The sequence below is a fragment of the Fictibacillus iocasae genome (assembly GCF_042665465.1).
GTDB classification, from domain to species: domain Bacteria; phylum Bacillota; class Bacilli; order Bacillales; family Fictibacillaceae; genus Fictibacillus; species Fictibacillus iocasae.
The window spans coordinates 1-57,671 of record NZ_JBHTCP010000050.1 but is presented as its reverse complement, the minus strand read 5'-3'; the positions used below and the strand labels follow the sequence as shown (position 1 = coordinate 57,671).

Here is a 57,671-nt window from a genome sequence, read left to right as displayed (position 1 = left end):
ATGTCCGGGGGGAATTTTTTAGAGACGATGCCAGACCCCGAGTTCGTCAAAACCTGCCTCGAGGCGATGGATGTGAGGGTGCATCAGGATATCATTCTGAACACATCAACCTTGTTAGATGCACGTGAAGCGGTTATTGTGCTTCCGGCGATGACACGCTACGAGCAGCCAGGCGGAGGAACGTCCACTTCTACTGAGCGCATGGTTTATTATTCTCCTGAAATTGAAGGGCCGAGAATGGAAGAAGCGAGAGCAGAGTGGGAGATTTATGCTGATTTGGCAGCAAGGTTTCGTCCAGATCATAAGGAGCGCATTATATGGAAAGATGCGGCCTCCATAAGGGCGGAAATTGCAGCGGCAGCCCCTGATTATGAAGGCATTCAGCATTTGAAAAAACGCGGTGATGTCTTTCAGTGGGGAGGCGCCTGGCTGTGTGAAGGCGGGGTATGTCCGACGGATGATGGGAAAGGGAGGCTCATAGCAATCGAGATTCCTGAACGGAGAAAAGCGGAAGGGCACTTTTATGTGACGAGCCGCCGCGGTAAGCAGTTCAATTCAATGGTATACAGTGAAACAGATCCGTTCAACGGAGGAAGAAGGGACGATGTGTTCATCCGTCAAACTAATGCAGAAGCACTTGGCCTTCGCGAGGGCGATGCCGTTGTGGTCTATAACCGTAATGGGCTGTTCCATGGAAAAGTAAAATACGAAAACATGAAGGACCATAATATTGCGCTGTTCTGGCCGGAAGGGAACATGCTATTTTCAAAAGGTGTGTATGAATCGTTCGCCGGCATACCTGAATATAACGCCGGTGTTATCGTGGAACGTGCCGAAACCTTTCACTCACAAAAAGATATTCGATATGCAGAAAAGCGACTGGAGGAAATGGAGATCGATGCAGGATGAGCGGAGTGGAGAAACGCACTATATGGAAATTCACACCCGGTAATAAGACGGCAGAAGCAGTGGAGGATGCTGTCGCCGTTGAACAAGCCTTTACGGTTATCGTAAACGGCGAAGAAACGGGCACCATCGTATGCACGCCGAGCCATATAGAAGAACTGGCAGCAGGGTTTATGGCAGGTGAAGGCATAATACGGAAATACTCGGATATCACTCAGCTAGAGGTCGATCACAGTACAGGGTTTGTGTATGTGAAGCTTCAAGAGGGAATGAAAGTGGACAAAGATCAGATGTCCAAACGGTTTATCGGATCGTGCTGTGGAAAAGGAAGACAATTTTATTTTAAAAGCGACATGATGACCTCAAAGACAGCTATAAAGGGTGCCTCGTTTTCCATCGAGAACTGCCTGAAACGAATGGAAGAGCTTCAGAATGCCTCCTCAGTTTTTCACGCTACAGGAGGTGTTCATAATGCTGGGATCGCGGATTCAGACAGACTAATCGTGATACGCAGTGATATAGGCCGTCATAATGCGCTTGATAAGCTTTACGGCAACTGGCTGATGAACCCTTACAGTCTCCGTGACAAGATGATCGTTTTCAGCGGGAGGCTTTCTTCAGAGGTCATTTTTAAGGCATCTAAAATGGGTGTCGGATTAATTGTTTCCAAATCAGCGCCTACCAACCTGGCTCTTGAAGCGGCAGATGAGTTAGGCATCACAGCTGTAGGATTTGTAAGGAATAACATGTGCAACGTTTACACACATCCAGATCGTATTCGAGAATTTATAGGATAAGGTAAAGGTCAAGGTGACAAAATGATCGTTTATACAAGAGAAGAAGAGGACGCAGCTAATGCGTCCTCTTATTTTTTTAATATAGGTAAAGTATCTCTTTTGCAAGAAGCGTACTTGACGTGGCAAAAAGTTGCCGCGAATAGAATAAGGTCAACTTTGGCTGAGGTAAAGTCATGGCGTCAGCTGCGCTTACCTTAGCACGTAAGAAAGCATAACGTTATATCTGCGGTCCGTATCAGCTTAGTCAACAGTTTTCATTCTTTCATTTCGCACACACTAAAAAAGTGAATGTTCCGTCTATTTCCTATTCTAGTGACAGACTACGAGCACTGTGTTAAGTTTGTGGAAACAAATGTCCTTTCCGTGAGGACATCTTATGACAGGGAGTGGACATCAAGTGAACGCAGAAGGAGAAAAACAGTTAAAAAAAGAGATCGGATTAACGGTTGCCATGTCAATCGTAATTGGAACGGTTATTGGGTCCGGTATTTTCATGAAGCCTGGAAGAGTGCTCGAGTTTGCGGGTGATTCTTCTATGGCTCTGCTTGCATGGGTGCTGGGGGGCGTTATTACCATTGCCGGCGGCCTGACGATAGCCGAGGTAGCTACACAGATCCCTAAAACAGGAGGACTGTATGTCTACATGGAGGAGGTATACGGAAAAGTCTGGGGATTCTTGAGCGGATGGGTTCAAACCGTTATTTACGGTCCGGCAGTGATAGGAGCTCTCGGCCTTTATTTTGGGTCATTAACGGCCAACCTTTTTTCTTGGGATAAAAAGCTGGGACCAATGATTGGCATCCTGACAGTTATCTTTCTTGCCATCATTAATAGTCTTGGCACGAAGTATGGAGGGTTCGTACAGAATGTGGCCACTGTAGGCAAGATGATTCCGATCACACTTATTGCCGTGTTCGGAATTTGGAAAGGCAACGAGCAGATTTTATCTGTATCGAGCGGCGCTGCCGTTGAGATCAGTATGGGTGCTGCCATTCTTGCTACACTTTGGGCGTATGATGGGTGGCTGATGGTCGGGTTTGTTGCCGGAGAAATGAAGAATCCGGCGAAGATTTTGCCTAAAGCGATTATTGGAGGCATACTCATCGTCACGGCTGCTTATGTTCTAGTCAACATCGCTCTGCTTCACGTCCTTCCAGCTGGCGAAATTGTGGCACTTGGAGAAAACTCTGCAGCAGCGGCTGCAACCGTGCTGTTCGGGCCTATTGGCGGGAAGCTGATTGCTGTTGGAATCGCCGTGTCTATATTTGGTTGCTTAAACGGCAAGATCCTGACATTCCCAAGAGTGCCATTCGCGATGGCGGAGCGCAATCAGCTGCCTTTCGCCAAGACGTTTTCAAATGTGAGTGAAAAGTATGGAACACCTATACCTGCATTAGTTATGCAAGTAGTGCTTGCTGTCATCATGATGCTTTTAGCAGATCCTGATTATTTATCTGAAATGGCGATATTTGCGGTCTATATTTTCTATATTTTTGCGTTCTATGCTGTTTTCTTGCTGCGCAGACGCAATAAAGGTGCAAAAAGGCCATACAGTGTGCCGCTATATCCTATCGTTCCTATCTTTGCGATCATCGGTTCTGGGTATATTGTTGCTGCAACTATTCTTGATAATCCTTTTGATAGTCTGACAGCCATCCTCGTTACGGCAGCCGGCATGCCATTGTATCTGTATATAAACAAGAAAGCATAGAGAAAACTGGCTGGCGCCAAGCCTCCTTGGACTTTGCAAAAAAAATAATGCCTTTTAAATATGAAAGAAAGCCAGCTATAGAATGTTCATTCATAGCTGGCTTTTCTTTATGCCGTAACGGCAGACAAAACGCTTTTCATTTCACGGTAGCGTGAGGAAAGGCTACCTGGTGATACACTGTATTTCTTAGCGACAGCCGCTTGGGTGGCTGATATACCGAGAATGTCTTTCGTAATGTAGTAGTCTAACGCTGCTGAAAAGACTTCTTCCTTTCGGATGATGGGATTAGCTTCATGCATGAATTGTGTCCAAAGGCGAGCCGCATGCTTGTATACATCCGGTTCCGCATACTGTTTAACAAGCAGGAGAACAGGAGATAACGAGTCTTCTGCGGTAACCAAGTTGGATTCACTTTTTTCTGCATTATCACCTAAGGCGATTTGGAGAACCGCTGGAAACTTGTAGCGGAATGTATCTGTCACATCACCTTGGCCAGTAAGAGTAAGAATTTTCTCTTTTAGCATCGGCAGTTCATTTTCCGGAATCTCTACATAACCGATATAAAATTCAAAGGTTGATCCGTTATTCACAAGTGTACCTAGCAAGAGCGCACCTTGAGATGGCTTTTGAGGTGAACTGATATGTACGGTGAATCCTTTTTCTGTAAATGCATCTTTAACAAGAAGGTGGGCATCTGTTTCGTATCCTTCAATCGTATACAAGGATGGTGCAGCATGACTCCAGCTTTTTGCAATATCAGCCGTCTCCGGGCTCATGGATGGCAGCTTTTGTTCGAAATAAAGCTCTGTAATCGTCTTGCCGTCCTGAAGAGGTGTACAAAAGACATCCCAGCATACAGAAATATTGGCAAAGGTTTGTTCATGTTCTTTCTCAACGGGGTATTGCGCTACAAATTTCGTCGTCCTTTCAGCGAGTACAGGCTGATAATGGTCCAAGGCATATTTAATAAGCCCTTCGTGATGACCTTTCATCTCCAGGACAATTTCTTCCGCGTGCAGACAGCATTTTTTAAACTTTTTTCCGCTGCCGCAAAAACATACATCGTTTCTTCCTAATTTTTGCATTGTATCCTCCAGTAAAACAGGTAACTAACTAAACTCTCACCTATACTAGCATATCTCGGGTTTTTTTCAAGTTCGTATGAAGTATTCAACCTATTTGAGGGGGGATGGGCGGGCAGAGGAGGGAAAGATTTCTGCGCACAAAACAACACCCATGATTGGCCAGAAGGCAAAATCAGGGGTGCCGGCTATATTCAGCCTAGAAACTTCTTATATTCTGCAGTCAGCTTCATGAACAGATCGCGGTCACGTTTCTCTAAAGCTTCGTCAATTCGTTTCTCGTAATAGGATTTGTAATAACCGTGAAGTGATTCATCAAGGACCATTTGAGCAATTAGGCTGAACGCGAATGGATCAGCTTTCTTTTGCAGCTTATACTTGACCAGTTCATTCTTGTTCTGATGGTTAAAGGACGTATTGTCTTTCATGCTCTTTCCCTCCTTGAATTTTTCTCCTATCCAGCTTCTCTTGTGTCTGTGAAATAGGTTTCTACTAGTATACTGACCAAAGTTGCACCTGACAACCATTTTATTAGAAAATTCAGATAAATTTTCTAAAATGGTATAATGTGCGGATGTTTTCACCACCTTTTGGATATTATTTTCTGTATTATTATTCAGCTAATGGTTGCTTTGTGCTTGTTCGATGTGAATGGTTATGAATGAAGGACTTATGTTGTTACTCCATACTTCCCCCATTTTTGGGCGTGTTAAACACCGTGATGCACATGAGCAGCTATTCATCATAGCCCTTTCTTTTGTTGACAGCCTGATGGATGGATTGTACGATATGACTGACAGAAGAATACAATTCCGCTAGGGGAGCTTTTCGTAAAAAGCTGAGAAAGAAATGTGATTTCTTGACCCTTTGAACCTGATCCAGATCATGCTGGCGTAGGGAAGCGGTGTGGACCGTTATTTTTATGCTTATTTCTGCATTTCTGGGCCACCCGCTGCAATCTTAGCGGGTGGCTTTTTTTGTACTCTAGGGAAGGATAACTTTTTCACAGTGAAGGAAATTGACGCAGTCAAAAAGTTAGTGAACAAAGGCAAGGTCTACTTTGGCTTAGGCAGTGTACGAAAAAGGAGGCAGAAAAATGCGGTTAAAAGTGAACAAAGCATTAACGATTGCTGGGTCTGACAGCGGCGGTGGTGCCGGAATTCAAAGCGATTTAAAAACATTTCAAGAGCTGAGCGTGTATGGCATGAGTGTGATTACGGCAGTTACGGCTCAAAATACGTTAGGTGTTCATGGAGTTTATCCGGTTCCCCTTGAAGGGATAGAGGCACAGCTAGATGCCATTGGGCATGATTTGCAGCCTGGCGCAGTGAAGACAGGCATGCTGTTCAGCAAAGAGATCATTGAAGCTGCAGCAACAGCTGTTCAAGAATTCGGCTGGATCAATGTAGTGGTCGATCCTGTCATGGTAGCCAAAGACGGCACTGTTTTATTGGAGAATAACGCCATTCAAGCGATGAAAGAGCACCTGCTTCCTCTTGCTAAAATAGTGACACCGAACCGGATGGAAGCAGAGGTGCTGATAGGGAACACTGTTACATCTCCTGAGGACCGGAGACAGGCAGCAGTGATGCTTTGGGAGATGGGTGCTGAAATTGTTGTGATGAAAGGCGGGCATGATGAGAATGATGATATGTCCAATGACCTTGTCTATAACGGGAGTGAGTTTTATGAACTTAAAGGAAGAAGAGTGGCAACGAAAAACACGCACGGGACAGGCTGTACATTCTCAGCCTGTGTTACAGCTGAGCTTGCTATCGGAAAAACCCCGAAAGAAGCCCTCTTAACGGCAAAACAGTTTATTCAGGCAGCTATCGAATACGGAATTGAAGCCGGAAGCGGCCATGGACCGACCAATCATTGGGCGTACAGGAGGCTGTCTCATGAATCAAGATAATAGCGTGCTTGATGAAATTAGGACGAAGAAGCCGCTTATCCATCACATAACAAATAACGTGACGATGATGTTGCTTGCTAACGGTGTCCTAGCAGCAGGCGGAAGCCCGATGATGGTGCATGCGGAGGAAGAAGTCGCTGAAGCGGTTGCGGCTGCCCAGTCCCTCGTCATCAACATAGGAACACTAACCCCTTCTGCAGCAAGATCAATGACGGAAGCATTAATGCTCGCTGTCCAAAAAGGTGTGCCAATTGTCATTGATCCGGTCGCTGTTGGAATGACCAAGCTGCGCCAAAATACGCTGAACGATCTTCTCTCCGCAAGTGAAGGTGCGATGAGGACTCTTTGTGGAAACGCTGCTGAAATCCACTTTCTCGCAGAAAAGGAATGGAAGGGCCGTGGTGTGGATGGCGAAATGAATGTTCGCCACTTAACAAATGTTGCGGAAAAGGCCGCTCAGCAAACGGGCTGCTTGATTGTTATGACTGGTGTGAAGGACATCATTTCAAATGGCAAAAAAACCATCATCATAAAATCAGGTCATGAATTGATGGCTAAAATGACAGGAACAGGGTGTTTCGCTTCCTCACTCACCGCCCTTTTTCTTGCCAACTCTCTTACCGCTAAACTATGTCCTGTTCAAAAGGCAGCACGTGCCATGCTGATGCTCGGCATGTGTGCCGAAAAAGCGGCACAAACCAGTGAGGGGTCCGGTACGTTTGCTGTCCGATTGCTGGATGAACTTTGCCTGTTAAACGGAAACGATCTGGAGAAGCGTTATGATGAGTGCGTCATGGAGAGAGTGATATGAAACTGTCAAACTATCTGCAGCTGTATTTCATTGCCGGAGCGGAAAACTGTCATAATAATCAATCCATCGAACAAGTTGTCAGCGGCGCTCTAAGAGGGGGCGCAACATTATTTCAATTCCGTGAAAAGGGGGACACGGCACTGGGAGATCAGGAAAAGCTTCAATGTGCGATGAGACTGAAAGTGCTTTGTCGTGCCTATTCTGTTCCGTTGATCATCAATGATGATGCAGAGCTAATGGTAGCTTGCGGAGCAGATGGTTTGCACATCGGACAAGACGATGGGGATATAGCGGAAATTAGGAGCTTAATCGGAAATGAAAAAATTCTAGGTGTATCCGTTCACTCGCTGAACGAAGCTGTCACCGCCGTGAAAGCTGGTGCGGATTATTTAGGCATCGGACCTATCTATCCAACGTCTTCAAAAAGAGATGCCAAAAGTGTTTTGGGGACAGGTGTAGTAGAGCAAATCAGAAAACGGTTTACTTCTGTTCCGATTGTTGGAGTTGGCGGGATTCGTGCTGAGAACGCCAAGAAAGTGATCGCTGCGGGTGCGGATGGAGTGGGCGTCATATCAGCGATCTCCGGTTCCTGCAGCCCTTATACGGCAGCGAGCAATTTGTGGAAAGAGGTGACCGATGCATGCGCAGCATACAAAAGCTGACAGCAGCAGCGATGCTTAGTGCCATAGCGGTTATAAGCTCACATGTTCTTTTTATACCGTTCGGACCTGCCAAAGCATTTCCTGTCCAGCATCTTGTGAACGTAATCGCTGCTGTCTGGCTTGGACCTCTTCCTGCTGTTGGCTCGGCACTGCTCACGTCTGTGCTGCGCAACTTGCTTGGAATAGGAACAGTGCTTGCCTTTCCAGGCAGCCTGTTTGGGGCATTGCTGGCAGGCCTTTTATATCGCAGATGGAAGAAGCCAGCTGCAGCGGCGGCTGGGGAATGGATAGGCACAAGTGGTATTGGGGCATTGGCAGCAGTTCCTGTCGCAGAATTCTTTTTAGGAGTAAAATCAGGAGCGTTTTATTTTGTGCTTCCGTTTTTTCTCAGTTCGTTATGCGGAGGCTTGATTGGCCTCTTGCTGCTAAAGTTTTTGCCTCATGCAAAAGTGATGCATCAAGATAAGAATAAAGCTGGATAAGCACGAATGCATGAAGTTCTCCGTAAACTGCTAAGACCTGGCAGAGGAGAGATGATTATGAAAAAACGTCCAAAACCATGGGTGTACTTCGAAATGCTGCTTATCATGGCAGGTTTGCTGCTTGCGATTTACAATGGCCAGCATTGGGGAAGCCCTGCTGTATTGTTTTCCATCTTTGTAGGAGTGTTTTCGTTCAGGACGCTGGAAAGGTACGTGTTCAAACAAAAAACAGAATTCTGGTTCAACCTGTTTATGAGCCTTCTTTTCCTCGTCCTGGCCATCTTTGGCTGAAAGCCGGTGACTGATGTCGCCGGTTTTTTTTTGCACTTAGGACCATGACTGACTTCAGCTGAAGTTTCTTTTTTGTTTAGATGGCTGTTATTTTGGAATGAAGAACAATAGCACATGAGATCATTCTAGAAATACATATAATAATTGCGGCTGCAGCAGCGTTCATTAACGTACCGTACCCCAAGCAGAACTGAATCAAAAAAAATAGGGTATTTTTTGACAAGGAAGAGCCTATCATAATAATATATTTGTACGTAAAGAATAATTTTTATGTGAGGTGATGAGGTGAAGCCGAAAATCATTAAAGAGACGTTTCTTGTCACAGAGCCCGAGCAGGCCGCTGCTATGCTGCATCCTGTGCGTTCAGCGCTGATCAGCTTGCTGAAAGAACCCGCGTCTGCAACTGAACTGGCGAAAGAGATGAACGAATCACCGCAGAAGCTGAATTATCATTTGAAGGCGCTTGAGAAAGTTGGACTCGTTTATCGAGCGGGTACGAGAAATGTCCGAAATCTTGTGGAGGTCCTGTATCAGGTTGCCGGTAAATCCTTTGTTCTCTCCGACTCCCTTGGCATGCCTCAGGAAACTATACAGAAATTGAAAGACCAGTCCGCGCTCGCTCATGTGCTGGCCTTTACAGAAAAAATCAAGTCTGATACAGCTGCTCTTATGGAACAAGCGGATGAAGAAGAAGTGCCAACAGCGATAATGGAAGCAGTCATTCAGCTGAGCAGCAAACAGCAGCGCAATCAGTTTATGAAAGAGTACAGCGAACTGCTGAAAAAGCTTATTCAGCATTATCAGGCTAGAGAAAACGAGCAGTCTGTACCGTATCAAGTATCCATAGCCGTCTATCCAAGACCTAAAGGAGGCCGCAATGATGAATCATTCAATAAAAGAGGAAAAGAAGATCGTTTGGGAGAATAACGAGAAAAGGGAAGACAATAATGTGGTGGCTTTTCCGTCAAGGGAAAGCACTGGCAGTCAGGATGAAGCGTTCCGTACACATATTGAAATTTCATCACCGGGCGTAAAGCCTGCCGAAATTATTTATATTACATCCGGTTTTGGCCAGATTACGGAAAATAAACTGCAGGCTAAAGCTGCATAACATCCATTTGAAGGAGGAAAAGAATCATGAATTTAATACCAATGGTTGTAGAATCAACAAACCGAGGTGAGCGGTCGTATGACATTTATTCCAGGCTCTTAAAAGACAGAATTATTATGCTCGGCAGTCCGATCGATGATAATGTAGCCAACTCGATCGTGGCACAGCTTCTATTTCTTGCAGCCGATGACCCGGAGAAGGATATTTCCCTTTACATCAACTCTCCAGGCGGTTCTGTTACAGCAGGGCTAGCGATTTATGACACCATTCAATATATAAAGCCAGACGTATCCACCATTTGCATCGGCATGGCGGCATCGATGGGAGCCGTGCTTCTAGTTGCCGGTGCTAAGGGGAAGAGATATGCGCTTCCTAACGCAGAAGTGATGATTCATCAGCCTCTCGGCGGTACACAAGGGCAGGCTTCTGATATGGCGATACATGCTAAACGCATTTTACAGACAAGAGAGCTGCTGAACAGCATTATTTCCGAACGATCCGGCCAGCCGCTCGATAAAGTAGCGAAAGACGTGGACCGTGATTATTTCATGTCAGCACAGCAGGCGCTTGATTATGGCATCGTGGATAAAGTTATCGAAAAAATATAGAGGGAAATTTAGCATGTAAGGAAGAGGAAATCTCGTGATTTGGAGATTTCCTCTATTTTTGTGGTGGTATGATGGGGTCCGGTACCACTCATGTACCTATTAGACACGACTTGGTATAGAACAAAATGGTACCGTACCCCCAGCACTATGCCGCACAAGCATTATGTTTCCAACTTTCCCCTGTTTTGTTGTATGCTGTGGTCAACACACTACAGAAGTGAAAGAAGGCATTAACATGGGTACAGCTTCTTTTAAAAGTCAGGATTACCGCACACCTGCAACGATTTACCCCATTCTTTTTGCGATCAGCTTCGTCCATTTGCTCAACGATTCGATGCAGGCTGTCATTCCTGCGATCTTTCCTATTTTGCAAGAGTCTATGAAGCTTTCGTTCACGCAGCTAGGATGGATTGCGTTTACGCTGAATATGACATCCTCTGTGATGCAGCCTCTAGTAGGCTGGTATACTGATAAGTCTACAAGTTCGTATATCCTTCCGCTCGGAATGGGAGCGAGCTTGCTGGGGATGATCGGCATCGCTTATTCTACGTCGTTCGAGATGATCATCTTGTCGGTCATTGGAATCGGACTTGGATCAGCCGTTTTTCACCCGGAAGGTTCGCGAGTTGCTTACATGGCGGCAGGCGGCAGGAGAGGCCTTGCGCAGTCGATCTATCAAGTGGGCGGCAACACGGGCAGCTCGCTCGCCCCGATCATGACCGCTCTTATTTTTGTTCCGTTCGGTCAGCATGGTGCGATCTGGTTTACCTCACTTGCAGCAATAGCTATCTTTGTGCTGATGTATGTATCAAGCTGGTACAGCCAGCAGCTGTTGAGTATTCAGAAGCCGGCAGGGCAAAATAAGCCTGCTGCTGCCGTTTCCTCTGTTAAGAAAAAAGTGGCGTTTGCGATCGGCATCATCATCTTTCTCGTTTTCGCCCGTTCTTTTTATTTTTCAGGCATCAGCAACTTTTATCAGTTTTACTTGATTGACGGTTATGGCCTTTCCATCACGCAGGCTCAAGTCTATTTATTCGTCTATATGGCTGCAGGTGTTCTCGGTACGTTTGCGGGGGGACCGATCGCAGACAGAATTGGAAGAAAGAATCTTATCTTTTGGTCTATAACCGGCACAGCACCGCTCGCGCTTTTTTTGCCGCATGCTAACCTGTGGATCATTTTCCCGCTGCTGTTTCTCATCGGATTCATTATTAACACAAGCTTTGCCGTTACGGTCGTTTATGCACAAGAACTGCTGCCGGGCAGAATCGGCATGGTATCGGGCCTCATCGTTGGGCTCGCGTTTGGCATGGGGGCGCTAGGTTCGGTTGTGCTTGGCAAAATATCAGACATCACCAGCATCTCTGCTATGATGCAGCTTGTCAGTTTTCTGCCGCTATTTGGCCTGTTCACACTGTTCCTTCCGAACGAAAGAACGCTTCGAACGGAAACATAAAAACACGCGGAAGCTCGAGAAAAGAGCTTCCGCGTGTTTTTTAAATGGTCAGTTGTTTTGAAGCCTTCTATACCGGGCATGTGCGAACATATAGACACCATAAGAGATGAAGCCAAGTGCGACGATACCGAGCTGAAGGGGGCCGTATGGCTGAGAAGCGAGCTCCGCTAGAGCGCCGTCTAGCCCTTTCGTCTCTTTTGGGTCTGAGGTATAGGCGGTGCGGATAAGAAATATTCCGATGATCACAAAAACGACAGCTCTAGCGGACATGCCGAAAGTGCCGACATAACCGCTCCAGCGCCATTCCTCTTTGTTCATTTCGTTCTTTTTGAATTTCTTCTTAAACCTTCCCGATACCGCTTGAAAGAGCATAACCGAACCGATAATGATGAAAACGAGACCTGCTAGGCCAATAATGAGCTGTCCGAAAGGCTGTGACAGCATTTTTTCAGATAGTGTCTGATAGCCTTTATCCGAAGTATCCACTCTTGCGCGAAACAAAATACGAAGGGCGCTAATGCAAAGGGTCGTGTAGATGCCAGCAATGAACAGATAGCCGATACGGTTGAACCACCTTTTCCAGGTAGGATTGGGGCATTCGGGATCAAATAAAGCACGGATGATCTGCCATAAGGTGTATCCGGCAAGGCCGGCTGCAAGGATAATGAGCAAAACAGGGCCGAACGGCTGCTTAGCCAGTGTGTACATGGCTCCTTCCTGACTTGTCAGTTTGCCTTTTAAACCAGTAGCGGCCAAAAGCGCGAGAATGCCAATCAGCATATATACGATGCCTTTGGCTGTGTAGCCAAACCGTGCAAATTTCAATACAGCAGGCTTGCATGAAGTGATATGGCCTGAAATTTTCTGCCGAAGTGTCCGTTTTTTCACGAATGGCTGTTTGCTCATGAAATTTCTTCCTTTCATCATGCTTATAAAAGATCGCTCTTTACCTCAGGCGGATTGTACAGCAAATATAAGCGATATAGACTGCTAATTAATGTTTTCATTAGAGCGTAGGCCGGTACAGCGATCAATAGGCCGATAAAGCCGCCGACTGCGCCTGCTATCAAGACGATTAATATGATCGTGAGCGGATGAATGTTCAGCTGCTTGCCCATAATGTTCGGCGAGAGAATATTTCCTTCCACCTGCTGCACGATCAAGGTAACAATCGCTACTTTTACAGCCATGAATGGATCTTGAATGATGGCTACTAGCAGTGCGGGGAATACACCGATAAACGGTCCGAGAAACGGTATGACGTTTGTGAGCACCGCAAACAGGGCGAGGATAAGGGCGAATTTAAGCCCGATGATCAAGTAGCCGGCATACATGAAAATGCCGACGAAAACCGCTACGATTATTTGGCCTTTGATGTAAGAGGCCATCGTCGCATCAATATCTCGCAAGATAGATGACAGCTCTGTTTCCAGATGCTTCGGAACGATGTTGTGGCAGTAGCGGAAAAACTTTTCATCATCCTTTAATAGATAAAAGAGAATAAATGGCACGACCACAAGGACGAGAGCAATATCTGTCAGCATGGAAATGAGAGCGGTCACATCTTTTCCGACAGACGAGGTGAATTTCTCCAGTCGTTCAGTCGCGCTTTTGGCAAGCTTCTTGCTGTCGATAAACGAGTTCGCTCCTGTGATCATCGTGCCAGTCTGTTCCGTTGCTTCGCCGATTTTTCTCGGGAAGTCAGCAGAGATTCCTGAAAGCTGTTTAGCGACGATAGGAGCAGAAGCACTCCAAATGGTGCTTAATAAAATAAATAAAAGGGCAAAGACAAAAGAGATGGCGAGCCCCTTTGGAATTTGTTTTTGTTGAAGCAATCGGACAAAAGGGCGAAGCAGGTAATACAGCAGAAAAGAAATGAGAAGGGGAAAGAAAACGGCAGAAATGATCAACCGGAAAAAGTTGACGAGATAGTCGATCTTGCCAAAAAGATAAAGGATAAGAAGGATCATAATAATGGCGGCTGCGTATCTGAAAAAAGAATGCTTGAACGACATGGTTTTCCCTCCATTTATGCTTGCTAATTCATAATTTCCCTCTTTCTTTAATCCTAATCTTGCAAACCGTATTTCATCATTTTTTTATTTGACAATGTAAGGGCTTACTGCTAAATTGAAGCTATGAAAGTAAACGTTTACGTAAATAGAGAGCAGGTATAGGGATGAATCCCACGATTAAAGATGTAGCCAAAAAAGCAAACGTTTCCATTGCGACCGTATCCCGCATCTTAAACGGTCTGCCAGGCTATTCAGAAGACACTAAGAAAAAGGTGACGGCGGCGATTGCTGACCTTGGCTATCAGCCGAATGCGGTAGCGAGGGGCCTGATCAACAGAAGAACCCAGACTATAGGTGTTCTGTTCCCGAATGTTTCTGGCATGCTTTCCTCCGAAGTGCTAGAGGGCGTCGAACGTGCTGCTCATGAAGCCGGCTTCAGCGTGATCGTCTGCAACACCGCATCGAGCGGAAGCCGGACGCTCAAATACTTGAGGCTGCTTCAGGAGAAGCGCGTGGACGGCGTCATTTTTGCGAGTGAAGACATTAAGGACGAATATGCTGAAATCTTTAAAGAAATGAACGTGCCGGTTGTCCTTGTATCAACGGCGAGCCAGAAGCATAACCTTCCATTTGTCAGAGTGAACGACTTTGAAGGAGCATATCGTGCGACTGAGTATTTGATCCACCGCGGCCACCGTCAGATCGGCATGATTGGCGGAAGCAACTATGATCCAATCGCCGGTGTGCCCCGAATGGAAGGTTTCAAAGCGGCGCTCACAAAGCACAGCCTGCCATTCATCGATAAAATGTTGGTCACCAATGAAGGATACCGTTTTAACGACGGACAGCAGTCATTGCCGAAGCTGCTTCATCAGTTTCCAGAAATGACCGCCGTTTTCGCAGCCAGTGACGAACTGGCTATCGGCGCCATGTCCGCTGCCCATCAGCTGAGAATCAGCGTCCCTGATCAGCTCTCGATAATCGGGTATGACAATTTAAAAATTTCAGAAATGTGTTATCCGCCGCTCACTACTGTTTCACAGCCGCTTGTTAAAATGGGTGAAAAAGCCGGTGAGATGCTCACAGCACTAATTAAGGAAAAAGAGCTAGAAGCAAAAAGCATGTATCTGCCATTCACGATTGTTGAAAGACAGACAGTCAAAAGGATGAAGTGATTTTTTTATTTAGCAGCACAGTAAACGTTTACGTAAACTTGAGAGGAGACATGGTTGATGAAAGTAACCGTATGGAACGAAAACAGACACGAACAGAAGAACCCGGAGGTAAGAGCCGTATATCCACAAGGCATCCATTCAGCTATCGCTGCGTTTCTTTTAGAAGCTGGATACGATGCGCATACCGCTACGCTGGATGAGCCGGAGCATGGATTGACGGACGAAGTTCTCAACAGCACAGATGTCCTTGTCTGGTGGGGCCATATCGCGCATGATGAAGTACAGGACGAAATCGTGGAAAAAGTGAAGCAGCGCGTGCTTGACGGCATGGGTCTTGTTGTCCTTCATTCTGGACACTTTTCCAAAATCTTTAAAGTGTTGATGGGCACAACGTGTGATTTAAAATGGCGCGAGGCTGACGAGAAGGAGAGGTTGTGGGTCATCAATCCGGCTCATCCGATCGCAAACGGAATCGGGGAATATATCGAGCTCGAAAAAGAAGAAATGTACGGCGAGCATTTTGATATTCCATCACCCGAAGAACTTGTGTTTGTCTCCTGGTTTGAGGGCGGCGAAGTGTTCCGTTCAGGCTGTACATACACACGCGGCAAAGGAAAAATCTTTTACTTCCGTCCGGGACATGAAACGTACCCAACGTATCACAACCGTGACATTCAAAAAGTCATTACGAACGGTGTTGCCTGGGCAGCGCCGACAGGCAGTGTGAAGCCTGTTTATGGAAACGCCAAACCATTGGAAGCCATTGCGGCGAAATAAAAGGAGGAATAACAAATGACATTAAAAGTTGGAATTATTGGATGCGGCAGTATAGCGAACCACCGCCATTTGCCGGAGTACGCGGCACATCAAGGCGTTGAGATCGTGGCCGTGTGTGACAAGGTAGAAGAGCGCGCCATTAAAGCGGCGGCTGAATATGGCGGAAAAGTGTACAGCGATTACAAAGAATTGCTTGCAGATGAAACGATAGAAGCGGTAAGTGTCTGTACGCCAAACTATCTGCATGCGCCTGTAACGGTTGACGCATTGAACGCAGGCAAGCATGTGCTTTGCGAAAAGCCGATGGCAACATCGCTTGAGGAAGCGGAGCAGATGATCGCGGCTGCTCAGAAGAATGGGAAGAAGCTGATGATCGGGCACAACCAGAGGTTTGTTCCATCACACGAAAAGGCTCGTGAAATCATTGCGGGCGGAGGGCTTGGCAAAGTATACAGCTTCCGTACAGCGTTCGGCCATCCGGGACCTGAGGCGTGGAGTGTAGACGGTGCGGATTCGTGGTTTTTCCGCAAAGACGAAGCGTTTATCGGAGCGATGGGGGACCTTGGCGTCCATAAGACAGACCTGATTCGCTACATTTTAGGCGAAGAAGTTACAGAGGTTGCTGCATTTGTTGAAACGAGCGCTAAAGAATTTTCAACGGTTGACGATACGGCGGTGCTGTCGCTGAAAACAGAGAGCGGGATTATCGGCACACTGGCGGCAAGCTGGTCGTACACAGCGAAAGAAGATAACTCTACTGTCATTTATGGCGAAAAGGGAATCCTTCGCTTGGAAGATGATCCACAGTATTCGTTAATCGCTCAATATACAGATGGTTCAGTCGTGCGCTATGAGCTTGGCCAGATTCAAACGAACGACAGCGGCGGACAGAACAACTCGCATGTGATCGAGAAGTTTGTTGAAGCCGTAGAGAACGATACCGAGCCGCTCATTTCAGGTGAGGAAGGAAAGCGTTCACTTGCGGTCGTCCTCGCGGCACTCGAGTCAAACGAAAAGAAAATCATCGCAAAAGTGAAAGCAGGAGTTTTGGCATAATGAAACAAGTGAGAATCGGCATCATAGGGAGCGGCGGCATCGCACAGGGCCGCCACATCCCTGCTTTTCAATCTTTTGGAGAAAAAGCGGTCATCACCGCTGTCAGTGACGTCAACGAAACAACGGCCAAAGAGGCTGCTACAAAATTTCACATACCGTACTATTTTACAAAGTATCAAGACATGTGGGAACACGTCGATGCGGTTATGATTGCAACACCGAACAAATTTCATAGAGACATAACGGTAGCAGCACTGGACGCCGGCAAGCATGTGTTGTGTGAGAAGCCGATGGCGATGACGGTTGCGGAGTGTGAAGACATGATCGCTGCACAAAAGCGGTCTGGAAAGATTCTTTCTATCGCCTACCATTATCGCTACATGAAAGAAGCTTCAGCGGCAAAAAGAGTGATGGATTCAGGAGATGTCGGCAATCCGCTCGTTGTGCGGGTTCAGGGACTTCGCCGCCGGAAGGTTCCGGGATGGGGTGTGTTCACGAACAAAGAGCTGCAAGGCGGCGGTAGTTTGATCGACTATGGCTGCCACCTCCTTGATTTGTCACTTTGGCTGATGGGGAGCCCAAAGGTGGCAGAAGTGACTGGGAAAGCGTATAACGTATTAAGCAAACAGCCTAGCCCGGTGAACCAATGGGGTGCATTCGATCCTAAGACATTTGAGGTGGATGATCATGTAACCGCCTATCTTCGCCTGGAGAATGGCGCGACAATGCTGTTTGAAACATCTTGGGCGGCCAACATTAAAGAAGATGCCGAGATGGTGAGCATCTCTGGCGATAAAGGCGGTATCAATGTCTTTCCTTTTGAAGTGTACGAAACGAAATACGGCATCTTAAGTTCAACGAAAGCGGACTGGATACCAGGAGATGATGAACCTGGCATACCGCAGGCGGAGAACTTTGTGGACAGCTGTTTAGGAACCGCAGAACCGCTCGTAACAGCGGATCAGGCACTCGAAGTCTCTAAGGTAATTGAAGCCATTTATGAAAGCAGCGAAAAGGGAACAAGTGTGAAGCTGCTTCAAAAAGAAGGAGTGTAACCTATGAAACTAGGCGTATTTACAGTTTTGTTTGCAGACAAGTCGTTTACAGAAATGCTGGATTATGTAAAAGCGGCAGGAGTGCAAGCCGTTGAAATTGGAACAGGAAACTACCCAGGAAACGCGCATTGCCCGCTGGATGAACTGTTGTCATCCGAAGAAAAACGCAACAACTATTTAAACGAAGTGGAAAAGCGCGGCTTGACAATTTCAGCGTTTAGCTGCCATGGCAACCCTCTTTCACCTGATCAGCAGTTTGCTCAAGAATCACATGACACGTTTGTTAAGACAGTGGAGCTCGCCGGTTTGATGGGCGTTCCAGTCGTGAACTGTTTTTCGGGTGTACCAGGCGATCACGAGAACGCGAAGGCGCCGAACTGGCCTGTCGCGCCTTGGCCGAACGAATATGGCGATGTGCTGAAGTGGCAGTGGGAAGAAAAGCTCATTCCGTACTGGCGTACATGGGGCCAATTCGCAAAGGATCACGGTGTGAAAATCGGCCTCGAGCTTCATGGCGGTTTCCTCGTTCACACACCATACACGCTGCTAAAGCTTCGTGAAGAAACGTGTGATGCTGTCGGTGGAAACCTTGATCCTTCCCATCTTTGGTGGCAGGGAATTGATCCTGTCGCAGCGATTAAAATACTTGGGAAAGCTGGTGCCATCCATCATTTCCATGCAAAGGATACGTACATTGATCAAGATAACGTGAACATGTTCGGTCTAACAGACATGCAGCCATACGGTGAAGTGCAGACGCGTGCATGGAGCTTCCGTTCAGTCGGCTGCGGCCACAGCGTACAGGAATGGAGCGATATGATGAGTGCTCTTCGAACGTTTGGGTATGACTATGTTGTCAGCATCGAACACGAAGACCCCATTATGAGCATAGAGGAAGGCTTCACACGTGCCGTGAAAAACCTGCAGTCTATTTTAATATCAGAACAGCCCGCACAAATGTGGTGGGTATAAAATAAAGTGGAGGATGTCCCATAACTTACGGGGCATCTTTTTTGATTAGGTGCATCAAGCTCAACTATATAGTCGTGTATCGTATATGGATAAAAGTGGAATAATAACCAAGTGGAGACGGTAGTCGCCCGAGAATATAATTTTGAAGCCGCGTGACTTTGAATTTCGCCCGTTCTTCACAATAGTTAGCCGTACTTTTGTCGAATGCCCCCGCGAACCCTCTCAAATACAATAATAAAGCCGTCTCGAAAGTGTCGTTTCCACGACCTTTTGAGACGGCTTGCACTTTTTTTAGGAGTCTACTCACAAGTGTGCGATGCATGAAGTAAGCCATCCAAAGTGAATAGCATGTGTGTTGCTGCTGTACATGGTGAAATAAGAAAAGCGGCACAGTTTGTCTGCCGCCTTACTTATTATCTAGGTTATCCTTGTTTCGTAGCCTGAGCATTTGCAGCGGAAGAATAGGGGCTGGACGTGTCAGGTACGCTGCCAGCTGTGTTCATAGGATCGCTTCCCTCATTCGCAGAAGTCTGAGATTTTGCTTCCTGAAGTTTCTGTTTGGCAGAAATGGAAAGGTTCCCAGCTTTTTCTTTCAAGCTTGTTACGGCTGAAGAAGCTGTGGTACTCATATTCGATACCTTATCTTTCGCATCCATTGCGCCTAACTGAGCATGAAGCATGGCCTCATCCTTTACTTGCATCGTCTTGTCCATTAAATTGGAAGATTGTGATACTAAAGAATCACGCATTTCTTTTCCTGTTTTGGGTGCGAACAAGAGAGCGGCTGCTGCTCCAATAAGGCCTCCAACCAGCATTCCTGTGCTAAAGCCGGTTCCTTTTGTTGAAGATGAGTGGTTGTCTTGTGTGAACTGCCCTTCATATGGGTGTGTATTCGTTGTGTTTGGTGTTTGCATAGTTGAATTACCTCCTTTTAGTCTATAGGGTGTTTACCCGTTCTCGGGTGTATGAAACATAAACCGGTCATGACTAGGGCATAAAGTCCAGAATAACCAATACCTATCAAAAACAAACGAGAGAGCAAAACGCGATGGACAGTCGTCATAAATACTTCTCCCTCACGCATTACATTCAGTATCGTGACACTTAAGAGGCTTCCCGCTGTTAGAAGTGACAAAAAGGCTAGTCCGCTATATACCCGCACCAAATAGGGAAAACGGATCGCACAGCCAATCATGAGAAGGGAGACAAATGCACTAACCATGAAAATCATAGCTGTCATAAAGATACCCGCTTTCTTAAATAGTCGTTTTAATCTGTGTACTCAGTGATGACATACACCGCCGTGAAAGTTAAAGAAAGCTTGGCTGATGACAAGCTTTATCTTATACGTCCCTCGGTAACTTTTTGCTGAATCATCGTTTCCCTCACAGTTAAAAGTTATGCTTTTTCAAAGTAAAAAAAAAGAACCGGGATTAGTTTTCCCGGCTCTGTGCCCAGTTATTCACCGGGCAGTATGTTCACATAAGCTTCGATCATTATTTTAATTCGGGGAGCATCCTTACTTCCTGTTTCATTTCGGACTTGCAGATCGGACAGTCCGGCGTTTTATGAAGCGAATAGTCCTCGCGCATCCAGCAAGAACAGGACTCGCTCGAACAAGACCATACTTTCGTTTCGACATCAGGTACAGGTTCAGCTTGCTGTTTGGAGAAAAAGGCCATAGGGAACCCCCTTATTTGGAATATATCTATTATACTCCAAATCATGGCATTTTATGTGTTTAAAGCATTATTTATGAAAAACTCTTTTCTCACAGTATTATAGTACCGATGCTTTAGCAGACTCCAATCCACCGATCTGAACCGTTTGTCCCTCATTACTTAGATAAACAGGAGAGAGCAGCGTGGCGTCATCTTTAAGTCCTGTGATACAGTCTGAGATGAGCGGCAAGCATTCGTTTAATACAGTTCCTTTGATTTCACCAGTACCATCAGGATGTATCGTTAGAAGCTGTGATAATACAGGATGCAGCGACACCGAATAGGCTCCTTCCAATGTAAGGTGAACATGAAGGAACGTCTGGGAAGGTGATGCAATAGTGTGTACCCAATTTAAAATGGTCACGTTTTGAAAGTTTTTGGGACCTGACACATCTTGAATGATAGATGCGGCCTGTATAGTTTTTAAAGAGAGAATGGTAAAGTCTTCTTTCGTAAAACAATACGCTGGACAGTACCAGCTGCCGTTTAAGGAAAAAATGCCGATTGGCTGTATGTTGCTCATGCCATCTTTGGTCGTTAAAGAAATGACTTTCTGCTTAACGGAAGCCTCAATCACAAGATCCACAAAATCGGAATGAACAGGAAGCGGCGTTTGGAACATGACTCTATCTTGGCGCTGCAATAATAGTTCTTTTGCATCCTGTGGCAAGAATTCCAATAGCTTGCGATAGGCTGATCTGGCAGGGTTCTTCCAAGGTGATGAGTCATGAAGGTGTGGATCAGCCGCATGAAGCAGTGCTAGTGCCTCCATTTCAGTCAATCCGACAGGCGGCAAGATACGGTCATTTTCTAGCCGATATCCGCCATTTGGACCGAATTCGGATACGATAGGCAGGCCCATTTCTGTAAGCTGAATAAGATCGCGCTGAATCGTCCGCGTCGACACTTGAAATTCTTCCGCAAGCTCTTTTAATGTAAAATGCTGTTTTGAGTTAATGGAAAGCAGCAGCAGTTCCAGTCTTTTTATTTTGGCCATAATCGTTATCCTTTTTGTAAAGTTTGTAAAGTTGTCTAACGGTTATATCGTACGATTGGCTGTGATGTTAAGGTATTTTACGTATAAAAAAATCCAGCATGATCGATGCTGGATATTGAATAGGCTTATTTGTTTTTAATGACGGCAGCTAATTGTTCAAAAGAAGAGACTAATTGAACCAGCGTGGATTCTGGCAGCTGTGAGATGTATTTCATCAAGACACTGTTTCGTTTAGAATTGATGCGCTCGTATGTGTCTTTGCCATCAGGATTAATTTCAACGTAAACGATTCTACGGTCTAGATCAGAGCGATAACGATTAACAAGGCCGCGCTTGACGAGTCTGTCAATAATGACGGTTGTAGCGCTTGCACGGACTCGCATCGCATCAGCGATTTCGGTCACTGTCCATTTTTCTTTTTTGATTAACGTTTTCAAAATATGAAACTGGGTAGCAGTTACTTCTTCTTCTTCCCAAATTTCAGGTTTCAGCACTTCCAGAATTTCGTTGTATGCTGATTCCAGCCGTTCGATGTCTAGTAGTAAGTCGCTGGCCAATCCTCTCATAATAATAGTCCCCCCATACAAAATGCTGCTAACGGCACACACCATATGCAATGATAATAGTAATATGTACTGTTATTGATAATAGTATAAATTATCTAAAAATAGATGTGAATGCCTAATCTATTTATTTTGCACTTTATGTATTATTCCATTATATGTCACGTGCCCGGTTTTTCAAGAAAAAAGGATATTTCCATGTGTTTAGCAAATAGATTATAGAAAAGGGGGTAGGAATATGACACGAAAAAACATAGCGTGGATTACAGACAGTACAAGCTGTCTCTCTTTTGATAAAGCCTCAGAGCATCATATACACGTTATACCAGTCTCTGTTATATTTGGCGAAGAAATTTATAAAGACGGTATTGATATTTCAGTAGATGAATTTTATGAAAAGCTTAATCGTGATTCTCAGCAGCCTACGACTAGTCAGCCTTCACCTGCAGAGTTCGCGCAATATTACGAGAATTTAAAGAAGGAATATGACTGCGGTATAGCCGTTCATGTATCAGGCAAACTGAGCGGTACGTTGAACAGTTCTAGAATTGGTGCTGAGATGGCAGGCTTCCCGCTGCATATCGTTGACTCCAAAATAACGTCAGATGCAATGAACCACCTTCTTTATTCAGGAATTGAATGGCAAAAGGATGGTCTAGCACCTGAACAGATTGCCAGTAAGCTTTCCGATATGGCCGATCGCGTAAAAGGCATCGTTTGTGTAGGGAATTTGGACCAGCTTCATAAAGGAGGGAGACTTTCTGGAGCAAGCTTTTTCCTAGGTAATCTGCTTCAAATTAAACCGATTCTCACCTTTGATGAAGGCTCCCTCGTTCCGCTTGAAAAGGTTCGCACACAAAAAAAGGCGGATGAGCGCGTTTTTGCATTGTTCGATGATTCGTATGAACGGTGCGCAACCCTTTCTGGCGTAAGTGTTGTATATAGTGGTGACAAGGAAAAAGCAGAAAAATGGCAGCAGCTGCTGACAGCAAAGTATGGAATGGACGTTACGCTCGGTCAGTTAAGTCCCGCCATTGGTGTACATGTCGGTGCAGGAACAATTGGCATATTGTGGTTTGAAAATTAGCAGATAAGAAAGAAGAATGCATATGTGGAAAAACAAGAACTTCCTTTTAATATTAGGTGGCACACTGATCGTTGATGTCGGATTCTGGTTTGGCATTATCGGCAACCTTGAGTTTTTACAGCAGAATATCGAATCATCCTTTTATCAGTCGCTGTTCTTGATCGTGGGCATTTTGATGGCCGTGATATTAGCACCTCTAGCTGGAAGGATAGTCGATCAAGCGCCGAAAAAGAACATTATTGTATTGTCTAGTTTTGTAAGAATATTTGCCGTATTCTTCATGTTCGCGGCAATTAAGACCGGATCCGTCTGGTGGATGCTGCTATATAACGTGTTTATGGGGGCTGCCGCCTCGTTCACTATGCCGGCATTTCAAGCTCTTTTGCCGCTCATCCTTGAAAGGGAACAGCTGCTTGGAGCCAATGCTCTGCTTCAGAATATGATGACGGTAAGCCGAATTGCCGGGACTGCGCTGGCTGGGTTCATGCTCGTAAAGGTAAGCTTGTTTTCACTTTACTTGATTACATTAATCGCATATATCGCGACGTTTGTTTGCTTAACCTTTCTAAAGGTAAACGAGCATAAGGAAGAGAAGGCGAGCACAACGAATAAAAATAGATCAAGATTTAAAGAAGTGTTTCCTATATTCAAAGCACATCCTGCTATTATAACGCCATTTCTTCTCGTCATCGTGCCCTATTTGTTTTTAGCTGGGTTCAATTTGATGATTATCGAGATATCTGAACTTCAGAATAATCCATCCATAAAAGGAACGCTTTATATGGTCGAAGGAGCCGCTGTCTTTCTTGGTTCGGTCATTTTAAACAGATTCCTGAAGCAGCGTGCGATTGTACCGGTCCTTTTAGGAGCCGTCACGCTTGTAGCGATTTCTCAGCTCACGCTTTATTTTTCAACTATTCATTGGATGCCGTTTGTTTCGTTCGCGTTATTCGGACTGACTGTCGGTGTTTATTTTCCGGTTTCCAATACCATTTTTCAAGTAGAAGTACCGCAAGAATTTCATGGCCGTTTCTTTTCATTTAAGCGGATGATTGAAAGCCTTATGTTTCCGCTATTCATGATCATGACCGGTTATTTCCTCGACACGCTCGGCATACAGCATATGGCCGTTCTCTATGGCGGAATTTCACTGTTGTTGATCGTTTTATATGGTTGGAAAGTGCTGAGAGGCAACGAAGACACGCGAACGATGAAAGTTTCGGCTCTTGAAGCTTCAAAATAATTTGTAAAGTAAAAAAGCCGTCACAGAAGGTCATGGAAACGACACTTTTGAGACGGCTTTTTGTATGGATGAAGCGTTTGCTGGCGAATTCGACAAGTTTGCGGCTGACTTATGCGTAAGCGCGGACGTAATCCGAGGATACGCGGCTGAAAAATCATATCCGCGGGCGACTGACGCCTTTGTTCGGTCGACTTTCCGTATTTCACCAAATCTAAGTTGATGAGTGCGTATTGATAAGTTGGTTGGGGTCCGGTACCTTCTGCTTTTTCACCGCATTGTGACTCAGATCATATGTGAAAGTACCGGACCCTCACTAAAGGTTATCCTTTTCGAACGGCTCTGACGATAAGCAGCAGCCAGATAAGAAGGAGTGGGAGCAGGATTTGGGGTTCTCCAACCGAAACACCGGCAAATTCTTTTAAAATGGTCCTCAAATTCGTAAGGATGATCAAACCGCCGGCAAGAACGCCAAGCAGTTCGGTTCTCATCTTTTTCACAATATAAGCCGCGATAGGAGCCGCGATGACACCGCCAAGCATCATGAAAACGACAATTTGCCATTGCAGCGACTCAAAACCGATAAAGATAAAGAATCCTACAGACGCAGACAAGGCAACAGCAAATTCGCTAAAATTAACCGAACCGATGACTTTATTCGGCTTCATCCCTTTTTGCGATAACAAAACAGGGGTCGTAATCGGTCCCCAGCCTCCGCCGCCTGTCGCATCCAGCAATCCTGCGAAAAACCCGAGCGGGGTATACCATTTTCGTACAGGAAGCTCAGCCGTGTGATTTTCTTTGGCCAAGTCCTCTTGTTTCTTAAAGAAAACAAAGCGCAAAATGACATATACACCAAGAGACAATAAAAAGATGGAGATAAAGGGCTTTGCTAAATGTGCTGGAATAGAAGACAACAGCGCAGCACCAGAAAACGCACCGAGTGACCCGGGGATGACAAGTTTTTTGACAATCCGTCTATCAACGTTTCCAAACTTCCAGTGAGAGAGTCCAGATGCACCAGCCGTGACCACCTCCGCAAGATGAACAGACGCAGACGCTAAAGCAGGGCTTAAGCCATACCATAGCAACAAAGTGGTGGACGTTACACCGTAGGCCATGCCTAAAGAACCGTCAATTAATTGAGCGACAAGTCCGATTAACGCCAACATAATGATTTTACGCATTACAGGAAAACTTCCTTTCACATGTTTTCCTATAAAGTATGTCAACAATGAAAAATGTGTTTGGACATTCTTGCCCTTTTTAAATAGCAGGGGTCCGGTACACTTTTCTTTTCAACCACGCTTAAGTCAGCTGCGAAGAGAAAAGGTACCGGACCCCAACCTTTACATTTTCGTGTTTTTCTTTTTGGCAGTATCTTCTAGTTTCGTGTGAGGTTCTTTTGCGAACTCCGCATCAGGGCTCATTCCCTGTGGGTTGACGCTGGACGCTCTTTGTCCCTTTCCAGCACTTTTCTTGGCCATATTCTCACCTCCTTACCTATAAAATGGGATGTCATGAGAAAACTTATGCTTTTCTATACCACGATTGTTGTCTTTTCCTTCGTTTTTCGATAAGGTATAAATCAGTGTGGTGTTTGGTAGGTTACCGCTAGAGAAAAAGTGGAATAATAAAATTTATCAAATGCTGAAGAAACTTACATAAATGGAGGAATAGCAATGGAAATCGGTTTAGTCGGCCTTGGGAAAATGGGCTTTAATATTGCACAGAACATGCTGGATAAAGGATATACCGTTATTGCGACAGACACAAATCAAGATACCGTGAACGACATCGCATCAAAAGGTGCGAAAGGCGTATCATCTCTTGCGGAACTTTCTGCTGCGTTCACAGGACGCCGAGCGGTCATTTTGCTTGTTCCAGCTGGTAAAATTGTAGATTCCGTTATCTCTGAATTAAAGCAGCACCTAACAGAAGGTGACATCATCATTGATGCTGGAAACTCGATGTACAAAGATACACTTCGCCGCTATGAAGAACTAAAAGCGGATGGCATTCACTTAGTTGATGTGGGCACAAGCGGCGGTACAGAAGGCGCTCGCAACGGTATTTGCGCGATGATGGGCGGAGACGAGGATGCGGTAAACTACCTTGCACCTATGTATGAGAGCATTTCTGTTCCTGATGGTTTCATGATCACAGGGCGTGCAGGTAGCGGACATTTCTTGAAAATGGTTCACAACGGCATCGAGTACGGTATGATGCAGGCGATTGGGGAAGGGTTCGAAATTCTAGATAAAAGTGATTTTGATTACGATTATGAAGCGGTATCAAAAGTGTGGAACAACGGTTCGGTTATCCGCAGCTGGCTGATGGAGCTTATGATTAATGCGTTCTCGAAACAGCCGAAGCTTGAAGATATCCGCGGTGTGATGAATTCTTCAGGAGAAGGGATCTGGACAGTTGAAGCGGCACTTGATTTCCAAGCGTCAGCGCCTGTAATCGCGCTTTCTCAGTTCATGCGCTTCCGTTCACTTGAAGATGACACGTTCCACGGAAAAGTGGTTGCAGCACTTCGCAATGAGTTTGGCGGACACGCTGTAGTGAAAAAATAAAGAAGAAACAAAACCTCTGCTGCATGATTAGCGGAGGTTTTTTATACATTAAAAAGGTAGCATACTCCTTCTCATGAGAGCTGGTTGAAAGAAAGGAAGAAAGATAATGGAAAATGAAAAGTTTGTGAAAGAATCCCGCACGGTTAAGTCCGCCGTCGTGCTGCCACCAGATACGAACAACCATAAAACACTTTTTGGCGGCAAGCTAATGGCTTACATTGACGACGTGGCGGCGATAGCGGCGATTCGCCATGCACGCAAGCATGTGGTCACCGCTTCTACCGACTCAGTTGATTTTCTGCATCCGATTAAAGAAGGACACGCTGTCTGCCTTGAAGCGTTCGTAACGTGGACGCACAAAACATCGATGGAAGTTTTCGTAAAAGTTATCGCTGAAAATTTGTTAAGCGGTGAACGAAAAGTGTGTGCCGTGTCCTTTTTAACGTTTGTCGCGCTCGGTGAAGACGGCAAACCGGTTCCTGTTCCGAAAGCTGTTCCAGAAACACCGGAAGAAAAATGGCTGCATGACCATGCTTCTGAGCGGGCGGTCGCAAGGAAAAAGAGAAGAGAAGAAAGCAAAAGGCTGGCTCAGGAATTTGGAGTCAAAAAGCCATGGGACGAGGCATAAGTCAAAAGGTTTATTTTTTTCAAAACCTGCTTTCTCTTTTGGCAGAAACAAGGAAAACATGCTATACTTAAGCTACCTTTTTCCAGCCAGGGATACGAGAACCCTGGTTTTATTTATGCCTTTTTTCAGGGTCCGGTACGTGTTGCCGGACCCTGCGTTTATTTGCATTGAGAAGGAGGTCTCGAGATGTGCGGAAGATATATGCTATATACCGAGAAAGAGTATTTACTACACATGTTTGATTTATCACACCATGATTTTTTATACGAACCGCGCTATAATATCGCTCCAGGTCAAGACATCTTATGCGTTGTAGCGAGCAGCAAGGGCAACAGAGCGGGTTATATAAAGTGGGGATTTGTTCCTGAATGGGCAGGTGAGGGGTGGAGCGGAAAACCTTTGATCAATGCTCGTATAGAAACGGCAGCTGAGAAAGCAAGTTTTAAACACTCTTTTTCCCAAAGACGCTGTCTTATCCCCGCGAACGGATTTTATGAGTGGCGCAATGAAAATGGACACAAGCAGCCGTACCGATTTACAGCGACCGATCAACAGATTGTGGCATTTGCAGGCATCTGGTCAAAAAGCAATAAAGATAATCATGCGACTTGTGCAATCCTTACAAAAGAAAGTGATTCCTTTATGCAATCGTATCATCATCGCATGCCACTAGTACTTTCTGCCAAACAAGGTCAAGACTGGCTAAAAGGCTGGAATTTTGAAGACTTTCCCGATCCGCGGCTAGAGACCGCAGCGGTTTCATCGGCCGTCAACAACACACGAAACGATACCGTTGAATGTATTCAAACACTATAACGAATAAGAAGGAGCTTTTGGCACGTTGCCGAAAGCTCCTTTTCCGTTTAAAAAACGAGACGTTTATCCTCCGAGTCTAACAATGTCTGCCTGCAGCCTTAAAATTTTAGTTTGGATAGCGTAACCGGGCACATCGTTGGCAAAGTAGGTAGAGGTCTCGATATAGCGGATCTTTAGAATATCCGGTGTAAAGTTAGGATACGCCTGCAGCACTTGTGCAGCCATACCTGATAGGAGGCCTGAAGCAACAGAAGTACCAGATAAGATAAAATAGTTTGGCGGTACGATGTTGCGCGGAAAGCTCTGCGCTAAAAATGAGTTAGGAGCTAACAATGAAACAAGTGAGGTGCCCGGTACATTGATGTCAGGCTTAATGCCTCCGTCAACCGTCGGCTTGACACTCGTATAAAGAGCAGGCACATCGTCTGCTCTTGTAATGGTGCGCTGGTCATTGATGGCGCCAGCTGTGATGAGAAGAGGGTCATATCCAGGTGTGTTGATCGTACCGCTCGGACCCGTATCCCCAGCTGCAGTGACGACAAAAATACCGCGAATCCAAGCGCGCCTGCATGCGGTTGCTATGGGGTCTTGAAGATAGGAGGTTGTTGGAATGCTGCCAAGTGAAAGATTCATGATGCGGATATTAAAAGTAGTCCGGACGGAAATGACATAGTTGATGCCATTGAGAATCTGGGTGAGTGTTCCAGTTCCTGTCCGGTTGAGCACCTTGACTCCGACAATTCGAGCTTGCGGTGCGGGTCCGATGTAACGGCCTCCTGATGATTGGCCGTTGCTCGCCGCATCACCTGTGATATGCGTTCCGTGACCGTTATCGTCATATGGAGTGGTACGAAAATTCACAAAGTCTTTAAAGTTAATAATTCGATTGGTCGGCTGAGTGAGATCGGGGTGAGGAAAGACACCTGTGTCCACGACAGCGATCGTTACGCCAGCTCCAGTCAGCCCGAAATTGACACGCACAGCCGTTGCATCAACTGCAGGAGTGGCGATATTTAATAAAGCTCGAACTTCATAGTCGTGTGAAATTGCAAGGACATCAGGATGATCAGCTATCGAAAAAAGGGTTTGTTTGCAAAATGATCCTGTAAACATTTGTATGTGAGGCAGCCAGTCTTTCGGTTTATCGCATTTCTGAAGCTTGCATAACTGCGAAATATCATTAATAGAAGAGGATTGTTTTAAAACAATAACAGCATTGAACAGGTGTTCAGGCAGTAGATTTTTTTTCGAAAGAATGGTTAGTAATGCGGGATCAAGACAGCGGTGCTCGTTCAATTTTTCGCCCTCCCGTAAACGGTGCTGCTGTTTCAGCACGCCAAATCAGTATGGCGGTCTATTTAAATAGTATGTGAGAGAGTGACATACAGAACATAATTATGAGCATGAAAAAAGAGCTCCATGTCGGAAGCCCTTCCTTTGTTTAGCGTCTGTATCCTCCGCCAAGCTGCTGCTCAGCCATTTGAACAAGGCGCTTTGTAATTTCACCGCCAACCGATCCGTTTGCGCGGGAAGTTGTGTCAGGTCCAAGCTGTACGCCGAATTCAGAAGCGATCTCATACTTCATTTGATCAAGAGCTGCTTGTGCTCCTGCAACGACTAATTCGTTCGAGTTGTTGTTGCGTGCCATATGTATCACCTCCTTGTATCATTAGTGTGGATAACATTGGAAAATTTATGCATGCCTATCAAAATATTTTTTTAATTTCTTTTAACAATGAAAAAAGGCTGACAAAATAATGCCAGCCCAAATCTATTTAAGTTATCAACTTAAACTCCTAATGTTGTCTTGAAGCGTGAAAATTCGATTTTGTAGAGCGTAACCTGGTGTATCGTTGGCAAAGTATTGGGAGGATTCTACATAGCGCACTTTCGCAACATCTGGTGTAAGTTGAGGGTAGGCTTGAAGAAACTGAGCAATCATGCCCGTTGCTATACCAGATGCCATCGAAGTTCCTGTCAGTTTAAAATAATTAGGTGCAACAATGTTTTGCGGATTCTGCTGAACTAAAAAAGAGTTTGGAGCAAGAAGAGAAGTGATATTCGTACCTGGGACTTCAATATCTGCTTTAATGAAACCATCAAACGTAGGCTTTACACTTGTGTATAAGGATGGAACATCGTCTGCTCGGCTCTGTGTATTTTGATCGTTAAGAGCTCCGACAGTGATGATCAACGGATCATAACCAGGTGTGTTGGTCGTTCCGGATGGTCCAGAGTTGCCAGCGGCCGCCACAACAATGATACCGCGAATCCATGCTCTGCGGCACGCGGTAGCGATAGGATCCAGCAGATAAGAAGTGGTCGGTTCACCGCCAAGAGACAGGTTCATGATTCGGATTTTAAACGTGTTTTTCGTTTGGATCACATAGTTAATGCCGTTCAATATTTGCGTCACTGTGCCAAACCCGAACCGATCCAGCACTTTAACGACGACAATCCTTGCGCCAGGAGCAGGTCCAGCGTATTTACCGCCAGATGACTGTCCATTTCCTGCAGCATCACCTGCCACATGGGTACCGTGCCCGTTGTCATCATACGGCGCTATTCTTCCGTTAACAAAGTCAATAAAGTTGATGATGCGGTTGGTTGGCAGTGTCAGGTCAGGGTGAGGAAACACTCCGGTATCCACAATGGCAAGTGTCACATTGTTACCGGTTAACCCGAGTTGGTTTCTAATTGCTGTTGAGCCAACAGTGGGGGTGGCAATGTCGAGCTGAGCACGGACTGTATAATCGTCAGATATGGCTTGAACATCGTTATGTGCTGCAAGCTTCAGCAATGTTTTTTTGCAAAATTCACCAGTGAACATCATGATGTGAGCTAAATAATGGCGAGGCCTGTCGCATGTTTCCAGTGTGCACAGCTGTGAAACGTGAGTAACGATTGATTTTCTTTTTAATACGATGATGACTGAAAAGGTTTCTTCAGATTCATGTGATGTTTGGGATAATGTATGGCTCATAACAGAATTTAAACAGCTGCATTGCTCCAAATAGAATCTCTCCCCCCTCATACTGAGGAACCTTTCTCTTATGTGCTCAAGTTAGCGATGTTGATCTGCAGGCTAAAAACACGCGGCTGAATCGCATAACCGGGAGTATCATTGGCGAAAAATTGCGTCGTTTCTACATAACGCACCTTAACCACATCTGGCGTAAGCGGAGGATATGCCTGCAAAAATTGAGCAAGCATTCCAGTTGCTACCCCTGATGCCATTGATGTTCCAGTGAGGCGAAAATAGTTGGGTGACACAAAGTTTTGCGGGTTTTGCTGAAAGATAAATGAGTTTGGGGCGAGCAGAGAGATAATATCCGTACCTGGCACTTCAATGTCGGCTTTAATGAACCCATCAAAAGTTGGTTTCACACTCGTGTACAGCGCCGGAACGTCGTCCGCTCGATTCAGTGTGTTCATGTCATCAATGGCACCGACTGTTAAAATAAGCGGATCATAACCAGGTGTATTGGTTGGTCCGTTCGGTCCCGTGTTTCCGGCAGCTGCAACAACTAAAATTCCGCGAATCCAAGCTCTACGGCACGCTGTGGCAATAGGGTCCGTCAAGTACGACGTGGTCGGCTCTCCTCCAAGAGACAGATTCATAATGCGAATATTAAACGTGTTTTTAAATTGAATCACATAATTTATACCGTTGACGATTTGTGTGACGGTGCCAAATCCAAAACGGTCCAGCACCTTAACTCCTACAATGCGGGCTTCAGGAGCTGGGCTGATATATTTTCCGCCAGATGAACGCCCGTTTCCTGCCGCATCACCCGTCACATGGGTGCCATGGCCGTTGTCATCGTAAGGTGCTGTTCTGCCGTTGACAAAGTCAACAAAATTAATGATGCGGTTCGTGGGCTGTGTCAGATCGGGGTGCGGAAACACGCCTGTGTCCACAACCGCGATGGTCACACCAGCTCCTGTTAAACCAAAGTCGTTCTTGACCGTGATGGCGCCAACGGATGGTGTCGCGATATCAAGATGAGAACGAACCTGATAATCATCAGATATGGCTTGCACATCTGTATGGGCGGCAAGACAGAGTAATGTCTTTTTGCAAAAGTCACCCGTAAACATCTGAACGTAAGGCAGACGATCCCGAGGTTTATCGCATGGTTCCAGCTTACACAGCTGAGACAGATCGGTTAGAATGGATGTGCTTTTTAATACGATTACGGCGGGAAAGGTTTCGTCCGAATGGTCCTCAGTTTGGGATAGTTTATGTATGAGTACGGGGTTTAGAGTGTTCTCCTGATTCATCGTTATCCCTCCTCAAGCTGCGGCAATTTTATATTTTCACAGCATTCTAGAATAAAAGGTTGTGTTTCGCATGGTGAGCCTTCATAATTTCTATAATATGTTAGTTGAAGAGGAGGTCAGAACATGGAATTACACCGTATAAAAGGTTTCTTACTTGCAATCATTGGGGCTTCACTTTGGGGATTCTCCGGAAACACTGCACAATATTTATTCTCAGAATACGCTATTCAAGCCGACTGGCTTGTATCCGTACGAATGGTTTCTGCTGGACTTCTTTTGTTGCTTTTAGCAACGTTTCAGAAAAGCAGAAAAGATGTACTGAGGATCTGGAAAGAGCAAAAAAGCCGCACCTCTCTCGTTATCTTCAGCATGGCCGGCATGCTCAGTGCACAGCTCACCTTCTTTATTGCCATCGAGAAAGGAAACGCACCGACTGCCACGCTGCTGCAGTTTCTTGGACCTGTGTTCATCACGCTGTATTTCAGTTTAAAGATGTTGAAACTTCCAGCAAAGCATGAAGCAAGTGCCATCGCGTTCGCGCTTGCGGGTACGTTTTTATTACTCACAAACGGAAATGTGAGCAAGATTGCCGTCCCTGCCGACGCTGTCCTTTGGGGTGTGCTTTCAGGGGTGGCTGTTGCTGTTTATACCGTGTATCCTGTTCAACTGCTGAAACAATGGCCTTCCGCAGTTATCGTGGGATGGTCGATGGTGATCGGCGGCAGTGTTTTATCGCTTTATACACAGCCGTGGAACACTGCGGTTCCTTCTTCTGCAGCGTTCTGGAGCTTGCTTTTATTTGTTATCGTATTTGGCACGCTGCTTCCTTTTTATTTGTATCTTGATAGTCTCAGGTACATCACTTCGACAGAAACGAGTTTGCTTGGAAGTGCAGAGCCATTGGTGGCGACTTTCGTTTCGGTACTTTGGCTGCATACGTCTTTTGGGTTATTTCAATGGGCGGGTGCCGTCTTTATTATTTTGACAGTATTCCTTCTTTCTGTACCGCGCACAAATACAATACGAGATTCAAACACGGTGCACATTAATTGACATGTGGTGATAAAAGTCTGAAGATAGTCAGGAGACTTAAACCTACAGGAGTTGGCAGCATGAATGATAAGATTGTCTTTTTTGATATTGACGGAACACTTGTGAATGAAGAGAAAAAGGTGCCCGATTCGGCGAAAGAGGCACTGCACAAGCTTAGGGAAAACGGTATACATACGGCGATTGCGACAGGCCGCGGTCCCTTTATGTTCACTGAGCTTCGAAAAGAGCTGGAGCTGGATTCATTTGTATCGTTTAACGGATCGTATGTGATGTTCGAAAACGATGTGATTCATAAAAATCCGCTGAACACAGAAGTATTGGAGAAGTTGGAAGAAGAGGCTGTGAAAAATGGCCATCCACTTGTCTACCTTGATCATAAAGGGGCAACGAGCAATGTGAGCCGTCATGAAATCATTGAAGCATGTACGTACAATCTGATGCCGTCTTATCCTATTCACTCGCCGCAATATTATAAGCAAAATGAGGTGTACCAAGTTCTTTTGTTTTGCGAGGAAAAAGACGAGCAGCCTTATAAATCAGGCTACAGTGACACATATGGCTTTATCCGGTGGCATGAGCATTGCTTAGATGTGCTGCCATATGGCGGTTCTAAAGCGAAAGGCATAGAAGTATTTGTTCAGAAGCTTGGCATTAAGAGAGAGAACATTTTTGCCTTTGGTGATGCGCTTAACGATTTAGAGATGCTGGCTGCTGCGGGAACGGGCGTAGCGATGGGTAACGGCTTAGAACAAGCGAAGCAAACGGCTGACTATGTGACAAAATCAGTAGATGAAGACGGCATTTATCATGGATTAAAGCATTTAGGATTGATTTAATCTAAAAAAGCAGAGGTGCAGTGAATGGATCAGATTGGACTTGTGTTAGAGGGCGGGGGCATGCGCGGCGTCTATACCGCGGGTGTCCTAGATGTTTTCATGGAGCAGGATCTGTATTTTCCTTACGTCATTGGTGTTTCTGCAGGTGCGTGTAACGCTACATCCTATCTATCAAGGCAGATGGGCAGAAACCGGACGGTGAATGTCGATTATTGCAATCATCCTGAATATTTATCGTATAAAAACTGGCTGTTAAAGAAAAAAGGACTTTTTGGCATGGACTTTATCTTTGATGAACTGCCAAACAAGCTGGTGCCATTTGATTATGATTCGTTCCATAAAGCAAACGAAACCTTTGTTATCGCTGCAACAGACTGCCATACAGGAAAGCCGGTTTATTATGAGAAGAGCAAGTATGGTCAGGACATACTTACTCTTCTTCGGGCTTCAGCCTCGCTGCCTTTTATGACGCCGGCTATTACGTATAATGGTCTTCATTTGCTAGATGGAGGAATAAGCGATCCTATTCCAATTCAAAAGGCTGTTCAGGATGGAAACGTCAAAAATGTTATTATCCTTACTCAAAATAAAGGGTATCGAAAAACGAAGCCTCGAATGACATGGCTCATCAAGCGGAAGTATCCGCAGTACAAAGGTTTGTTTGACGCGCTCTCGAGGCGATATGAAACGTACAATAGCACGATCGATTTTATTGAACGAGAAGAAGAGAAAGGCACTGTTTTTGTTATTCGGCCGATCGAGAAGCTGGAAGTGGGACGAATTGAGAGAAATCCTATTAAGCTTGGTGCACTTTATGAGCAAGGACGAAATGATGCGATTCGGTTAGGCGGCAAATTAACAGATTTTTTACAAGAAACGAAAGAAAAGATTACAAGCTGATTAGCGCTCCCATGCTGTGGGGGCGTTTTTTTTGTGTGATAGCACGTGACGCTGCTCATACACTGTAAGGGAGGAAGTTTTTTAGGAGGCGGAGAGGATGCCTGTTTATACGACTGGGGCGATTAGTAATACGCCTGTAAATGGTGTGCGGCCGACGAGCAGTGTAACGGTCAAGCTCGTGAACAACACGAACTATGAAACGGTGAACATACAAGGCTATTATCTAAATGGATTAAGGCAGCAGTATGTAGAAGAAGTGTTCACGATCGGACCTGGAGAAGTGATTACAAAACAATATTTTGCGGATGTAGACACGTTTGAGTTTATTTTTAACATTCCAGATCCGAACTCGGTTGAAATATCGGTGTTCGGCAAAGATCAGCAAGGCGCGCTCGTTGACGCCCATAGACTGGTAGCGTCTGAGATCGCAAGCATTAATGAGCTGACTAACGTGTTTATTTCTGATATTAACCCGAACTTTAACTCTCAGTTTGCCGATTTACGAACGGTAGAAAAAACACTTTTTATTGAATATAAATCGGTGTACGGTTTGTCCGATTTAAGAGATGTTGTGTTTACGTCAGGAGCAGGATCGGTTACGAATAATGCGACAGAATACTTGATTTCAACCTCTGGAGCAGGAGACGTTGCTATTTTGGAAACAGCTGAACGAGGCAATTATCAGCCGGGTTTTGCAAGTGAAGCAGGAGTTGGAGTAAGATTGCCGGCTGTTCCTATTGGCGGTCAAACGGCGAGATGGGGCATGTTCGATGATCAAAACGGATTCTTCTTCGGCATGAACGCTCAGACTCTGTTCGTTGGTATTAGAAGGGAAGGTACCGAAGAGGTCATTCCGCAAGCGGAGTGGAATGTGGATCCTCTAAATGGAACAGGACCCGCTGGCATTACGCTAAATCCGGCTGACGGCAATATTTATCAGATTACGTATTCGTGGTACGGCTATGGTGTAGTCGAGTTTAAGGTTGTGCTGCAAGCTCAGGAATCAGAGCCTCAAACGGTGGTAACGGTCCATCGGTTTAAAACAATTGGACAGACAAGTGTAGCCGATCCAGACCTTCCGCTCCGGGGCGAGGTCCAGAACAACGGAACGGCCAATCCACTCACGCTGTTTATGGCAGGCAGATCGTATGGCATACTTGGACGGCCAAACCCAGAATTTCGCATCACATCTGAACGGCGCCCTGTAACGGTCGACGTCAGTCCTTTTCCCATTTTATCGTTTGTGAGAAAGCCTGAATTCCCGGCAGGATCAAATCGTCGCAATTCGGTAAGCGTAAGGCTTGAAGGGGTAGATCTTGCGTCAACGGCACCACTGTTTTTTGAGATACGAATTGGAGGCGAGCTTAATGGCGAGTTTGTGGATTTCCCGACGGATACAACACCGATTCCAAGCTCGGAAACGGCATTGCTTGTTAACAAAACAGCTACAGCGATTACAGGCGGTCAGGTCATCTTTCAAGGAGTAGCAGCCGGCGGAGGTACGTTTCGCGACCTTCTATCAACTAGTTTGCTAGAAATTGAACTGCCCGCATTTTTGCCTGTTACGCTCGTTGCAGGAACGTTTTCAGGTATTTCAACAGTTAATGCTGCACTAAGGATGACAGAGGAATGGTAAATAAATCATGAATGCTTAGTTTGTGTATAACATGTATGTATCGTTTATTTTTTAGCGGAAAGAAGTGTGATGATCATGCAGCTTCTGACGACCGGCGCAATTGAAAACTCTTCAGTAAACGGATTAAGGCCAACGAATGAGGTCATTATTATATTGAAAAACAATGACGGCAACAACGCGGTCAACATTCAAGGCTATTATTTGACCGATACGCAGAACCAATATGTGCAGGAAGTTTTCTCGATGGTGCCGTATCAGGTGTCCATCCGGGAATATCAAACACAGTTTGATGCGTTCGAGTTCAAGTTCAGCGTAGAGAGCGGCACTGATATCGACATTTCAGTATGGGGCAAGGATGCGGAAGGGAATCTCGTAGCTTCTCACCGGCTCGTCCCGGCAGAGCTGTCGGTTGTTCAGAGTGCTACGACAGCGGTTACCACGGCTAATGCTAACTTAATCGGTGTAGATGCCCCGCTCGACAGCCAGTTTTCGGACTTGAGGGTGGCGCAAAAGTCGGCTCAATTTGAGGTGAAATCCGTATATGGCATCACGTTTTTACGTGATGAAACGGCAGGAGTGGCTGGAGGAGACGTAACGAATGACGGCACGTTATATTATGTTTCAACAAGCAGCAATCCGGCGAGCTATGCGAGGCTGCAAACCGCAGAGAGAGGAAGGTATATTCCAGGACGCGCAGCAGAAGCAAGCATTGGCCTTCTCATCACGCAGCTGCCGCAAGGAGACCAGATCATCCGTTGGGGATACTTTGATGATCTGGACGGATTCTTTTTCGGAGTGAACGCAAACGGATATTTTATCGGAATTAGACGACAAGGAATGGACCTCATCATTCCGCGGTCAGAATGGAATGTCGATCCACTGGACGGCACAGGTCCTAGTCGTCAAAGCATCGATCTCGGCACTGGTCATATCTTTATTATTACCTACTCGTGGGGATTTGGAACTGTAAGTTTTCGTATAGCAGCCAGTGAACCAAGCAATGGAACCAATCAAGAGGTGTTCATTCTTCATAATTTTGATCCTCCTGATACGACAACGATTCAGGATCCGAATCAGCCTGTTAGGATAGAGGTTGTGAACAACGGTACAGCGCTGCCTTTAACGGTTCCTGTTGCAGGACGTTCGTACAGTATTATTGGAGAAGATACACCACAATACCGTATCACATCAGAACGGAGGTCTGTGACGGTGGAAACGGAGTATTTTCCTATACTTGCGTTTAGAAGAAAAACGACGTTTCCGCCAGGTACTAGGAGGCCGAACACGGTGACGTTGCGGCTTGAGGGTGTCGATTTAGCCCCGACTGCTCCGATGTTTTATGAGATAAGGATCGGCGCGGATGTGGACGGTGTTTATGAGCCGTTCCCGACGCGGACGACATTAATTCAGCCGAACGAAACAGCGCTTGAAGTAAACAATAACTGTACAGAGGTAAATGGAGGATATGTCGCCTTCCAAGGACTCTCGGCAGGAGGAGGTAGCCCGCGTGTGCTCACAAGCCAAGATCTGCAGGACCTGGTGATTCCGTTTAACGTTAGCATCGTCCTTGTCGGTGCGACATTCTCTGGCCAATCGACTGTGAACGCTGTTCTGCGAATACGCGAAGAATGGTAGAAAGATAGAATGTGAAAGAGGGGTCCGGTACAGTTTTCATGCAGCGGTGATGCACCGTCAAGTCATGGAAACCGTACCGGACCCCCATTTTTTAGTAGATTTTTTGAATGATGTCCTCGATATCAGGCTCTTTCATCTGGATGTCGAGCGGTTCACCCCAAAGTCCAACATCCTTTAAAAGTTGTGGGGCTGGAATCAATTTGCGGTCATAATGGATCACGAGCTTGCTGCCATCCCACTTCAGTTGTTCAACACCGAGCTCCTCGGCTATTGGTACCTTGGGCTTTGCTGCATACTGCACTTCCATGATGCTTGGCAATCCAATGGTCTGCCTCATATGTTCAAGTGTTCCATCCAAAATGATTTTCCCGTGATTGATGACGATTACCCGCCCGCAGAGCTGTTCAATGTCATCCATGTCATGAGTGGTAAGAAGAATGGTCTTATTTTCGTTTTCGTTCAGTTCCTTTAAAAAAGCCCGAATACCTGTTTTGGCGGACACATCAAGGCCTATCGTCGGTTCATCCAAGAAAAGCACATCTGGGTTATGAATCATGGCAGCAGCAAGATCGCCGCGCATACGCTGGCCGAGTGAAAGCTTTCGCACAGGTGTTTCCATAAAAGCCCCGATATCAAGCATATCATCATAAAGCTTAAGGAAATCGCGGTACGTCCTGTCGCTGACTTTATACATGGCTTTTAAGATTTCAAACGAATCGCGAAGCGGCAGATCCCACCAAAGCTGTGTACGTTGGCCGAATACGATGCCGATACGTCTTGCCGTTTCTTTCCGATTTTTTTGCGGCGATAATCCTCCGACAATAACCTCTCCAGAAGTAGGATGAAGGATGCCTGAAAGCATTTTGATGGTCGTTGATTTTCCAGCACCATTTGGACCGATATAGCCGACGAACTCTCCCTCTTTAATTGAAAAGGTGAGATGATCAACCGCTTTTATGAGATGATGTTTGGATGAAAAAAGGGAAGAAAGAGAGCCGAGCATCCCTTTTCTCGTTTCGTACATTTTAAAATGCTTGTTTAGATTGGATGCAGTAATCATTTTTTTCATCCTCCTTTAGCTCCCTGTACTGTGATAATGTTTGATTCCTGTTTGCCATAAGATTAGAGACAGTGCTAAGAACACGGCGGCGACAGCAGCAGGAAGAACCAAGTACCACCATTGTCCGCCTTTGTTCAGCAAATAAAAGACAGGCACATAGTTCATGAACGCCACCGGAATGACCGTGAAAAAGATGATCTTGAGCATGCCAGGATAAATGTTCATTGGATAGTTGGCCGCTGTGAACGGCGCATACAACGTGAACGTTTGGAAGTCTTTAATTTTCTCCGTCCAAAATGCTAGAGCAGCGGTTAGAACACCGACAGCAAAACAAATAACAAGTCCTGCAAGGACGGCCACCGGCAAATAGGCGAGCAAGAGAAGGGATGCTCTGTCTGTTTCCATAAGATTCGAAACAGAAATGACCATGATGATCAGCCCTTGGATCGCGCCTCCAATTCTGGATAGATCAATGTTCTTTGTTAACAGAAGAAAGAGCGGAGAAACGGGACGAATTAAAAGACTATCAAACTCTCCGTTCACCATATACCGCTCAAAATCATGGATTTCCGCGCCAATGACCCGGTACAGAGAAATGGCGATCGATGAGATGCTGTAGAGAAGTCCGACTTCATACAGATCCCAGCCTTTCACGTCATCAAAGCGGTGCAAAATGGCGGCGAGCAAAATGAAGTCAACCGCCATGATCATGCTGTAAGATACCATCGAAAAGATAAAATTTACTTTATATTGCATACGAGACTTCAAGCTTCCTGAAATCAGTGTGAAATAAAGCTTCAGCATGTGCTTTTAGCCTCCTTGAATTTCGACTTTTGAACGTGCGATGTTTGTTGCCCAAAGGCTGATCAGCGTGAGTGTAGCTGCCCATCCGGCCTGCAGCCATAGTACATCAGGCGGCGATTTTTCCAGATAAATCATAATAGGATAATAGAGTACACAAGGAAATGGGGTCAGAGCGACCACGTCAGCTATCCCTTCCGGCAGGAGGTCGATCGGGACGAGTTGTCCGCCGAAGCCAAACAATAAGGTGATTAGGACGAAATGCGCCCAAGAAATTTCCGTTGTCCACACAGAAGAAAGTCCAACTAAATATGTAAGATTTAAGGATATACAAAGTGCTAAAGATGCCGATATAAAAACATACAGAATAGAAGATGCTTCTTTAGGAAAATAAAAGCCGACCGAACAGGCATACACAACAGCGATTGGAATCGAACGAAAAAGGAGGTTGTAAACAATTCTGCCTAGTTCCTGAATGATCATGTAAACGAAAAAGTGCACGGGTCTCGCGAGCTCTATACTAATTGCTCCGCTTCTGACACCAGTCTGAATATTTAGTCCAGCTGTGAGAAAGACACCGATCCATAAAAACACTTGACTTGCACCGATATAGTGCACCATATCCTGAACACTGTAAGGACTGCTGCTTTCTTTTCCTGTTAGCACCCCAATCCAGACGGCCATAAAAACAAACCCAAAGATGGCGCTTGCGGCATTGTTAATGAAATGAGCTAGCTTGTACTGCATGTTACGTAGGTAGCTTTTTTGAAACAATAGCCAGTAAACCATAACATCCCCCTTTCTAGTAAAAAACACAGGAAATTTAATTTAGCAAATTTTTCAAATAAACGCAAATCTTTTTTGGAGGTAAATAAATGACTTGTTCTGCATGCTTACATACACCAGCTATCCCTGATAAAGGCATCATGGTTGTATCTCATCCTAATCCTTCCATCATGTCAAATTTAAAGCTTGCATCTCAACCCGCTGGAGAACGAGAATTTCCATACCATACGCTGAAAGAAGCAGAGGATGTATTAGCTCAGCTTGAAAATGAATACAGCAGGCACGCATTAGAACACTTTTCTTTTCATGTGGAAGAAGACGGCATCAGCCGAATGGCTACAAGCGTTCCATTTTTTGAGTGGAAAGAAAGAATTCTGCGTCCCGATCTGGTTTCGGTTATTACAAATGAGCTATTCACAACGCACTATCAGCCGATTTTGCATTTACTGTCAGAAGGCATTTACGGCTACGAGCTTCTGCTGCGGCCAATTGAAGGCGGTCCCGCATTTTACCCTTATGAGCTCTTTCAGTTTGCGGAGAGAGCAGGCCTTCAATCGTTGTTAGACAGCCGCGCGAGAGTCGCTGCGATACGCAACAGTGCCCCGCATATACAAAAAGGCATCAAACGATTTATCAACTTTCTTCCATCTTCCATTTATGATCCGAACCATTGCCTGAAAACGACGTTTCATGCTGCAGCAGAGACAGGAACGGATCCGGCAGATCTAATCTTTGAGGTGGTGGAAACAGAAGAGATATTGGATATGAACCATTTGCAGACGATATTGGAAGTGTATAAAGAGAAGGGGATGAAAGTGGCTCTTGATGACTTAGGAGCAGGACATTCTACAGAAGAGGTGCTTGTCCGGCTTAAGCCCAATTATGTGAAAATCGACCGCGACTTGATTTCTTTTTGTGATGCGAATATTGAGAAACAGCAAAAAATAAAAAATATCATTAAAACATCAAGTGACATACACACACTTGTACTGGCTGAAGGAATTGAAAGGAAAGAAGAAGCAGATTGGTGCCGCTTGGCAGGTATTCAACTGGCTCAAGGGTATTATTTTGGGAGACCTTCATCTGCGGATTTTTATTTTCAGCAGAATGTGACGGTTTAAATAATCGCAACAACGGTTTAAGGTAGGCCAGCTAAGTAACGTGCTGGTCTTTTTGTAGGGCTTTGTATCGCAGAAAAATAGTTTCAAATTTAAAGAAGAAAAACTTGGAATATGATGTGTTTTCTAGTAATCTATATACAGATGTTTTTGTAATATAATTGTAATGTTAAGGGTAATAGATGGAAAACATTTTTGCTGAGAATTAAAGGGAGCGGTCGCATGGTATCCAAGGTTGAACCACAAAAAAAGAAAAAAACACATATCCCATTACGTTTGAATGTCCTGTTTTTAGTTGTTTTTTTATTGTTTTCCACATTAATTCTGCGTCTCGGGGTACTGCAGATCGTTAACGGGGAAGAAAAGCGTCTTGAGTCAGAGGCAACGGTTGAGCAAGTAGCTAAGAAAGAAGCACCGCGAGGAATCATTACGGATCGCAATTACCGTGTAGTGGTAGACAATAAACCTTTCTTTTCTGTCACGTATACGAAAACAAGCGATACGACGCAAGAAGAGACACTCAAAGTGGCCCGCTGGCTTTCTAAACACTTTGATATGAAAGAAGAAATAAAACGAATTACTGACCGTGATAAGATCGACTACTTTATTTTAACACATGATGTAAAAAAACTGCTGAGTGAACGGCTTACTGATAAAGAGAAGAAATTAAAAAACGACAAGCAGTATAAAGTGCTTGTTGAAAAAATCACCAAGGATGAAATGGAGTCTCTTACGGAAAATGATTTAAATGTACTGGCGATTAAAAGGAAGATGGATCAAGGCTATGCTTATTCCGCCCAGCCCATTATCTCCGAGCTTAAAAACGAACAAATCTCCATGATTTCTGAAAACTTGGACCAACTGCCGGGTATTGATATCATGCCAGATTCAGAACGTACCTATCCTTTTGGTGAGTCTGCCATATTTGGCGGGGTGAAGCCGATACCGAAAGAAAGTATGGATAAGCATCTGGCCCTTCAATATGAAAGAAGCGATAGAGTGGGAGTCAGTGGCATCGAAAAGCAGTACCAGGAAGTCCTCCGCGGCACAAAAGAGATGGCCGTCTATCTAACCAATCAAAAGACAGGAAGTACGATCGGAGAACCGAAAATTATTGAAGGAAAACGCGGCAAAGATTTAACGCTGACCATCGATATGGAGCTGCAATTTAAGCTTTCTAAAATTCTGGAAGAAGAAATATTAGCGGCAAAAGCACTGCCAGGAAACAATCTTCTAGATCAGGCATACATCGTGATGATGGATCCTAGAACAGGAGAGATTATCGGCCTTGCAGGGAAGAAATATGAAAATGGTAAATTTAGAAATGAGGAAAGTGGGGCTCTTTTTAATGCGTTCGCGATGGGTTCAACCGTCAAAGGAGCTACCGTGCTTTCTGGGTTTCAAAGCGGAGCTGTCAATATTGGCACGATCGTCTATGACGGCCCTCGTAATTTTGGGGGTACCGAGAAATCTTCTTGGGAAAACATGGGGTCGATCAATGATGCAACCGCCCTTCAGCGCTCATCGAATATATATATGTTTGAGATCATGCAGCGGATGATTGGGCCGGAGCATTATACGGAGACATACGATGAGGTCCGCTACTATTTCAGCCAGTTTGGCCTCGGTGAGATGACAGGTATAGATTTTCCTGACGAATCGACCGGGTATAAAGGAAAAGTGGAACGTGGAGTATACGGAACCCTTCTTGACCTTGGCATCGGGCAGTTTGATACGTATACACCCATTCAGATGGTACAGTATGTATCTACTATCGCCAATGGTGGATACCGTATGAAGCCGCAGCTTGTTAAAGAGGTCCGTGAACCAAGGGTAAACAAAAATAAAGAAGGCAAGCTGCTTCATCGTTTCGAGCCTGTTGTCCTGAATAAAGTAGATATGGATGAAAGATATATCAAAAGGGTTCAGCAAGGTTTCTGGGAAGTGATGCACGGGCCACGCGGAACAGCAAAAGGTTACTTTGACGATGTAGAAAAATATCATAACCCAGCAGGAAAAACAGGGACGGCGGAAGTGAGAGCTAGAGATGAGAAAACCGGGGTGCTATACGACAAGAACAATCTAACTCTAGTAGGATACGCTCCTTTTGACAACCCGCAAATTGCTTTTGCTGTCGTAGTGCCGAATGCGACGACACAAAACGGCATGCAGCGAATAAACAAATTCATTGGTCAGCGAGCTCTTGAAGCCTACTGGGAGCTGCAGAAAAATTATGAGCAAGACGCTGAAACCATAAATGCACTTATACAACAGCCTGAAGATAAAGAAGGAACCACTGCACAATGAAGCAGTGGTTTTTTTGTTTTCATGGCCGGGGTCCGGTACCTCCTTTCTCATTTCCTTAATTAAAGCTGGTTAATGAGAGAAGGTACCGGACCCCGTGCATGTTAAGCAGTACTAAATGCGTGTATTCCAGATTATGTATATTATAGTGTGAACATATATGGAGGTGAGATCTTGGCATATCCATCGCTCGGACAATTTACAGCCATGCGTGTAAACAATCAGGTTTCATTTGATTTAGCGCGTGATGAGAGTCCTCAATATATTGATATCGTGGGCAACACTTCATTTCCTGCTTTTTATGCTGCGTATGATGAACAGAATATATATTTTCGTTTAAGGCTGAATCAAGATCCAAGAAATACTCAGAAGACAGGTTTGCGCAACAGTGTTTGGGGAGTACTGATCAGCACGGACGGCAATACGGGAAGCTATGAATGGCTCATTTCAGCTTCCGGCAGAACAAACCGCATCAATTTGATTGAAAACACGATGAAAGAAGTGAACTCGTGGTCTGATCCTGCAGAAGGGACAGGGAAAGGGAACCCGAACGCCGTTATTCCGATCATCAATTTTGATTATGTCAGAATTATGCCTGTTCAAGATAACTCTTCCTTCAGCAACGATCCTGACTTTTTTTTGGACATCATCATTCCGGCTCAGCTTTTTTTCTCTGAACTTGGTGTAAGTGACACGACATCATTGCAATTCATTCCTTTTACGTCGGCCAATGATAATGTGTATAACAAAGATTCATTACGTAAAAATGAAGATTATGAGTTTAAGAATGCTTTTACTGATGCTATCACGTTATCCCATATAAATGTTAAGGCGAGATTAGCTTTAATCAAAACGATTGTTTCAAGGCCGCCGGTTGTGTTAACCGGCCAGATGTATCAATACACTGAAAAAGTGGTTCTTATTAATACAGGGCGGAGCACAGCAACGGGCGTAACCGTTGTTAATCAGTTTGGCTTTGATGTCATAGCCAACGCAGAAATTTTGTCTTATACAGCAGGAACGGCAGTGTATAACCCGGTCAATCAAATAATCAGCTGGAATGCAGGTAACCTTCCCGCCGGAACGTCTGCAGAACTCGAAATCAGAACAACAGGAAGATTTGACTATTCAAACGCCGGAAGCCGGCTGCTGCAAACGACTACTGCCAATGGATTCGATAACTTTACAGGCAACAATCTGGAAACGGTTATCGTTTCGGATGAAATTGCAGTCGTGGCGAGTGGAGGAGTCTCGGGCACTGTCCGTAACGAGAGCACAGGTGTAGCGGTTGCGAATGCAGCTGCACAATTATTGTCTGCTGACGGAACGATTGTGGCGGAAGACACGACCGACGCACTGGGCAACTTCAATATTGTTCCTGTTTTGCCAGGAAGCTATACGATACGTATACTCGCCGATCAGTTTGAGCCCTATAGCAACTCAGTGAATGTGCCTGAAGGAAGAACGGTCGTTTTAAATATTGCAATTGAGCCTGTCCCGGCTGTTCTTAGAGGAACGGTGCGAAATTCGTCAGGAGAATCTGTTGTAGGAGCATCGATTACCATTTATGATGCATTTGGGGTTCAAGAAGAGAGCACATTATCGGACAGTGAAGGGAATTTTCAAATAGAAGATATTCCCCCAGGATCGTATACGGTTATTGTAGTAGCGGATGGCTTCCAATCTTCGTCCTTTCCTGTGACGCTAGATAATGCGGAAGAAGAACAAGTGGCCGTTGTGCTTCAGCCGCTGCCCGCTTCAGTTTCAGGTCTTGTCGTTGCGGCCGGAGGTATTCCGCTTGCTGGAGCTGAGATTGAAGCAATCAATGAGGCAGGACAAATTATCACAGCTGCAATAACGGATGTGAGCGGCAGCTATCAGGTTAGCAATCTTTCTTCTGGTTATTTTATGATTCGTTTCCGGGCAATTGACTATCAGCAGCAGCATGTGGGCGTGAGGCTCGTTCCTGGAGAAGATGAGACGGTCAATGTGATTCTTGCCCCGTTGCCTGGTGCCATTGCAGGAACGGTTATCGACAAAGAGACGGGTGCCAAGCTCGACGATGCGGATGTCCGCATCGTTAATTCACAAAATATAGTTGTGAACACACTCGTGACAGACGAGGAAGGAAGTTTTTTGGCACGTTCTCTGCCGCCGGGATCATACACACTGACGATTCGAGAAGAAGGCTATGCCGCCGCTACCATAGGTGTCATAGTGGAAAAAAATCAGACCGTCACCGTTTCCGTTGCCCTTGAACGGCTTGCAGGCTCTGTTTCTGGTACTGTTACAAACATATCTGGAGAGCCTGTTTCTGGTGCGTATGTGGATCTTTTGCTGAATAATACGGTGATTGCAACGGCTGAAACAAATCAGGATGGACGGTTTGTCATTAATGGACTACCACCAAATTTATATACAGTCAATGCAAGAGCAATAGGATTTGTCACACAAACTCTCGGTGCAGCCGTCCTTCCTGAACAAGTAACCTCTTTGCGGTTTCAGTTAGAAGAACAGCCTGGACGGTTGACCGGGTCGGTTGCGAATCGAGACGGTCAAGTACTGCAGGGCGCAATCATAAATCTGTATCAAAATTCTGTCTCTGGAGTTCTCGCAGCCACAACAGTCAGCGGCCCTGATGGCACGTTTGTGTTCAACAGTCTGCGGTCTGGCAGCTATGCCATCACGATATCATTAGAAAACTATCAGACCATTCCGGATGCTGTACTTATTGAACGAAATCAGACGACAGTAGAGTCTTATACATTACTGCCTCTTACTGCAAGGATTGAGGGCGTTGTGTATGAAGTGGAATCAGGTTCTGCCAATCCGGAACCGCTAGCTTCTGTTACCGTTTCTCTCCGCATTGTCGATCTGAACGGACCTTCAATAGGCAATGTGCTGAGTGATGAAAACGGACGTTATTTATTTGACCAGCTGCAGCCAGGTGCGTATGCCCTTCTTTTTGAGGAGATCAACCATCAGGTCGCATCTGTGAACGTATTACTTGATGCGGGAGAAATAGAAACGCTGAATGTCACTCTCGTTCATGAACCAGGTATTCTGGCAGGTTTTATTTTTGATGAACAAAGTGGTTCACCTCTTGCAAGTGCGACAGTGATTTTAACGGATCAGCTTTCTGTTGCATTTGCGACCTCCATCACCGACAATCAGGGACTGTTCATCGTGGCGACCCTTCCTCCTGGAAATTATACGGTAAACGCATTTTACGATTCCTATCAAAATGGGTTAAAAGGGGCTATCGTGTATGCGAACACCGTAACGACCGTTAATATTGGCCTGGCTCCAAATCCCGGTGCCATCACAGGAACTATACTGCCTGCAAATCAAGCAACCATTGTGCAGCTGTTTAACACGGAAAATGTTTTCATAGATGCTGTATCGACAAATACTGAAGGCCGTTTTGCCTTTAGAAACCTTGCACCAGGTATGTACAAAGTCATCGCCCAGGCACCCGGATACGCGATCGCTGAAACGGGTGCTATTGTAAAAGCAGGTTCAGAGGTAGTTGTTGATCTTACCGTGAACCCTAATCCTGCAGAGGTTAGAGGGAGAGTATTGAACGAAGAGGGGGAACCGCTGCAAAGTACCATCGTGCAGATTCTCGATATTAACAACGATATTTTCGGTTCGGCGGGGGTAGATGAAACGGGCGAGTTTGTGATTGGCCTTCTTCCACGCGGCAACTATACGCTTCTGGCTGGAGCTCCAGATTATTCAGGGTCTGTGACAGGTGTTTTCTTAGAACCTGGAGAAGCGGAAACCGGGATCACCATCGTTCTTGCGCCAAATCCAGGTCAGATCAGCGGTCTCGTAGTGGATGTGACGAATAATCTGGCGGTTGAGTCTGCATTAGTAGAACTTCGAGATACGAATGGCGTTTCCGCTGCTTCCATTACGACAGATTCTGCTGGGAATTTTGTGATATCAGGACTCAATCCTGGTTCCTATACGGTCATCGTCAACAAACCAGGTTATGCTACCGAGATAACAGGGGCAATCATACGACCAAACGCCTCAACAAGCGCGAACATTGCGTTGGCTCCTATACCCGGCATTATTCAAGGCACGGTCACAGATTTAAAAGGTAATCGGATTGAAGAAAATTCCATCGAAGTGCAATTGATCGACGGTAATGTTCTTCTAAAGACAGTCTTGGCTGATCATGACGGGAAATTCACCTTTACAAATGTCAGACCTGGTGTTTATTTTATTAATGCGCTAGCGCCAGGATATATCTCGACCACAATCAGTGTTCTCGTGAATGCCGATTTGAAGACGGATGCGTTAATCTCCTTGCCTTCGAGCCCTGCCTCTATTCGAGGAGTTGTAAGAAATGGAGCGACCGGCGAGACTGTGCCAAACGCCACTCTTGAAATTGATGACTTTAATGGGGTTGTGCTCACTTCAGCCATTACGGGAAGAGAAGGAGCGTATATTCTTGAGAACCTGCCACCGGGAGAGCTTGAGCTTCATGTCTCAGCTCAAGGATTCGGCACTGTCACACTGACCGTGCAGACAGAACCTGGCAGCATAGAAGAAATAGATATTACCATGACATTTACGTCTGGCGCAGCTTTAGGTTTTGTGACAGATGCCGATACAGCACTTCCTATCGTTGGTGCTATTCTCGATGTGGAGGATCAGGCAGGCAACCATATTACAACGAATATCACGGATAACCGAGGATTTTATGAAATACCAGACATTGCCCCAGGAATATACATTGTGATGGTTCACGCACCAGGTTACCGTAATGATGCTGCGAACATTCGGATCGTGCCTGATTCTGCAACGCGCCTGTCATTTACGTTGCAAAGCACGCCTTCCATTGTTCAAGGTACGATTGTTGGCAAGGAAACAGGTCTGCCCTTGCAGGACTGTACTGTTTTCCTAAGAGTTCTGACACCAATCGGTCCTATTGTCACAACCGCTGTTACTACGATTGAAGGATTTTATCAATTTACAGAGGTAAACCCTGATTCGTATACACTCGTTGTCACTAAGCTAAACTATGGATCGCAGTCTGCCACAATTACGCTCGAGCCGGGAGAAATCAGAAACGTACCATTTACATTAGAGATCTTATCTGCAGAGGTAGAGGGTGACGTATCCAATGCCATCTCAGGAGAAGTGCTTCCCGATACGACGGTGGCACTTCTGACAAACAGTGGGGTGCTCATTCGAACGACACAAACGAACCAGAAAGGGTATTACATCTTTGATGGATTTAATGCAGGATCTTATATACTTGGAGCGATTCGTCCGCTTTTTGAAAGAAAGCAGATCGCCTTTAATGTTAATCCTGGCGAGGTAGAAAGAGTTGATTTTCCACTGCAGCCGCTTCCTGGATCTGTTGTCGGAACGATTAATGACAGCGAAACAAACTCACCGCTGGTGGGAGCCGTTGTTCAGTTCTATGTACCAGAGAGTACGACACCTGTATCTCGTACATTGACGGACGGACTGGGTATCTTTCGAGAAACCGCGCTAGAACCAGGTCAGTATACGGTGACAGCCACCTCGCTTAATTACAACACCGCGAAAACAGGTGTCACGGTGCTGCCTGCGCAAGTGACAACGACAACGATTGTATTGTCGCCATTTCCAGGTAAAGTAAGTGGACTGATCACATCGGATGATGGAACTCCAATTTCAGATGCCAATATTAAAATAGTGGATGCTGCCTCCATCATTTTGAACGGAGTCAGCAATGTAGATGGGACATTCAGCTTTGGAAATGTGCCGAGCGGACAGTTCACCATCATCGTCAGTGCGCCTAATTTTTCAAGCCGTACACGAGGCATTCTCGTAGCTCCAGGTTCAGTGAACACGAACGTCGTGTTTCAGCTAGTACCTGATACTGGGAAAATTGCCGGGGTTCTCGTTTCGGAAGAAGGAATCGGTATACAAGGAGCCATCGTGACGGTTACCTCTCCTTCTGGCATTCCAGTGACTTCTACCGTCACAAATCGTTCGGGCCAATTTGAAACGTTCGGACTGTTACCTGGACCTTACACGGTGACGGGAGTGGCGAGGGACTTTACGAACACGTCTGTTGGAGCATTTGTCAAAAGTAATGAAGTGACCGTGATCAACCTGCTGCTGCCGCGTTCTTTTGGGAAGATTGAAGGAAAAGTCGTCGATGTTCAAAATGAGCCATTAGGAAACAATATTCTCGTGAAAATCTATTCAAAAACAGGTGTACTTCTACAAAGTTTTTTAGCGAACAATACCGGCGAGTTTGAAATTCCAGCGCAGGCTCCTGGGGAATATGTAATATTAGCCTCCGCACCTGGGCACACGAGCGAAGAACAGGCTATTGCGGTGCAGCCTGCTCAAATTACATCACTGCAAATTGTCGTGTTTGCAGAGCCTGCTTCACTCGCTGGCCAAGTAACAGACCTTGACACAGGGGAAGGTATTCCGGGTACGAGGGTTATTGTAACAGGAAAGAATTCGTTAATCCTTTCTTCCACAACGACTAATGAGGATGGGACGTTTACAGTCGAAAACCTGCCTGGGCATAACGTGAATGTGACCGCGCGTATCCAAAGCTACGGTTCTCGTTCTGTCGGTGTATTTCTTGAGCACGGTGAAACGTCTTTTACATTGCTAGAACTTAAAAGGGAGACGGGAACTTTGTCGGGCCAAATCGTGAATGAAGATGGAGGAGGCTTGAAAAGTTCAATTAAAGTGATTGACCGTACGGAAGCACTGCTGATCAACATGCTGAGTGATGATGAAGGAAGATTTGAGCTGCCGAATCTTATTCCAGCGTCTTATATCTTACAGGCGTCATCTGAAGGTTATAATGAACGGAACATTGGTGCAATTATTGAACCAGGAGCTATTTCAGACATTATAGTCGTGCTGAATGCTGATAATAATCCCGTCTTGTCGGGAACGGTTATTAATGATGAAACCGGGGAGCCGCTGCCAAATACTGTCCTTGAAGTGAGGCAAAACAGCATTTCAGGACCAGTAAATGCGACTACTATAACCAATGGGGACGGCAGGTACTCTCTTAACGGATTGTTAGCAGGAACGTTGTATGCTGTCACTGCGAAACTCGAGAACTATAGCCAGCAGTCAGAGGTGCTCGTGCTGAACTCTATTGAAGAAAATATCGTTAATTTTAGTCTTCTGCCAGCTTCAACCGTTTTATCGGGAATAGTGACGGATGAGGATGGTAATGGGCTGCCTGATACGCTGCTGCGAATTGTGACAGAGCAGGGAACTGTCATTTCGGAAGTCCAGACCGAATTTGATGGGAGATTTAAGGTCACGGGCTTTGCGCCTGGATTATATACAATTGTCGGAGTAAACGTTTCATTTGGAAATACTTCTGTCACGTTCTCATTAACTGTTGGTGAAAGGAAATTTGTCGAATTGCGTGTTGAAAACGAACCGGGCTCTATAACGGGTGTTGTTTCCGATGCATTTACAGGAGAAGGTATCGCGGGAGCTGTGGTGGAAGCATACCACCTTTTAACGCCGATTGAAAATGCAGTAACTGACCCGGAGGGGAAATATGTCCTTGAAGGATTGAATCCAGAAGAAATGACATTGACCGCAACTGCTTCCGGGTACACGACGCAAACGACTAACTTTACCATTCTTAGCGGAATCATACAGCAATTGGATTTCTTCCTTTCTAAAAACCCAGCATCCATTTCGGGATTCGTCCAGTCTGATACTGGAGAAGCGATTGCAGGAGCATCCATCAGGATATTTGATTCCGAAGGGCGACTGGTCACCTCGGCTGTTTCACAGGCCGATCAGAGAGGGGCATTCACGTTTACTTCTTTGCCTGCAGGGGCATTCCGTTTCTTTGTTTCAGCTCTTGGCTTTCCAGATGTTTCTGCAGAATTTTTTCTTTCGGAAGGGGAAGACATTACTAATTTTCTTATCGTTTTGACTGCTCAGCCAGAGCCGGGTCTAGCTTCCATAGGTGGAACTGTTGTGGCTCAAAAAAATGATCCGCTTTCCAACGTTCTCGTGACGGTTTTTTCTAACGATCAAGTTGCCGGTATTGCTTTAAGCAACGAGGATGGACAGTTTGAAGTGCTAAATGTTCAACCAGGATCGGTTCAAGTTATATTATCAGCTGATGGGTTCATAGACGCAGTCTTATTCTTTGAACTGAGTGAAGGAGAAAAAGTAACCGGGCTTGTTGTACAGCTGCAGAAGGAAGACCTCCCAGCAGGAAACCTTACCGGACAGGTGCTGGATGAAACAGGAGAACCAGTAGAAGGTGCACTCGTGATCATTTCAGATAGTGGAGAACAGAAAAATAGAATGACAGCAGTAAACGCCGCTTTATCAGAAGATGATGTTGTCCGGATTGAAATGACAGATTCTTCTGGGCGATTTGTGACAGAAAATCTCGCGACTGGAAGCTATTTGATTACAGCAGAGAAGGATGGTTATGAATCAAGTGATCAGGAGGTTTTCATTACAGAAGACGAAACAATGGATGTTATCCTAACTATTTCGCAGGTTACGCCCCCCATTCCGCCGATACCGCCCGAACCGCCAGTCCCGCCTATTCCCGAAAATGGAAGCGGTCCGGCTATTATTGATGGAAGATTAATTTCTGATCCAGCACTGTTTCTTGTGAGCCAAGGCACAGGAAGGCCGATTTATTTGGGAGGGCTGACTTTCCCTACTGAATTCATGTTCAGCAGGCAAGACCCGAACACCGGTTTAGCCGTATTTATTTATGAAGATGTCAGCCGGGAAGGCGAAGTGGTAGCACGCGTTTTTGCAGCAGATTTGTCACAGCTCAGCATCATTACGATTAATCGAAGATGATAGAATTCCTCCTTCATTGGTGAGCGGACATTCTCGAATTCCGCTCCTGTACCGTACCCTCTTACGTGTTGGCAGCATATGCTGAGGATGTAAGAAGAATAAGGCTTTGAAGGAGGAAACAAAATGTCGTACGGTTATGGAAACAGCTTTGCTTTAGTTGTCGTTTTGTTCATTTTGTTAATTATCATCGGAGCTTCTTGGTGCCGTTGATCACGGAACCTGCACATATTTTCTGATTGTCGAATTTCCCTCCCAAATGACAAAAACCTGCGGGCTCAACAGCCTGCAGGTTTTTGTTTACACTATTAGGTAAGCATAGCTTTTTTGCAAGATGATTACTCGACGTGGCAAAAAGGCAACGTACCTTGTGTAAGTGCATCTAAGGCTGACTTATAGGCATGGCGTCAGCCAGGTTTTCTTTACTGTAATGCTTTTTCCATTGTCCTGACGTTTTCCTTCATAATAGAAAGATAGTCCCGTTTATTCTCGATATCATCTTTTGTAAGAGACTCCAAGTTGTGAAGTGTTAACGTATCAGCACCTGTTTCCTTTTTAATGGATTGTGCCACATTGTTATTTACATTTTCCTCAAAAAGAATATACGAGATGTTTTCTTTATTTACATACTCTATTATTTCCTTTACTTGTTTTTGGCTGGGTTCGTGTGATGGTGATAAACCGCTGATAGCCATTTGTTTTAATCCATACCTGTCAGCCCAATACCCATATGCCGCATGCGAAACGACAAAGGTCTTATTTGAGGAGGAAGATAGGTTTTTAAACGAAGAGTCAAGCTGTTCAAGGTCATTCTTAAGAGCAATGTAATTTTTCTCAAAATCCTTTTTTGCCGAAGGCTTCAGTTTGACGAGCTGGTTCTTGATTGTTTCGCTCATTTTCTGTGCCAGAACAGGATCTAGCCAAATATGAGGATCAAGACCATTCTCTTTGTGACCGTGATCTTCTTCAGAGTGTGTCTCTTGGTTGTCATCTGCATGTTCACCATGTTCTTCCGTATGTGAATCTTTTTCATCTGAATGGGAATCATGCTCGTCAGAGTGAGCGTCAGGGTCTTCCTTTTCTTTTCTATAATCAATTCCTTTAGCCGCATCAATGACATTGACATCTTCATTTTTTAGCGTATCAGCTACTGAGGAAGAAAACTCATCTGTTCCCCATTTATTGTAAACAAACGCATCACCCTCTGTAAGCTGAACCATTTTTTTTGTAGAAGGTTCATACGTATGAGCATCTGCTCCAGGCGGAATGATGGATTCTGTTTTGACGTGATCGCCACCAATTCGTTCTGTAAAGTATTGTAACGGATATAAAGTAGTATAAATATGAAGTTTGCCATCTGATTTATTGGATTGTTTTTGTCCGCAGGCCGTAAGGATCAATGAGATAGCCAGTAATGCAAGCGCTAATCGTTTCAATGGTATTTCTCCTTTCTTATTGCACAAATCACATTATAAACGTAATGGTTACGATTTGTAAAGATGTAAGTCAATTTTCCTATTCTAGCTTTTTTTTGATAAGACCAAGAGACAAATCAATGATCTTTTGAGAATTTTAGGTAACAGAACATATGCTGAAAAAGGCGGTGAAAGTGTCCGTCTGATATAATAGAAGAGGCTGCTACTTTTACCTAAAGGAGTGCACATGACAACGATGAATATTGCCTTTTATTTATTGCCAAAAGATGAAGTGAAATTTCTTAATCCAGAAGCAACGATGCGCCAAGCATTAGAAAAACTTTCTTATCACAAGTATACGTCCGTTCCGCTCGTAACAGAAAACGGAAAATACGTAGGAACACTGACAGAAGGAGATTTATTGTGGAAGCTGAAGGAAGCGCTTGATTTGAGCTACGATTCTGTGATGAAGACGAAGCTTAAAGATATTCCGCAGCGTGCAAACAACTTATCAGTTTCCATTAATTCCAACATGGAAGACTTAATCACACTCGCAACCGATCAAAATTTCATACCGGTAACGGATGATAATGGCCATTTTATCGGAATTATCCGCAGGCGGGACATCATTAAATATTGCGCGAACATGATCTGGAAACAAGATGCTGCGACTGAAGGGAAAAGCTAAGGCAACAGGCCTTAGCTTTTTTGAAGCGTCAATGAAAGTCTTGTATATCGCGATGGCAGCCATGGCTGGCAGCTGGTTGAGGTATGAACTGGGCATGTATATCGTACACCCTTATGCGACCCTTCTTGTTAATCTTTCCGGCTGCTTTTTAATCGGTCTATTTGTTGCTGGTCTGAAAAAAAGGATAAGAGATGAGTCTGTTGCTGCAGCTGTACAAACCGGTTTTATCGGTTCCTTTACGACATTTTCTGCCTTCAGTCTTGATGCTGTTCATTTCGCAGGTAATGGGGATTTCTTTCCGTTTATTTCTTATGTGGCGGTAAGTGTCATCGGAGGGATCCTGTTATGCCTCTTAGGAATGAAGGTGGCACCATTCGTGTTAAAAGGAGATAGGATAGGTGATGAGTAGTTTTGCAGCAGCGTTAGGCGGTGCAATAGGCGCGCTAATCCGTTATTATGCGGCAAATAAATGGAACCGTTCTTTTCCATATGGAACATTAGCGGTTAATATTTTAGGTTCCTTTTGTTTAGGAACTTTGGCTGCGGCTGAAGTTCCAGCTTTGAAAGAATCGTTCTGGGGGGCAGGGGTGTTGGGGGGATTGACAACATTCTCAACCTTTCAGCTTGAAGCGGTCTTTCTGCTGCGGCAGTCCAAGGCCACTGGATGGTTCTATGTGATGTTCACATTATTGGCTGGAATCGGAGCGTGCGCTGCTGGATATGTTATTTCTAGCTGATGTGAAAAAAATGAGTGATGGGGGATATGGAATAGAATGAAAGAGCTAGTAATCGGATTATTAGAGTGGCTGATGGATCTTGGTTATCTTGGCGTAGCGCTCGGGCTGATGGTGGAGGTCATTCCAAGCGAGCTTGTTCTATCATATGGCGGTTATTTGGTTTCGCAGGGCAGACTTTCATTTACCGGAGCGGTGATTGCAGGCACGATCGGCGGAACACTTGCACAGCTCTTTCTTTACTGGATGGGCTATTATGGAGGCAGGCCATTTCTTGAGAAGTACGGAAAATACATATTGATTTCAAAAAAACAAATCGACTTATCAGAGAAATGGTTTGATAAATATGGGACGGGTGTCATTTTCTTTGCTCGATTCATCCCTGTCGTGCGGCATGCGATATCCATCCCGGCAGGAATTGCCCGCATGACGTGGATTCGCTTTACTTTTTATACGGTTCTTGCGATTATTCCGTGGTCTATTTTCTTCATTTATCTTGGGACGGAACTGGGAACCAACTGGCAAAATATTAAAACATATGCCGCCCCGTTCACTCGCGGTATCATGATCGCTGCTCTGATTTTTATCGCTGTTATGATTCTTATTAAGTTAAGAAAGGGTAAATCTGTAAAATAGATGGTCTAACTTCCCCTTCTGCCGCGTAAAATGGTTCGTGTGATATACCAATAGGAGGGGAACATCATGGCGGTTTCTTCATCGTTCTTCGAAGATACGAACCAGCACGAAACCAATAAAATTAACGAGCTGCTTCTGCGCATCAAGAAATATGATAAAAAGGAATCAATAGCCGGGCTTGTGGCCAACGCTATGAAAGAGTGCGGCTACAATAATGAAAACATTTATCAAGTGATCAAGAAGCTGCATGAAGAAATCGACAACAGTCCTATAGAAGAAACCAATAACTGGAGAAAGCTGCTTCCTTAAACAAAGGGCGCAGCTTTCTTTTGTTGTTTAGGAAATTATAAAAAACTAGACCTGTGGATAGTTGTTCGTTAAAATGTTCGTATCTTTTTCAGGAGTCTCGGTATGCGTATGGGTAAACAACGTAAAAG

55 protein-coding genes and 1 riboswitch (1 of these 56 running past the window's edge) are annotated in these 57,671 nt (G+C 45.2%); of the genes, 36 read left to right on the top strand and 19 right to left on the bottom strand.

The window, feature by feature from the left end; all coding sequences use genetic code 11:
• The 3 genes from ACFQPF_RS15985 to ACFQPF_RS15975 form a co-directional block, all read left to right on the top strand.
• On the top strand, positions 1-909 hold the 3' end of the coding sequence (locus ACFQPF_RS15985) for an FdhF/YdeP family oxidoreductase (RefSeq protein WP_379750935.1). The gene continues 1,443 nt to the left of window position 1, outside the view; the window shows 909 of its 2,352 coding nt (coding positions 1,444-2,352); its start codon lies off the left edge, out of view; its stop codon occupies positions 907-909.
• A complete protein-coding gene (fdhD, locus tag ACFQPF_RS15980) occupies positions 906-1,703 on the top strand; it encodes a formate dehydrogenase accessory sulfurtransferase FdhD (RefSeq protein ID WP_379750768.1) in 798 nt (265 codons plus the stop codon). Before ACFQPF_RS15985 ends, fdhD begins: the two co-directional genes overlap by 4 nt.
• A 397-nt stretch (positions 1,704-2,100) precedes the next feature.
• Positions 2,101-3,414: an APC family permease gene (locus ACFQPF_RS15975; protein WP_379750933.1), complete on the top strand. Its 1,314-nt coding sequence runs from the start codon at positions 2,101-2,103 to the stop codon at positions 3,412-3,414.
• Positions 3,415-3,521: 107 nt separating this feature from the next.
• On the opposite strand, the gene ACFQPF_RS15970 is transcribed toward ACFQPF_RS15975, so the two are convergent.
• Both ACFQPF_RS15970 and ACFQPF_RS15965 read right to left on the bottom strand, forming a co-directional pair.
• The gene (locus tag ACFQPF_RS15970) at positions 3,522-4,499 is read right to left on the bottom strand and encodes a YecA family protein (RefSeq protein WP_379750766.1); all 978 of its coding nucleotides are present in this window, start codon (positions 4,497-4,499) and stop codon (positions 3,522-3,524) included.
• Positions 4,500-4,690: 191 nt separating this feature from the next.
• Positions 4,691-4,924 (bottom strand): IDEAL domain-containing protein, encoded by a 234-nt coding sequence (locus ACFQPF_RS15965; RefSeq protein WP_379750764.1) that lies wholly within the window; start codon positions 4,922-4,924, stop codon positions 4,691-4,693.
• Between the two features lie 379 nt (positions 4,925-5,303).
• Positions 5,304-5,413: riboswitch (TPP riboswitch) on the top strand.
• A gap of 179 nt (positions 5,414-5,592) precedes the next feature.
• Between ACFQPF_RS15965 and thiD the strand changes: the two genes are divergently transcribed.
• The 9 genes from thiD (at position 5,593) to ACFQPF_RS15920 (ending at position 11,832) form a co-directional block, all read left to right on the top strand.
• Positions 5,593-6,411, top strand: coding sequence for a bifunctional hydroxymethylpyrimidine kinase/phosphomethylpyrimidine kinase (gene thiD, locus ACFQPF_RS15960; RefSeq protein WP_379750762.1), 819 nt, complete (start codon positions 5,593-5,595; stop codon positions 6,409-6,411).
• Positions 6,398-7,222 (top strand): hydroxyethylthiazole kinase, encoded by an 825-nt coding sequence (gene thiM, locus ACFQPF_RS15955; RefSeq protein WP_379750760.1) that lies wholly within the window; start codon positions 6,398-6,400, stop codon positions 7,220-7,222. The genes thiD and thiM overlap by 14 nt, the downstream gene beginning before the upstream one ends.
• A complete protein-coding gene (thiE, locus tag ACFQPF_RS15950) occupies positions 7,219-7,884 on the top strand; it encodes a thiamine phosphate synthase (protein WP_379750758.1) in 666 nt (221 codons plus the stop codon). Before thiM ends, thiE begins: the two co-directional genes overlap by 4 nt.
• The gene (gene thiW, locus ACFQPF_RS15945) at positions 7,863-8,366 is read left to right on the top strand and encodes an energy coupling factor transporter S component ThiW (RefSeq protein WP_379750756.1); all 504 of its coding nucleotides are present in this window, start codon (positions 7,863-7,865) and stop codon (positions 8,364-8,366) included. Before thiE ends, thiW begins: the two co-directional genes overlap by 22 nt.
• A 57-nt stretch (positions 8,367-8,423) precedes the next feature.
• A complete protein-coding gene (locus ACFQPF_RS15940; RefSeq protein WP_379750754.1) occupies positions 8,424-8,657 on the top strand; it encodes a hypothetical protein in 234 nt (77 codons plus the stop codon).
• A 285-nt stretch (positions 8,658-8,942) separates the two neighbouring features.
• Entirely contained in the window at positions 8,943-9,584 is a 642-nt protein-coding gene (locus ACFQPF_RS15935) for a winged helix-turn-helix domain-containing protein (RefSeq protein WP_379750752.1), read from the top strand.
• Positions 9,535-9,768 (top strand): hypothetical protein, encoded by a 234-nt coding sequence (locus ACFQPF_RS15930; protein WP_379750750.1) that lies wholly within the window; start codon positions 9,535-9,537, stop codon positions 9,766-9,768. The genes ACFQPF_RS15935 and ACFQPF_RS15930 overlap by 50 nt, the downstream gene beginning before the upstream one ends.
• A 26-nt stretch (positions 9,769-9,794) precedes the next feature.
• Positions 9,795-10,376: an ATP-dependent Clp endopeptidase proteolytic subunit ClpP gene (clpP, locus tag ACFQPF_RS15925; RefSeq protein ID WP_379750748.1), complete on the top strand. Its 582-nt coding sequence runs from the start codon at positions 9,795-9,797 to the stop codon at positions 10,374-10,376.
• Positions 10,377-10,611: 235 nt separating this feature from the next.
• The gene (locus ACFQPF_RS15920) at positions 10,612-11,832 is read left to right on the top strand and encodes an MFS transporter (RefSeq protein ID WP_379750746.1); all 1,221 of its coding nucleotides are present in this window, start codon (positions 10,612-10,614) and stop codon (positions 11,830-11,832) included.
• 48 nt (positions 11,833-11,880) lie between these two features.
• Here ACFQPF_RS15920 and ACFQPF_RS15915 read toward each other — a convergent pair whose 3' ends face one another.
• Both ACFQPF_RS15915 and ACFQPF_RS15910 read right to left on the bottom strand, forming a co-directional pair.
• On the bottom strand, positions 11,881-12,738 hold the full coding sequence (locus ACFQPF_RS15915; RefSeq protein ID WP_379750744.1) for a DUF1206 domain-containing protein: 858 nt from the start codon (positions 12,736-12,738) through the stop codon (positions 11,881-11,883).
• 23 nt (positions 12,739-12,761) lie between these two features.
• Positions 12,762-13,847, bottom strand: a complete 1,086-nt coding sequence (locus ACFQPF_RS15910) for an AI-2E family transporter (protein ID WP_379750742.1) — start codon at positions 13,845-13,847, stop codon at positions 12,762-12,764.
• Between the two features lie 164 nt (positions 13,848-14,011).
• On the opposite strand from ACFQPF_RS15910, the gene ACFQPF_RS15905 reads away from it, so the two are divergent.
• The 5 genes from ACFQPF_RS15905 to ACFQPF_RS15885 are packed head-to-tail and all read left to right on the top strand — an operon-like array spanning position 14,012 to position 18,882.
• Entirely contained in the window at positions 14,012-15,022 is a 1,011-nt protein-coding gene (locus ACFQPF_RS15905; protein WP_379750740.1) for a LacI family DNA-binding transcriptional regulator, read from the top strand.
• Between the two features lie 54 nt (positions 15,023-15,076).
• Positions 15,077-15,799, top strand: coding sequence for a ThuA domain-containing protein (locus ACFQPF_RS15900; RefSeq protein ID WP_379750738.1), 723 nt, complete (start codon positions 15,077-15,079; stop codon positions 15,797-15,799).
• Positions 15,800-15,814: 15 nt separating this feature from the next.
• Positions 15,815-16,855, top strand: coding sequence for a Gfo/Idh/MocA family protein (locus ACFQPF_RS15895; RefSeq protein ID WP_379750736.1), 1,041 nt, complete (start codon positions 15,815-15,817; stop codon positions 16,853-16,855).
• Positions 16,855-17,910 carry a Gfo/Idh/MocA family protein gene (locus tag ACFQPF_RS15890; protein ID WP_379750734.1) on the top strand — a complete coding sequence of 352 codons (1,056 nt, stop codon included), beginning with the start codon at positions 16,855-16,857 and terminating at the stop codon, positions 17,908-17,910. The genes ACFQPF_RS15895 and ACFQPF_RS15890 overlap by 1 nt, the downstream gene beginning before the upstream one ends.
• 3 nt (positions 17,911-17,913) lie before the next feature.
• Complete coding sequence (locus ACFQPF_RS15885) at positions 17,914-18,882, top strand: sugar phosphate isomerase/epimerase family protein (RefSeq protein WP_379750732.1); 969 nt, start codon at positions 17,914-17,916, stop codon at positions 18,880-18,882.
• Positions 18,883-19,304: 422 nt separating this feature from the next.
• Here the strand turns inward: ACFQPF_RS15885 and ACFQPF_RS15880 are convergent, their stop codons facing one another.
• The 5 genes from ACFQPF_RS15880 to ACFQPF_RS15860 all read right to left on the bottom strand — a co-directional run bounded on the left by ACFQPF_RS15880 (position 19,305) and on the right by ACFQPF_RS15860 (position 22,166).
• A complete protein-coding gene (locus tag ACFQPF_RS15880) occupies positions 19,305-19,796 on the bottom strand; it encodes a YtxH domain-containing protein (protein WP_379750730.1) in 492 nt (163 codons plus the stop codon).
• Between the two features lie 17 nt (positions 19,797-19,813).
• Entirely contained in the window at positions 19,814-20,122 is a 309-nt protein-coding gene (locus tag ACFQPF_RS15875; RefSeq protein ID WP_379750728.1) for a hypothetical protein, read from the bottom strand.
• A 256-nt stretch (positions 20,123-20,378) separates the two neighbouring features.
• Entirely contained in the window at positions 20,379-20,564 is a 186-nt protein-coding gene (locus ACFQPF_RS15870) for a cold-inducible protein YdjO-related protein (RefSeq protein WP_094251176.1), read from the bottom strand.
• Between the two features lie 97 nt (positions 20,565-20,661).
• Positions 20,662-21,600 carry a helix-turn-helix transcriptional regulator gene (locus ACFQPF_RS15865; RefSeq protein WP_379750726.1) on the bottom strand — a complete coding sequence of 313 codons (939 nt, stop codon included), beginning with the start codon at positions 21,598-21,600 and terminating at the stop codon, positions 20,662-20,664.
• Between the two features lie 125 nt (positions 21,601-21,725).
• Positions 21,726-22,166 (bottom strand): MarR family winged helix-turn-helix transcriptional regulator, encoded by a 441-nt coding sequence (locus ACFQPF_RS15860; RefSeq protein WP_379750723.1) that lies wholly within the window; start codon positions 22,164-22,166, stop codon positions 21,726-21,728.
• A 235-nt stretch (positions 22,167-22,401) separates the two neighbouring features.
• Here ACFQPF_RS15860 and ACFQPF_RS15855 point away from each other — a divergent pair, with 235 nt between their 5' ends.
• Together ACFQPF_RS15855 and ACFQPF_RS15850 are read left to right on the top strand one after the other, a co-directional pair.
• Positions 22,402-23,250, top strand: a complete 849-nt coding sequence (locus ACFQPF_RS15855) for a DegV family protein (protein ID WP_379750721.1) — start codon at positions 22,402-22,404, stop codon at positions 23,248-23,250.
• 22 nt (positions 23,251-23,272) lie between these two features.
• Positions 23,273-24,493, top strand: a complete 1,221-nt coding sequence (locus ACFQPF_RS15850) for an MFS transporter (protein WP_379750719.1) — start codon at positions 23,273-23,275, stop codon at positions 24,491-24,493.
• 320 nt (positions 24,494-24,813) lie between these two features.
• Here ACFQPF_RS15850 and ACFQPF_RS15845 read toward each other — a convergent pair whose 3' ends face one another.
• Together ACFQPF_RS15845 and sspL are read right to left on the bottom strand one after the other, a co-directional pair.
• Positions 24,814-25,677: a sulfite exporter TauE/SafE family protein gene (locus ACFQPF_RS15845; RefSeq protein ID WP_379750717.1), complete on the bottom strand. Its 864-nt coding sequence runs from the start codon at positions 25,675-25,677 to the stop codon at positions 24,814-24,816.
• Between the two features lie 162 nt (positions 25,678-25,839).
• Positions 25,840-25,977: a small, acid-soluble spore protein L gene (sspL, locus tag ACFQPF_RS15840; protein WP_379750715.1), complete on the bottom strand. Its 138-nt coding sequence runs from the start codon at positions 25,975-25,977 to the stop codon at positions 25,840-25,842.
• Positions 25,978-26,172: 195 nt separating this feature from the next.
• Here sspL and gnd point away from each other — a divergent pair, with 195 nt between their 5' ends.
• The 3 genes from gnd (at position 26,173) to ACFQPF_RS15825 (ending at position 28,513) form a co-directional block, all read left to right on the top strand.
• Positions 26,173-27,069 carry a phosphogluconate dehydrogenase (NAD(+)-dependent, decarboxylating) gene (gene gnd / locus ACFQPF_RS15835; protein ID WP_379750713.1) on the top strand — a complete coding sequence of 299 codons (897 nt, stop codon included), beginning with the start codon at positions 26,173-26,175 and terminating at the stop codon, positions 27,067-27,069.
• 106 nt (positions 27,070-27,175) lie between these two features.
• A complete protein-coding gene (locus ACFQPF_RS15830) occupies positions 27,176-27,697 on the top strand; it encodes an acyl-CoA thioesterase (RefSeq protein WP_379750711.1) in 522 nt (173 codons plus the stop codon).
• A gap of 186 nt (positions 27,698-27,883) precedes the next feature.
• Positions 27,884-28,513 (top strand): SOS response-associated peptidase, encoded by a 630-nt coding sequence (locus tag ACFQPF_RS15825; RefSeq protein WP_379750709.1) that lies wholly within the window; start codon positions 27,884-27,886, stop codon positions 28,511-28,513.
• Positions 28,514-28,576: 63 nt separating this feature from the next.
• On the opposite strand, the gene ACFQPF_RS15820 is transcribed toward ACFQPF_RS15825, so the two are convergent.
• The 4 genes from ACFQPF_RS15820 to ACFQPF_RS15805 form a co-directional block, all read right to left on the bottom strand.
• Positions 28,577-29,809, bottom strand: a complete 1,233-nt coding sequence (locus ACFQPF_RS15820; protein WP_379750707.1) for a S8 family peptidase — start codon at positions 29,807-29,809, stop codon at positions 28,577-28,579.
• Positions 29,810-29,954: 145 nt separating this feature from the next.
• Positions 29,955-30,161, bottom strand: a complete 207-nt coding sequence (locus ACFQPF_RS15815; protein WP_066288466.1) for an alpha/beta-type small acid-soluble spore protein — start codon at positions 30,159-30,161, stop codon at positions 29,955-29,957.
• A gap of 135 nt (positions 30,162-30,296) precedes the next feature.
• Positions 30,297-31,526, bottom strand: coding sequence for a S8 family peptidase (locus tag ACFQPF_RS15810; protein WP_379750705.1), 1,230 nt, complete (start codon positions 31,524-31,526; stop codon positions 30,297-30,299).
• A gap of 38 nt (positions 31,527-31,564) precedes the next feature.
• Positions 31,565-32,797 (bottom strand): S8 family peptidase, encoded by a 1,233-nt coding sequence (locus ACFQPF_RS15805; RefSeq protein ID WP_379750703.1) that lies wholly within the window; start codon positions 32,795-32,797, stop codon positions 31,565-31,567.
• A 123-nt stretch (positions 32,798-32,920) separates the two neighbouring features.
• Here ACFQPF_RS15805 and ACFQPF_RS15800 point away from each other — a divergent pair, with 123 nt between their 5' ends.
• The 5 genes from ACFQPF_RS15800 (at position 32,921) to ACFQPF_RS15780 (ending at position 38,857) form a co-directional block, all read left to right on the top strand.
• The gene (locus tag ACFQPF_RS15800) at positions 32,921-33,850 is read left to right on the top strand and encodes an EamA family transporter (RefSeq protein ID WP_379750701.1); all 930 of its coding nucleotides are present in this window, start codon (positions 32,921-32,923) and stop codon (positions 33,848-33,850) included.
• A 59-nt stretch (positions 33,851-33,909) separates the two neighbouring features.
• Complete coding sequence (locus ACFQPF_RS15795) at positions 33,910-34,686, top strand: Cof-type HAD-IIB family hydrolase (RefSeq protein WP_379750699.1); 777 nt, start codon at positions 33,910-33,912, stop codon at positions 34,684-34,686.
• 24 nt (positions 34,687-34,710) lie between these two features.
• A complete protein-coding gene (locus ACFQPF_RS15790) occupies positions 34,711-35,586 on the top strand; it encodes a patatin-like phospholipase family protein (protein WP_379750697.1) in 876 nt (291 codons plus the stop codon).
• A gap of 97 nt (positions 35,587-35,683) precedes the next feature.
• Positions 35,684-37,222, top strand: coding sequence for a hypothetical protein (locus ACFQPF_RS15785; protein ID WP_379750695.1), 1,539 nt, complete (start codon positions 35,684-35,686; stop codon positions 37,220-37,222).
• Positions 37,223-37,288: 66 nt separating this feature from the next.
• Complete coding sequence (locus ACFQPF_RS15780) at positions 37,289-38,857, top strand: hypothetical protein (protein WP_379750693.1); 1,569 nt, start codon at positions 37,289-37,291, stop codon at positions 38,855-38,857.
• 91 nt (positions 38,858-38,948) lie between these two features.
• Here the strand turns inward: ACFQPF_RS15780 and ACFQPF_RS15775 are convergent, their stop codons facing one another.
• The 3 genes from ACFQPF_RS15775 to ACFQPF_RS15765 are packed head-to-tail and all read right to left on the bottom strand — an operon-like array spanning position 38,949 to position 41,507.
• Complete coding sequence (locus tag ACFQPF_RS15775; RefSeq protein WP_379750931.1) at positions 38,949-39,917, bottom strand: ABC transporter ATP-binding protein; 969 nt, start codon at positions 39,915-39,917, stop codon at positions 38,949-38,951.
• Between the two features lie 15 nt (positions 39,918-39,932).
• Positions 39,933-40,721: an ABC transporter permease gene (locus tag ACFQPF_RS15770; RefSeq protein WP_379750691.1), complete on the bottom strand. Its 789-nt coding sequence runs from the start codon at positions 40,719-40,721 to the stop codon at positions 39,933-39,935.
• Between the two features lie 6 nt (positions 40,722-40,727).
• Positions 40,728-41,507 (bottom strand): ABC transporter permease, encoded by a 780-nt coding sequence (locus tag ACFQPF_RS15765; protein WP_379750689.1) that lies wholly within the window; start codon positions 41,505-41,507, stop codon positions 40,728-40,730.
• 86 nt (positions 41,508-41,593) lie between these two features.
• Here ACFQPF_RS15765 and ACFQPF_RS15760 point away from each other — a divergent pair, with 86 nt between their 5' ends.
• The 4 genes from ACFQPF_RS15760 (at position 41,594) to ACFQPF_RS15745 (ending at position 53,974) form a co-directional block, all read left to right on the top strand.
• Positions 41,594-42,625 carry an EAL domain-containing protein gene (locus tag ACFQPF_RS15760; RefSeq protein ID WP_379750687.1) on the top strand — a complete coding sequence of 344 codons (1,032 nt, stop codon included), beginning with the start codon at positions 41,594-41,596 and terminating at the stop codon, positions 42,623-42,625.
• 219 nt (positions 42,626-42,844) lie between these two features.
• Complete coding sequence (locus ACFQPF_RS15755; protein ID WP_379750685.1) at positions 42,845-44,929, top strand: peptidoglycan D,D-transpeptidase FtsI family protein; 2,085 nt, start codon at positions 42,845-42,847, stop codon at positions 44,927-44,929.
• Positions 44,930-45,100: 171 nt separating this feature from the next.
• Positions 45,101-53,764 carry an MSCRAMM family protein gene (locus tag ACFQPF_RS15750; protein WP_379750683.1) on the top strand — a complete coding sequence of 2,888 codons (8,664 nt, stop codon included), beginning with the start codon at positions 45,101-45,103 and terminating at the stop codon, positions 53,762-53,764.
• A gap of 123 nt (positions 53,765-53,887) precedes the next feature.
• A complete protein-coding gene (locus ACFQPF_RS15745; protein WP_379750929.1) occupies positions 53,888-53,974 on the top strand; it encodes a YjcZ family sporulation protein in 87 nt (28 codons plus the stop codon).
• Between the two features lie 209 nt (positions 53,975-54,183).
• Here the strand turns inward: ACFQPF_RS15745 and ACFQPF_RS15740 are convergent, their stop codons facing one another.
• Positions 54,184-55,197 (bottom strand): metal ABC transporter solute-binding protein, Zn/Mn family, encoded by a 1,014-nt coding sequence (locus ACFQPF_RS15740; protein ID WP_379750681.1) that lies wholly within the window; start codon positions 55,195-55,197, stop codon positions 54,184-54,186.
• 235 nt (positions 55,198-55,432) lie between these two features.
• Here ACFQPF_RS15740 and ACFQPF_RS15735 point away from each other — a divergent pair, with 235 nt between their 5' ends.
• The 5 genes from ACFQPF_RS15735 (at position 55,433) to ACFQPF_RS15715 (ending at position 57,543) form a co-directional block, all read left to right on the top strand.
• On the top strand, positions 55,433-55,864 hold the full coding sequence (locus tag ACFQPF_RS15735; protein ID WP_379750927.1) for a CBS domain-containing protein: 432 nt from the start codon (positions 55,433-55,435) through the stop codon (positions 55,862-55,864).
• Entirely contained in the window at positions 55,839-56,273 is a 435-nt protein-coding gene (locus ACFQPF_RS15730) for a fluoride efflux transporter FluC (protein ID WP_379750679.1), read from the top strand. The genes ACFQPF_RS15735 and ACFQPF_RS15730 overlap by 26 nt, the downstream gene beginning before the upstream one ends.
• On the top strand, positions 56,266-56,601 hold the full coding sequence (locus ACFQPF_RS15725; RefSeq protein WP_379750925.1) for a fluoride efflux transporter FluC: 336 nt from the start codon (positions 56,266-56,268) through the stop codon (positions 56,599-56,601). The genes ACFQPF_RS15730 and ACFQPF_RS15725 overlap by 8 nt, the downstream gene beginning before the upstream one ends.
• A gap of 36 nt (positions 56,602-56,637) precedes the next feature.
• Complete coding sequence (gene uptA, locus ACFQPF_RS15720; RefSeq protein WP_379750677.1) at positions 56,638-57,234, top strand: undecaprenyl phosphate transporter UptA; 597 nt, start codon at positions 56,638-56,640, stop codon at positions 57,232-57,234.
• A 66-nt stretch (positions 57,235-57,300) separates the two neighbouring features.
• Positions 57,301-57,543 (top strand): hypothetical protein, encoded by a 243-nt coding sequence (locus ACFQPF_RS15715; protein WP_379750675.1) that lies wholly within the window; start codon positions 57,301-57,303, stop codon positions 57,541-57,543.
• Positions 57,544-57,671 lie beyond the last annotated feature (128 nt).

Bases quoted from the DNA above. Each gene is read 5' to 3' on its own strand.
- fdhD (WP_379750768.1), top strand. From the start codon at position 906: ATGAGCGGAGTGGAGAAACGCACTATATGGAAATTCACACCCGGTAAT.
- ACFQPF_RS15970 (WP_379750766.1), bottom strand. From the start codon at position 4,499: ATGCAAAAATTAGGAAGAAACGATGTATGTTTTTGCGGCAGCGGAAAA.
- ACFQPF_RS15965 (WP_379750764.1), bottom strand. From the start codon at position 4,924: ATGAAAGACAATACGTCCTTTAACCATCAGAACAAGAATGAACTGGTC.
- thiD (WP_379750762.1), top strand. From the start codon at position 5,593: ATGCGGTTAAAAGTGAACAAAGCATTAACGATTGCTGGGTCTGACAGC.
- thiM (WP_379750760.1), top strand. From the start codon at position 6,398: ATGAATCAAGATAATAGCGTGCTTGATGAAATTAGGACGAAGAAGCCG.
- thiE (WP_379750758.1), top strand. From the start codon at position 7,219: ATGAAACTGTCAAACTATCTGCAGCTGTATTTCATTGCCGGAGCGGAA.
- thiW (WP_379750756.1), top strand. From the start codon at position 7,863: ATGCGCAGCATACAAAAGCTGACAGCAGCAGCGATGCTTAGTGCCATA.
- ACFQPF_RS15940 (WP_379750754.1), top strand. From the start codon at position 8,424: ATGAAAAAACGTCCAAAACCATGGGTGTACTTCGAAATGCTGCTTATC.
- ACFQPF_RS15930 (WP_379750750.1), top strand. From the start codon at position 9,535: ATGATGAATCATTCAATAAAAGAGGAAAAGAAGATCGTTTGGGAGAAT.
- clpP (WP_379750748.1), top strand. From the start codon at position 9,795: ATGAATTTAATACCAATGGTTGTAGAATCAACAAACCGAGGTGAGCGG.
- ACFQPF_RS15920 (WP_379750746.1), top strand. From the start codon at position 10,612: ATGGGTACAGCTTCTTTTAAAAGTCAGGATTACCGCACACCTGCAACG.
- ACFQPF_RS15915 (WP_379750744.1), bottom strand. From the start codon at position 12,738: ATGAGCAAACAGCCATTCGTGAAAAAACGGACACTTCGGCAGAAAATT.
- ACFQPF_RS15910 (WP_379750742.1), bottom strand. From the start codon at position 13,847: ATGTCGTTCAAGCATTCTTTTTTCAGATACGCAGCCGCCATTATTATG.
- ACFQPF_RS15905 (WP_379750740.1), top strand. From the start codon at position 14,012: ATGAATCCCACGATTAAAGATGTAGCCAAAAAAGCAAACGTTTCCATT.
- ACFQPF_RS15895 (WP_379750736.1), top strand. From the start codon at position 15,815: ATGACATTAAAAGTTGGAATTATTGGATGCGGCAGTATAGCGAACCAC.
- ACFQPF_RS15890 (WP_379750734.1), top strand. From the start codon at position 16,855: ATGAAACAAGTGAGAATCGGCATCATAGGGAGCGGCGGCATCGCACAG.
- ACFQPF_RS15885 (WP_379750732.1), top strand. From the start codon at position 17,914: ATGAAACTAGGCGTATTTACAGTTTTGTTTGCAGACAAGTCGTTTACA.
- ACFQPF_RS15880 (WP_379750730.1), bottom strand. From the start codon at position 19,796: ATGCAAACACCAAACACAACGAATACACACCCATATGAAGGGCAGTTC.
- ACFQPF_RS15875 (WP_379750728.1), bottom strand. From the start codon at position 20,122: ATGACAGCTATGATTTTCATGGTTAGTGCATTTGTCTCCCTTCTCATG.
- ACFQPF_RS15870 (WP_094251176.1), bottom strand. From the start codon at position 20,564: ATGGCCTTTTTCTCCAAACAGCAAGCTGAACCTGTACCTGATGTCGAA.
- ACFQPF_RS15865 (WP_379750726.1), bottom strand. From the start codon at position 21,600: ATGGCCAAAATAAAAAGACTGGAACTGCTGCTGCTTTCCATTAACTCA.
- ACFQPF_RS15860 (WP_379750723.1), bottom strand. From the start codon at position 22,166: ATGAGAGGATTGGCCAGCGACTTACTACTAGACATCGAACGGCTGGAA.
- ACFQPF_RS15855 (WP_379750721.1), top strand. From the start codon at position 22,402: ATGACACGAAAAAACATAGCGTGGATTACAGACAGTACAAGCTGTCTC.
- ACFQPF_RS15850 (WP_379750719.1), top strand. From the start codon at position 23,273: ATGTGGAAAAACAAGAACTTCCTTTTAATATTAGGTGGCACACTGATC.
- ACFQPF_RS15845 (WP_379750717.1), bottom strand. From the start codon at position 25,677: ATGCGTAAAATCATTATGTTGGCGTTAATCGGACTTGTCGCTCAATTA.
- sspL (WP_379750715.1), bottom strand. From the start codon at position 25,977: ATGGCCAAGAAAAGTGCTGGAAAGGGACAAAGAGCGTCCAGCGTCAAC.
- gnd (WP_379750713.1), top strand. From the start codon at position 26,173: ATGGAAATCGGTTTAGTCGGCCTTGGGAAAATGGGCTTTAATATTGCA.
- ACFQPF_RS15830 (WP_379750711.1), top strand. From the start codon at position 27,176: ATGGAAAATGAAAAGTTTGTGAAAGAATCCCGCACGGTTAAGTCCGCC.
- ACFQPF_RS15825 (WP_379750709.1), top strand. From the start codon at position 27,884: ATGTGCGGAAGATATATGCTATATACCGAGAAAGAGTATTTACTACAC.
- ACFQPF_RS15815 (WP_066288466.1), bottom strand. From the start codon at position 30,161: ATGGCACGCAACAACAACTCGAACGAATTAGTCGTTGCAGGAGCACAA.
- ACFQPF_RS15805 (WP_379750703.1), bottom strand. From the start codon at position 32,797: ATGAATCAGGAGAACACTCTAAACCCCGTACTCATACATAAACTATCC.
- ACFQPF_RS15800 (WP_379750701.1), top strand. From the start codon at position 32,921: ATGGAATTACACCGTATAAAAGGTTTCTTACTTGCAATCATTGGGGCT.
- ACFQPF_RS15795 (WP_379750699.1), top strand. From the start codon at position 33,910: ATGAATGATAAGATTGTCTTTTTTGATATTGACGGAACACTTGTGAAT.
- ACFQPF_RS15790 (WP_379750697.1), top strand. From the start codon at position 34,711: ATGGATCAGATTGGACTTGTGTTAGAGGGCGGGGGCATGCGCGGCGTC.
- ACFQPF_RS15785 (WP_379750695.1), top strand. From the start codon at position 35,684: ATGCCTGTTTATACGACTGGGGCGATTAGTAATACGCCTGTAAATGGT.
- ACFQPF_RS15775 (WP_379750931.1), bottom strand. From the start codon at position 39,917: ATGATTACTGCATCCAATCTAAACAAGCATTTTAAAATGTACGAAACG.
- ACFQPF_RS15770 (WP_379750691.1), bottom strand. From the start codon at position 40,721: ATGCTGAAGCTTTATTTCACACTGATTTCAGGAAGCTTGAAGTCTCGT.
- ACFQPF_RS15765 (WP_379750689.1), bottom strand. From the start codon at position 41,507: ATGGTTTACTGGCTATTGTTTCAAAAAAGCTACCTACGTAACATGCAG.
- ACFQPF_RS15760 (WP_379750687.1), top strand. From the start codon at position 41,594: ATGACTTGTTCTGCATGCTTACATACACCAGCTATCCCTGATAAAGGC.
- ACFQPF_RS15755 (WP_379750685.1), top strand. From the start codon at position 42,845: ATGGTATCCAAGGTTGAACCACAAAAAAAGAAAAAAACACATATCCCA.
- ACFQPF_RS15745 (WP_379750929.1), top strand. From the start codon at position 53,888: ATGTCGTACGGTTATGGAAACAGCTTTGCTTTAGTTGTCGTTTTGTTC.
- ACFQPF_RS15735 (WP_379750927.1), top strand. From the start codon at position 55,433: ATGAATATTGCCTTTTATTTATTGCCAAAAGATGAAGTGAAATTTCTT.
- ACFQPF_RS15730 (WP_379750679.1), top strand. From the start codon at position 55,839: ATGCTGCGACTGAAGGGAAAAGCTAAGGCAACAGGCCTTAGCTTTTTT.
- ACFQPF_RS15725 (WP_379750925.1), top strand. From the start codon at position 56,266: ATGAGTAGTTTTGCAGCAGCGTTAGGCGGTGCAATAGGCGCGCTAATC.
- uptA (WP_379750677.1), top strand. From the start codon at position 56,638: ATGAAAGAGCTAGTAATCGGATTATTAGAGTGGCTGATGGATCTTGGT.
- ACFQPF_RS15715 (WP_379750675.1), top strand. From the start codon at position 57,301: ATGGCGGTTTCTTCATCGTTCTTCGAAGATACGAACCAGCACGAAACC.